The 55,470-nt window shown below is 74.7% G+C and carries 52 protein-coding genes and 1 pseudogene (2 of these 53 running past the window's edge); 32 read left to right on the forward strand and 21 right to left on the reverse strand.

Features of this window, described 5'->3' with window-relative positions:
* From ACIRGB_RS11555 to cdtC, 5 genes are all read left to right on the forward strand, one after another.
* A protein-coding gene (locus ACIRGB_RS11555) for a spore photoproduct lyase family protein (RefSeq protein WP_403861897.1) crosses the window boundary here: on the forward strand, window positions 1-840 show its 3' portion. 333 nt of this gene lie to the left of the window's left edge; only the last 840 of its 1,173 coding nucleotides appear in the window; its start codon lies beyond the left edge, outside the window; it ends in the stop codon at window positions 838-840.
* Window positions 841-966: 126 nt separating this feature from the next.
* Window positions 967-1,536, forward strand: coding sequence for an MSMEG_1061 family FMN-dependent PPOX-type flavoprotein (locus tag ACIRGB_RS11560; protein WP_403861900.1), 570 nt, complete (start codon window positions 967-969; stop codon window positions 1,534-1,536).
* Between the two features lie 102 nt (window positions 1,537-1,638).
* Entirely contained in the window at window positions 1,639-2,502 is an 864-nt protein-coding gene (gene cdtA, locus ACIRGB_RS11565) for a siderophore ABC transporter ATP-binding protein CdtA (RefSeq protein WP_403861903.1), read from the forward strand.
* Window positions 2,499-3,482, forward strand: a complete 984-nt coding sequence (locus tag ACIRGB_RS11570) for an iron-siderophore ABC transporter substrate-binding protein (RefSeq protein ID WP_403861906.1) — start codon at window positions 2,499-2,501, stop codon at window positions 3,480-3,482. Before cdtA ends, ACIRGB_RS11570 begins: the two co-directional genes overlap by 4 nt.
* A 7-nt stretch (window positions 3,483-3,489) precedes the next feature.
* Entirely contained in the window at window positions 3,490-5,562 is a 2,073-nt protein-coding gene (gene cdtC / locus ACIRGB_RS11575) for a siderophore ABC transporter permease CdtC (RefSeq protein WP_403861911.1), read from the forward strand.
* 65 nt (window positions 5,563-5,627) lie between these two features.
* On the opposite strand, the gene ACIRGB_RS11580 is transcribed toward cdtC, so the two are convergent.
* Window positions 5,628-6,191, reverse strand: a complete 564-nt coding sequence (locus ACIRGB_RS11580) for a cysteine hydrolase family protein (protein ID WP_403861913.1) — start codon at window positions 6,189-6,191, stop codon at window positions 5,628-5,630.
* Window positions 6,192-6,491: 300 nt separating this feature from the next.
* Here ACIRGB_RS11580 and ACIRGB_RS11585 point away from each other — a divergent pair.
* Window positions 6,492-7,828 (forward strand): annotated as a pseudogene (locus ACIRGB_RS11585) (lipase family protein).
* A gap of 149 nt (window positions 7,829-7,977) precedes the next feature.
* On the forward strand, window positions 7,978-9,465 hold the full coding sequence (proP, locus tag ACIRGB_RS11590) for a glycine betaine/L-proline transporter ProP (protein ID WP_403862125.1): 1,488 nt from the start codon (window positions 7,978-7,980) through the stop codon (window positions 9,463-9,465).
* Here the strand turns inward: proP and ACIRGB_RS11595 are convergent.
* Window positions 9,429-10,364: an EamA family transporter gene (locus ACIRGB_RS11595; RefSeq protein WP_403861917.1), complete on the reverse strand. Its 936-nt coding sequence runs from the start codon at window positions 10,362-10,364 to the stop codon at window positions 9,429-9,431. The genes proP and ACIRGB_RS11595 overlap by 37 nt on opposite strands.
* A gap of 215 nt (window positions 10,365-10,579) precedes the next feature.
* Here ACIRGB_RS11595 and ACIRGB_RS11600 point away from each other — a divergent pair, with 215 nt between their 5' ends.
* Complete coding sequence (locus tag ACIRGB_RS11600; protein WP_403861920.1) at window positions 10,580-11,329, forward strand: hypothetical protein; 750 nt, start codon at window positions 10,580-10,582, stop codon at window positions 11,327-11,329.
* Between the two features lie 5 nt (window positions 11,330-11,334).
* Here ACIRGB_RS11600 and ACIRGB_RS11605 read toward each other — a convergent pair whose 3' ends face one another.
* From ACIRGB_RS11605 to crtI, 4 genes are read right to left on the reverse strand one after another with little or no spacing between them, the layout of a single operon-like run.
* A complete protein-coding gene (locus ACIRGB_RS11605) occupies window positions 11,335-11,826 on the reverse strand; it encodes an MSMEG_6728 family protein (RefSeq protein WP_403861923.1) in 492 nt (163 codons plus the stop codon).
* A gap of 16 nt (window positions 11,827-11,842) precedes the next feature.
* The gene (locus ACIRGB_RS11610; RefSeq protein ID WP_403861925.1) at window positions 11,843-12,904 is read right to left on the reverse strand and encodes a DUF5914 domain-containing protein; all 1,062 of its coding nucleotides are present in this window, start codon (window positions 12,902-12,904) and stop codon (window positions 11,843-11,845) included.
* Window positions 12,901-13,899, reverse strand: coding sequence for a phytoene/squalene synthase family protein (locus tag ACIRGB_RS11615; protein WP_403861928.1), 999 nt, complete (start codon window positions 13,897-13,899; stop codon window positions 12,901-12,903). The genes ACIRGB_RS11610 and ACIRGB_RS11615 overlap by 4 nt, the downstream gene beginning before the upstream one ends.
* Window positions 13,896-15,413 carry a phytoene desaturase family protein gene (gene crtI / locus ACIRGB_RS11620; RefSeq protein ID WP_403861931.1) on the reverse strand — a complete coding sequence of 506 codons (1,518 nt, stop codon included), beginning with the start codon at window positions 15,411-15,413 and terminating at the stop codon, window positions 13,896-13,898. Before crtI ends, ACIRGB_RS11615 begins: the two co-directional genes overlap by 4 nt.
* A gap of 291 nt (window positions 15,414-15,704) precedes the next feature.
* Between crtI and ACIRGB_RS11625 the strand changes: the two genes are divergently transcribed.
* Window positions 15,705-16,907 carry a lycopene cyclase family protein gene (locus tag ACIRGB_RS11625; RefSeq protein WP_403861933.1) on the forward strand — a complete coding sequence of 401 codons (1,203 nt, stop codon included), beginning with the start codon at window positions 15,705-15,707 and terminating at the stop codon, window positions 16,905-16,907.
* A 616-nt stretch (window positions 16,908-17,523) separates the two neighbouring features.
* A complete protein-coding gene (locus ACIRGB_RS11630; RefSeq protein WP_403861936.1) occupies window positions 17,524-19,092 on the forward strand; it encodes an FAD-dependent oxidoreductase in 1,569 nt (522 codons plus the stop codon).
* A 105-nt stretch (window positions 19,093-19,197) separates the two neighbouring features.
* Here the strand turns inward: ACIRGB_RS11630 and ACIRGB_RS11635 are convergent, their stop codons facing one another.
* From ACIRGB_RS11635 to ACIRGB_RS11645, 3 genes are all read right to left on the reverse strand, one after another.
* Window positions 19,198-20,076, reverse strand: coding sequence for an SDR family oxidoreductase (locus ACIRGB_RS11635; RefSeq protein ID WP_403861939.1), 879 nt, complete (start codon window positions 20,074-20,076; stop codon window positions 19,198-19,200).
* A 61-nt stretch (window positions 20,077-20,137) separates the two neighbouring features.
* Window positions 20,138-21,757 carry a phytoene desaturase family protein gene (locus ACIRGB_RS11640; RefSeq protein ID WP_403861942.1) on the reverse strand — a complete coding sequence of 540 codons (1,620 nt, stop codon included), beginning with the start codon at window positions 21,755-21,757 and terminating at the stop codon, window positions 20,138-20,140.
* Window positions 21,750-22,256, reverse strand: a complete 507-nt coding sequence (locus ACIRGB_RS11645; protein ID WP_403861945.1) for an SRPBCC family protein — start codon at window positions 22,254-22,256, stop codon at window positions 21,750-21,752. The genes ACIRGB_RS11640 and ACIRGB_RS11645 overlap by 8 nt, the downstream gene beginning before the upstream one ends.
* Before the next feature lie 285 nt (window positions 22,257-22,541).
* On the opposite strand from ACIRGB_RS11645, the gene ACIRGB_RS11650 reads away from it, so the two are divergent.
* On the forward strand, window positions 22,542-23,729 hold the full coding sequence (locus tag ACIRGB_RS11650; protein ID WP_403861948.1) for a S1 family peptidase: 1,188 nt from the start codon (window positions 22,542-22,544) through the stop codon (window positions 23,727-23,729).
* A 94-nt stretch (window positions 23,730-23,823) separates the two neighbouring features.
* On the opposite strand, the gene ACIRGB_RS11655 is transcribed toward ACIRGB_RS11650, so the two are convergent.
* The gene (locus tag ACIRGB_RS11655; RefSeq protein WP_403861951.1) at window positions 23,824-24,267 is read right to left on the reverse strand and encodes a hypothetical protein; all 444 of its coding nucleotides are present in this window, start codon (window positions 24,265-24,267) and stop codon (window positions 23,824-23,826) included.
* 167 nt (window positions 24,268-24,434) lie between these two features.
* Window positions 24,435-25,775 (reverse strand): cation:proton antiporter, encoded by a 1,341-nt coding sequence (locus ACIRGB_RS11660; protein ID WP_403861954.1) that lies wholly within the window; start codon window positions 25,773-25,775, stop codon window positions 24,435-24,437.
* 1,342 nt (window positions 25,776-27,117) lie between these two features.
* On the opposite strand from ACIRGB_RS11660, the gene ACIRGB_RS11665 reads away from it, so the two are divergent.
* Both ACIRGB_RS11665 and ACIRGB_RS11670 read left to right on the forward strand, forming a co-directional pair.
* Window positions 27,118-27,492 carry an SH3 domain-containing protein gene (locus ACIRGB_RS11665; RefSeq protein ID WP_403861957.1) on the forward strand — a complete coding sequence of 125 codons (375 nt, stop codon included), beginning with the start codon at window positions 27,118-27,120 and terminating at the stop codon, window positions 27,490-27,492.
* 33 nt (window positions 27,493-27,525) lie between these two features.
* The gene (locus ACIRGB_RS11670; RefSeq protein ID WP_403861960.1) at window positions 27,526-27,900 is read left to right on the forward strand and encodes a peptidase M23; all 375 of its coding nucleotides are present in this window, start codon (window positions 27,526-27,528) and stop codon (window positions 27,898-27,900) included.
* 169 nt (window positions 27,901-28,069) lie between these two features.
* Here ACIRGB_RS11670 and ACIRGB_RS11675 read toward each other — a convergent pair whose 3' ends face one another.
* Entirely contained in the window at window positions 28,070-28,483 is a 414-nt protein-coding gene (locus ACIRGB_RS11675) for an SRPBCC family protein (protein WP_403861963.1), read from the reverse strand.
* A gap of 166 nt (window positions 28,484-28,649) precedes the next feature.
* Between ACIRGB_RS11675 and ACIRGB_RS11680 the strand changes: the two genes are divergently transcribed.
* Window positions 28,650-29,831, forward strand: a complete 1,182-nt coding sequence (locus tag ACIRGB_RS11680; RefSeq protein ID WP_403861966.1) for a PP2C family protein-serine/threonine phosphatase — start codon at window positions 28,650-28,652, stop codon at window positions 29,829-29,831.
* 19 nt (window positions 29,832-29,850) lie between these two features.
* Here ACIRGB_RS11680 and ACIRGB_RS11685 read toward each other — a convergent pair whose 3' ends face one another.
* Entirely contained in the window at window positions 29,851-30,162 is a 312-nt protein-coding gene (locus ACIRGB_RS11685) for a hypothetical protein (protein WP_403861969.1), read from the reverse strand.
* 153 nt (window positions 30,163-30,315) lie between these two features.
* Between ACIRGB_RS11685 and ACIRGB_RS11690 the strand changes: the two genes are divergently transcribed.
* From ACIRGB_RS11690 to ACIRGB_RS11700, 3 genes are read left to right on the forward strand one after another with little or no spacing between them, the layout of a single operon-like run.
* Entirely contained in the window at window positions 30,316-31,026 is a 711-nt protein-coding gene (locus tag ACIRGB_RS11690; protein WP_403861972.1) for a nucleotidyltransferase family protein, read from the forward strand.
* Window positions 31,023-31,328 carry a BON domain-containing protein gene (locus tag ACIRGB_RS11695; protein WP_403861975.1) on the forward strand — a complete coding sequence of 102 codons (306 nt, stop codon included), beginning with the start codon at window positions 31,023-31,025 and terminating at the stop codon, window positions 31,326-31,328. The genes ACIRGB_RS11690 and ACIRGB_RS11695 overlap by 4 nt, the downstream gene beginning before the upstream one ends.
* Window positions 31,328-32,053: a metallophosphoesterase gene (locus ACIRGB_RS11700; RefSeq protein ID WP_403861977.1), complete on the forward strand. Its 726-nt coding sequence runs from the start codon at window positions 31,328-31,330 to the stop codon at window positions 32,051-32,053. The genes ACIRGB_RS11695 and ACIRGB_RS11700 overlap by 1 nt, the downstream gene beginning before the upstream one ends.
* A 24-nt stretch (window positions 32,054-32,077) precedes the next feature.
* Here ACIRGB_RS11700 and ACIRGB_RS11705 read toward each other — a convergent pair whose 3' ends face one another.
* On the reverse strand, window positions 32,078-32,722 hold the full coding sequence (locus ACIRGB_RS11705) for a GNAT family N-acetyltransferase (protein WP_403861980.1): 645 nt from the start codon (window positions 32,720-32,722) through the stop codon (window positions 32,078-32,080).
* A gap of 109 nt (window positions 32,723-32,831) precedes the next feature.
* On the opposite strand from ACIRGB_RS11705, the gene ACIRGB_RS11710 reads away from it, so the two are divergent.
* The 4 genes from ACIRGB_RS11710 (at window position 32,832) to ACIRGB_RS11725 (ending at window position 37,170) form a co-directional block, all read left to right on the forward strand.
* Window positions 32,832-35,324, forward strand: a complete 2,493-nt coding sequence (locus tag ACIRGB_RS11710) for a molybdopterin-dependent oxidoreductase (protein WP_403861983.1) — start codon at window positions 32,832-32,834, stop codon at window positions 35,322-35,324.
* Window positions 35,321-35,812: a hypothetical protein gene (locus tag ACIRGB_RS11715; protein ID WP_403861986.1), complete on the forward strand. Its 492-nt coding sequence runs from the start codon at window positions 35,321-35,323 to the stop codon at window positions 35,810-35,812. Before ACIRGB_RS11710 ends, ACIRGB_RS11715 begins: the two co-directional genes overlap by 4 nt.
* 158 nt (window positions 35,813-35,970) lie before the next feature.
* Complete coding sequence (locus ACIRGB_RS11720; protein ID WP_403861989.1) at window positions 35,971-36,504, forward strand: DoxX family protein; 534 nt, start codon at window positions 35,971-35,973, stop codon at window positions 36,502-36,504.
* A gap of 102 nt (window positions 36,505-36,606) precedes the next feature.
* Window positions 36,607-37,170 carry a hemerythrin domain-containing protein gene (locus tag ACIRGB_RS11725; RefSeq protein WP_403861992.1) on the forward strand — a complete coding sequence of 188 codons (564 nt, stop codon included), beginning with the start codon at window positions 36,607-36,609 and terminating at the stop codon, window positions 37,168-37,170.
* An 87-nt stretch (window positions 37,171-37,257) separates the two neighbouring features.
* On the opposite strand, the gene ACIRGB_RS11730 is transcribed toward ACIRGB_RS11725, so the two are convergent.
* Window positions 37,258-38,295 (reverse strand): NAD-dependent epimerase/dehydratase family protein, encoded by a 1,038-nt coding sequence (locus ACIRGB_RS11730; protein ID WP_403861995.1) that lies wholly within the window; start codon window positions 38,293-38,295, stop codon window positions 37,258-37,260.
* 535 nt (window positions 38,296-38,830) lie between these two features.
* Between ACIRGB_RS11730 and ACIRGB_RS11735 the strand changes: the two genes are divergently transcribed.
* On the forward strand, window positions 38,831-40,069 hold the full coding sequence (locus ACIRGB_RS11735) for an MFS transporter (protein ID WP_403862128.1): 1,239 nt from the start codon (window positions 38,831-38,833) through the stop codon (window positions 40,067-40,069).
* Window positions 40,070-40,095: 26 nt separating this feature from the next.
* Here ACIRGB_RS11735 and ACIRGB_RS11740 read toward each other — a convergent pair whose 3' ends face one another.
* The gene (locus ACIRGB_RS11740; RefSeq protein WP_403861998.1) at window positions 40,096-40,623 is read right to left on the reverse strand and encodes a hypothetical protein; all 528 of its coding nucleotides are present in this window, start codon (window positions 40,621-40,623) and stop codon (window positions 40,096-40,098) included.
* A gap of 243 nt (window positions 40,624-40,866) precedes the next feature.
* On the opposite strand from ACIRGB_RS11740, the gene ACIRGB_RS11745 reads away from it, so the two are divergent.
* Window positions 40,867-42,231 carry an SLC13 family permease gene (locus ACIRGB_RS11745; RefSeq protein WP_403862001.1) on the forward strand — a complete coding sequence of 455 codons (1,365 nt, stop codon included), beginning with the start codon at window positions 40,867-40,869 and terminating at the stop codon, window positions 42,229-42,231.
* Window positions 42,232-42,264: 33 nt separating this feature from the next.
* Here the strand turns inward: ACIRGB_RS11745 and ACIRGB_RS11750 are convergent, their stop codons facing one another.
* Both ACIRGB_RS11750 and ACIRGB_RS11755 read right to left on the reverse strand, forming a co-directional pair.
* Window positions 42,265-43,032, reverse strand: a complete 768-nt coding sequence (locus ACIRGB_RS11750) for a maleylpyruvate isomerase family mycothiol-dependent enzyme (protein WP_403862003.1) — start codon at window positions 43,030-43,032, stop codon at window positions 42,265-42,267.
* A gap of 86 nt (window positions 43,033-43,118) precedes the next feature.
* Window positions 43,119-43,442: a hypothetical protein gene (locus tag ACIRGB_RS11755; protein WP_030183399.1), complete on the reverse strand. Its 324-nt coding sequence runs from the start codon at window positions 43,440-43,442 to the stop codon at window positions 43,119-43,121.
* Window positions 43,443-43,939: 497 nt separating this feature from the next.
* Between ACIRGB_RS11755 and ACIRGB_RS11760 the strand changes: the two genes are divergently transcribed.
* From ACIRGB_RS11760 to ACIRGB_RS11775, 4 genes are all read left to right on the forward strand, one after another.
* On the forward strand, window positions 43,940-44,809 hold the full coding sequence (locus ACIRGB_RS11760) for a fructosamine kinase family protein (RefSeq protein ID WP_403862006.1): 870 nt from the start codon (window positions 43,940-43,942) through the stop codon (window positions 44,807-44,809).
* 109 nt (window positions 44,810-44,918) lie between these two features.
* Window positions 44,919-45,587: a TetR/AcrR family transcriptional regulator gene (locus tag ACIRGB_RS11765; RefSeq protein WP_403862009.1), complete on the forward strand. Its 669-nt coding sequence runs from the start codon at window positions 44,919-44,921 to the stop codon at window positions 45,585-45,587.
* 10 nt (window positions 45,588-45,597) lie between these two features.
* On the forward strand, window positions 45,598-46,389 hold the full coding sequence (locus tag ACIRGB_RS11770) for an SDR family NAD(P)-dependent oxidoreductase (RefSeq protein WP_403862012.1): 792 nt from the start codon (window positions 45,598-45,600) through the stop codon (window positions 46,387-46,389).
* 45 nt (window positions 46,390-46,434) lie between these two features.
* Window positions 46,435-47,475 (forward strand): NAD(P)-dependent alcohol dehydrogenase, encoded by a 1,041-nt coding sequence (locus tag ACIRGB_RS11775; protein WP_403862015.1) that lies wholly within the window; start codon window positions 46,435-46,437, stop codon window positions 47,473-47,475.
* Between the two features lie 119 nt (window positions 47,476-47,594).
* On the opposite strand, the gene ACIRGB_RS11780 is transcribed toward ACIRGB_RS11775, so the two are convergent.
* Window positions 47,595-49,124: a helix-turn-helix domain-containing protein gene (locus tag ACIRGB_RS11780; RefSeq protein ID WP_403862018.1), complete on the reverse strand. Its 1,530-nt coding sequence runs from the start codon at window positions 49,122-49,124 to the stop codon at window positions 47,595-47,597.
* Between the two features lie 147 nt (window positions 49,125-49,271).
* On the opposite strand from ACIRGB_RS11780, the gene ACIRGB_RS11785 reads away from it, so the two are divergent.
* The 3 genes from ACIRGB_RS11785 (at window position 49,272) to ACIRGB_RS11795 (ending at window position 52,292) form a co-directional block, all read left to right on the forward strand.
* Window positions 49,272-49,892 (forward strand): L-threonylcarbamoyladenylate synthase, encoded by a 621-nt coding sequence (locus tag ACIRGB_RS11785; RefSeq protein ID WP_403862021.1) that lies wholly within the window; start codon window positions 49,272-49,274, stop codon window positions 49,890-49,892.
* A gap of 51 nt (window positions 49,893-49,943) precedes the next feature.
* On the forward strand, window positions 49,944-50,699 hold the full coding sequence (locus tag ACIRGB_RS11790; RefSeq protein ID WP_403862024.1) for a dienelactone hydrolase family protein: 756 nt from the start codon (window positions 49,944-49,946) through the stop codon (window positions 50,697-50,699).
* Window positions 50,700-50,789: 90 nt separating this feature from the next.
* Window positions 50,790-52,292: a metallophosphoesterase family protein gene (locus ACIRGB_RS11795; protein WP_403862027.1), complete on the forward strand. Its 1,503-nt coding sequence runs from the start codon at window positions 50,790-50,792 to the stop codon at window positions 52,290-52,292.
* A 33-nt stretch (window positions 52,293-52,325) separates the two neighbouring features.
* On the opposite strand, the gene ACIRGB_RS11800 is transcribed toward ACIRGB_RS11795, so the two are convergent.
* Window positions 52,326-53,300: a TauD/TfdA dioxygenase family protein gene (locus ACIRGB_RS11800; protein WP_403862030.1), complete on the reverse strand. Its 975-nt coding sequence runs from the start codon at window positions 53,298-53,300 to the stop codon at window positions 52,326-52,328.
* A 112-nt stretch (window positions 53,301-53,412) separates the two neighbouring features.
* On the opposite strand from ACIRGB_RS11800, the gene ACIRGB_RS11805 reads away from it, so the two are divergent.
* Window positions 53,413-54,243: an aldo/keto reductase gene (locus ACIRGB_RS11805; protein WP_403862033.1), complete on the forward strand. Its 831-nt coding sequence runs from the start codon at window positions 53,413-53,415 to the stop codon at window positions 54,241-54,243.
* Between the two features lie 57 nt (window positions 54,244-54,300).
* Window positions 54,301-54,939, forward strand: coding sequence for a DNA polymerase ligase N-terminal domain-containing protein (locus tag ACIRGB_RS11810; protein WP_403862035.1), 639 nt, complete (start codon window positions 54,301-54,303; stop codon window positions 54,937-54,939).
* 9 nt (window positions 54,940-54,948) lie between these two features.
* Here the strand turns inward: ACIRGB_RS11810 and ACIRGB_RS11815 are convergent, their stop codons facing one another.
* Window positions 54,949-55,470, reverse strand: the 3' end of a protein-coding gene (locus ACIRGB_RS11815; protein WP_403862038.1) for a SpoIIE family protein phosphatase. The gene runs 1,851 nt beyond the window's last position; 522 of the gene's 2,373 nt are visible here — the last part of the coding sequence; the start codon falls outside the window, past its right edge; it ends in the stop codon at window positions 54,949-54,951.

Here is a 55,470-nt window from a genome sequence, read left to right on the forward strand (position 1 = left end):
ACCCGCCCCAACGGCCGCTCCGCGGACTGGATCGCCCCGGGCGCCTCCAACGGCTGCGCCATGGCCTGCGCCTACTGCTACGTGCCGCGCCGCAAGGGGTACGCCAACCCCGTCACCGTCTTCACCAACGTCGACCGGATCATCGCCCACCTCGGCCGGCACATCGCCCGGCAGGGGCCCAAGCGCGAGCCGAACCAGTGCGACGCCGAAGCCTGGGTCTACGACGTCGGTGAGAACGGCGACTGCTCGGTGGACGCCCTGATCTGCGACAACACCGCGGACCTGGTGCACGCCTTCCGGCAGTGGCCGACGGCCAAGGCGTCCTTCGCGACGAAGTTCGTCAATCCCGACCTGCTCGACCTGGACCCGCGCGGCCGGACCCGGGTCCGCTTCTCCCTGATGCCGCCGGACGACTCCCGGCTGCTGGACGTGCGCACCTCGCCCGTCGCCGAGCGCATCGCCGCAGCCGGCGACTTCCTGGACGCCGGCTACGAGGTGCACTTCAACCTCTCCCCCGTGGTGGTCCGGCCGGGGTGGCAGGAGGACTGGGCGGAACTGCTGCGCCACCTCGACGACGTCCTGCCCGACCGGGTCAGGCGGCAGGCCGCCGCGGAGGTGATCATGCTGACGCACAACCGGGAGCTGCACGAGGTCAACCTGGGCTGGCATCCCCGCGCCGAGGAGGTGCTGTGGCGGCCGGAGATCCAGCAGGCCAAGCGCTCGGAGAACGGTGCCCTCAACGTGCGCTACCGGGCGGACGCCAAGGCCGCGGCGGTCGCCCGGCTCCGTGCGCTGGTCGCCGAGCACGCGCCGTGGCTGCGGGTCCGGTACGCCTTCTGAGGCCGGCCGCGAAGCCGCCCGTCGACCCTTAGGTAAGGCGAACCTAAGATCAGATAATGTTTTGTGTGCAACAACTGCCGGAAGCCTCCCTTCCGGCAGTTCCGCGAGCACACTGGGGAGCCGGCCTTGCCGCACACGATCGACACGACCGGAGACCGGCCGGGCGCCGCCGGGGTCACCGAGCGGGGCTGGGTCGAACTCGGCTCACACGCACACCTGCGCGAGGTGCTGGGCGACCCGTGGCCCGTCGTCATCGACAAGGTGCACGACCGGCTCACGGACGACGACCGGGACATTCTGGCCCGCTCCCCCTTCTGCCTCCTGGCGACCTCCGACGCGGGCGGCGCCTGTGACGTCTCGCCCCGCGGCGACGCCCCCGGCTTCACCCACGTCGTCGACTCCCGCACCCTCGCCCTGCCGGACCGGCCGGGCAACCGGCGCGGGGACAGCTTCCACAACATCCTCGACAATCCGCACGCCGGCCTGCTCTACCTGATCCCCGGCGGCAAGGAGGTGCTCCGGGTCAACGGCCGGGCCCGGATCCTCACCGACGCCCCCTTCTTCGACGCGATGGCGCGCGACGGACGGCGTCCGGACCTCGCGCTGGTCCTGGAGATCGACGAGATCTACCTCCACTGCCCGATGTCCCTGAACCGGGCAGGGTTGTGGAAATCCCGCCCGCCGAAGGCGAGTTGAGCCCTTCTCCCGACCGGGAACGCGGGGGCGGGACGGTGGCCGCGGAACCGGTGCGACCCCCGCCTCTACGAGCACTTCTTAGGTTAGGCTAACCTTCACCGCGTGAGATCAGGTGAAGACGCAGCCGGTACCCCGCGCCTGCGCGGCCACGAACTGTCGGCGACGGGCGTGACCGTCGCGTACGACGGTGTCGATGTCGTGCACGACGCCGCGGTCCGGCTCAGGCCCGGCGAAGTGACCGTTCTGGTGGGTCCCAACGGCAGCGGGAAGTCGACGCTGCTGCGGACCGTCGCGCGGCTCCAGCGGGCCCGCGGTGCCACGCTCCGTCTGGACGGCAGCACCGACGGACTGGCGCTGACGTCCCGTGAGTTCTCGCGGTACGTCGCGCTGCTGACGCAGGGCCGGCCGACGCCCGGCGGGCTGACCGTGCGGGACGTCGTCGAGTTCGGCCGCTATCCGTACCGGGGCCGCTGGGGACGGCCCGATCCGGACGGCCCGGCCGCCGTCGACCGGGCGCTCGCGCTGACAGGCGTCGACGGCCTCGCCGACCGCGGGGCCGACCACCTCTCCGGCGGGCAGTTGCAGCGGGTGTGGCTCGCGAGCTGCCTCGCCCAGGAGACCGGCGTACTGCTCCTGGACGAACCCACGACCTACCTCGACCTGCGCTACCAGGTCGAACTCCTCGACCTCATCCGCGACCTGGCGGACGACCACGGCATCGCCGTCGGTGTCGTCCTGCACGACCTCGACCAGGCGGCCGCCGTCGCCGACCGGATCACGCTCCTCGAAGCGGGCCGGATCGTCGCCGACGGCCCGCCCGAGGACGTGCTGACGCCGGAGCGGCTGACCGCCGTCTACGGCATCCGGATCGACGTCGACACCGACCCCCTGACCGGCCGGCTGCGCACCCGCCCGATCGGCCGCCACCACATACGAACCCCCGAAAGGCTCGGCACCACCTCATGAGACGCCTCCTGCTCACCGCGGCCGCCACCACCGCCGCGGCGCTCGCCCTCACCGCCTGCGGCACCACCGAACCCGCCGCCGACACGACGGAGAAGAAAGCCTCCGAGGCGATCACGCTCAAGGACGGCAAGGGCACCGAGGTGAAGCTCGACGGTCCGGCCACCAAGGTCGTCGCCACCGAGTGGAACGTCGTCGAGAGCCTCGTCTCGCTGGGGGTCGACCCGGTCGGCGTCGCGGACGTCAAGGGGTACAAGACCTGGGACAGCGCCGTCCCCCTCAAGAACGAGCCCAAGGACATCGGCACCCGCGGTGAGCCGAGCATGGACACCGTCGCCTCCCTCGCCCCGGACCTCATCGTCGCCACCACGGACCTCACCCCCGCGGCCGTGAAGCAGCTGCGCGAGGTCGCCCCGGTGATCGAGGTGAGGTCCGCCGACGGCACCGGTCAGATCGACCAGATGCTGGCGAACGTCGACCTCATCGCCAAGGCCACCGGCACCTCGGACAAGGCGAAGACCGTCCGTGCGGACTTCGAGGCCAAGGTCGCCGAGGGCAAGAAGGCCCTGGCAGACGCGGGGCTGGCGGGCAAGGACTTCGCCTTCGCCGACGGCTACGTGGCCTCCAACCAGGTCTCGATCCGCCCCTACACCGCCACCTCGCTGATCGGTGAGGTCAACGCCGCCATCGGTCTGAAGAACGCCTGGACCGTGAAGGGCGACGCCGCCTACGGCCTCGGCACCACCGACGTCGAGGGCCTGACCAAGCTGCCGAAGGACACCCGGTTCGCCTACATCGGCAACGACGACGACCCGAGCGCCACCCCGTTCAGCGGTGAGCTGGCCAAGAACTCGGTGTGGAAGTCCCTGCCGTTCGTGAAGGCCGGTGACGTGCACCGCCTCGACGACGGCATCTGGATGTTCGGCGGTCCCGGGTCGATGGAGGCGTACATCGACTCCGTCGTCGCCGCCCTGACGAAGTAGCGGAGCCATGGCCGTCACCGCAACCGAACCCACCGCGGCCCGTCCGACGACGGTCCCCACGTCCCGGTCGGGCGCGGCCGCGGTGACGGCCGGAATCGTCCTGCTGGTCGCCGTGCTCGCCGTCGTCGACATCACGCAGGGCACCGCCGCCGTCGGTCCTTCCGAGGTCCTCAAGGCCCTGACCGGGCAGGCCGATCCGGACGACGCGTCCGTCGTCGTCGCCTCCCGGCTGCCCCGGATGACCGCGGGGCTCCTGGTCGGCGCCGTCCTGGGCACGGCGGGTGCCGTGCTCCAGGCGGTCAGCCGCAATGTGCTGGCCTCCCCCGACACCCTCGCGGTGAACGCCGGTTCCTACCTGGCGCTGGGGCTGGCCGGTGCCACCGGGGTCTCGCTGCCGATGCTCGCCTCCTCCGGCGTCGCCTTCGTGGGCGGCCTGGCGGCGGCCGCCGTCGTGCTCGGGCTCTCCGGCCTCGGCACGGGCACCGTCCGCCTCGTGCTGGCGGGCACCGCGCTGATGCTGGGCCTGAACTCCATGACGGAGGGACTGCTGCTGCTCTTCCCGGAGCAGACCGAGGGCCTCTACGCGTGGAACCAGGGCAGCATCGCCCAGAACGGCTTCGACGGCGTCCTGCAGATGCTGCCGATCGCCCTGATCGGGCTGGCCGGACTGCTGTTGGCGGCCCGCCGGGTGGACGCGCTGGCCCTCGGCGACGACGCGGCGCGCGGTCTCGGCGTCCCGGTCCGGGCCACCCGCGTGACGGTGGTCGTGCTCGCGGCACTGCTGTCCGCCGCGGCGGTCACCCTCGCCGGGCCGATCGGCTTCGTCGGCCTGTGCGCGCCCGCCCTGGTGCGCCCGCTCGCCCGCCGGTTCCGCAGTTTCGCCCGCTCCCGTACGGCGATGCCCGCGGCGGCGCTCACCGGCGCGGCCCTGGTGCTGGGTTCGGACGTGCTGCTGCGGGCCCTGATCGCGGACGACCGCGCGGTGACCGTGCCCACCGGTGTGGTCACCAGCCTGGTCGGCGCCGTGTTCCTGGTCGTCATGGCGCTGCGGGTGCGGGACACCGCCGGGGCCGGGGCGCCCGACCGGCTGCGGATCCCGAGCCGGGCGGTGTTCCTGGCGACAGTCGCCGTCCTGGTGGTGGTCCTGGTGGGGCTCGTGATCGCCGGGGTGCTGGTCGGCGACACCAAGCTGCTGCTCGGCGATGTCGTCAACTGGGCCCAGGGGCGGGCCGGTCGGGCCGTCTCCTTCGTGCTGGACACACGGGTGCCGCGGGTGCTCGCGGCGCTGGGCGCGGGCGCGGCGCTCGCCCTGGCCGGCACGCTCGTGCAGGCCGTCACCCGCAACCCGCTCGCCGAGCCGAACGTCCTCGGTGTGACCGGCGGTGGCGCGCTGGGCGCGGTGATCCTGGTGACCACCGTGCCGGCCGCCGGGACATGGGGCGTGGCGGGAGCCGCGTTCGCCGGGTCCGCCGTCACCGCCGTCCTCGTCTTCGGGCTCGCCGCCCGGGGCGGTTTCCGGCAGAACCGGCTGGTCCTCGTCGGCATCGGCGTGGCCTCCGGGACGGCGGCGCTGATCAGCCTGCTGATCGTGCTCACCGACCCGTTCAACGCCACCAAGGCGCTGACCTGGCTGTCGGGTTCGACCTACGGGCGGACCATGCCGGACGTCGTGCCGGTCGCGCTGGCGCTGGCCGTCGGCATCGGTGTGGCGGTCGCCCGGCGCACCGAGCTGGACCTGATCTCGCTGGACGAGGACACCCCGCGGCTGCTCGGCCTGCGGCTGGCCCCGGGGCGCCTCGGGTTCCTGGTACTGAGCGTCGTCCTCAGCGCGACCGCCGTGGCCTGCGCGGGCACCATCGGGTTCGTCGGGCTGGTGGCCCCGCACGCGGCCCGCGCCCTGGTGGGCCGGCGGCACGTGCGGGTCGTACCCGTCGCGGTCCTCCTCGGCGCCGCGCTCGTCTGCGCCGCCGACCTGCTCGGCCGCACGGTCATCGCCCCGGCCCAGCTCGGCGCGGGGCTCATGACGGCGGTGATCGGAACGCCGTACTTCCTGTATCTGCTGGTACGGAGCCGCCGCTAGGCAGCGCGGGGGCACAACCGGGTGCCGTCCCGCCCCGCACGCGAGGGTCCGGACGGCACCCCCCGCTATTGCGGGGCGATGGCTTTGAGCCAGTCCTCGACGGTGACGACGTCAGCCCATTGCGGGAACAGCTTCTCGATGAGCATCCGGTGCACCTCGGGGTCGGTGTCGAGGCAGGCGTCCGCCAGGACGGTGAGGCCGAAGTCCAGGTCGATGGCGCGCCACAGGGTGGACAGCACCACCGCGCTGGTGGCGATGCCGGTGAGGACGAGGCTGTCGATATCCCGTGCCCTGAGCACCAGGTCGAGGTCGCTGCCCGAGAACGCGCTCCCTCTCCTCTTGGTGACCACGACATCGCCCGGCTCCGGCGCGATGTCGTCATGGATCTCGGTGCCAGGGGCGCCCTCGGTGAACAGCCCGGCCCGCACGACGTTGGTGATCACCTTGTTGCGAGGGCTGACCACCGGATCGCCCGGCCGGAACCCCATCACCACGTAGATCACGGGGATGCCGGCCGCCCGGGCACCGTCGATCGCCCCGCGCAGGCGCGGCAGATATCCGGAACCGTCGTCGGCGATGGCCACGACGTCCCGTTGGACGTCCATCACCAAAAGCGCGCTGTTCGCCATGCTCGGCGTCCCTTCTCCGTCGGAAAACAAGAGCAAGTCTGGTGGATGAACCGCGTGGCGGGGGACGTTTCGAAGATCCTCATCGGCGTCGCGGTGCCGGTGCTCCGGTTGACAGACCCGGGCGCCTGGCCCGCTCTTGTTAGACGCGACGTCAAGTTACTGAACCGTAATGAGTCAGGTGCTACCCCTGGTAACCCCTGTCCGGTTACGGTCCGGTAGCCCCCCAGGAGCAGCGCGACCACGGCCCTGACCCACGGGACCGCGGACGACCGGATCCGGCCCTTCCCCAGGAGGTTCGCCATGCCCCCACGTCCCCGCATGCTCGCCGCGGCCGTCGCCGCCGCCCTCGCCCTCGGCGCCCAGGCTGTCCCGGCCGCCGCGGCCGACGGCCCGGCCGCCGACTCGACGACCACGACGTCCCGCGGCATCGAGATACCGGCCTTCTACACACCGCCGTCCGAACTCCCCGGCGCCGACGGCGCGCTGATCCGCAGCGAGCCGCTCCCCCTGGCGCTGAGCCTGCCCGGCATCGACGGCCCGCTCCCGGGCCGCGCGACCCGGCTCATGTACAAGTCCACCGACGCGAACGGCGAGGCGGTCGCGGTGACCGGCGCCTACATCGAACCGGCCGCGAAGTGGCGCGGCGACGGGCCCCGTCCCCTGGTCGCGGTGGCGCCGGGCACCATGGGGCAGGGCGACCAGTGCGCCGCCTCGATGGCCCTGGAGCACCCGTTGCGGCTCAACGGGCAGACGGTCTCGGTCGGTTACGAGGACCTGTCGGTCTACCGGCTGCTGCTGCGCGGCGTCGCCGTCGTCGTCACCGACTACGTGGGCCTGGGCACCACCGACCGGCTGCACACCTACGTCAACCGGGTCGACGGGGCGCACGCCGTGCTGGACGCCGTACGCGCCGCGCGCTCCCTCGACTCGGCGTCCGTCACCTCCGACTCGCGGGTGGGTCTGTTCGGGTACAGCCAGGGCGGCGGCGCCACGGCGGCCGCGGCCGAGCTCCAGCCCTCCTACGCCCCCGACGTCCGACTGGCGGGCACCTACGCCGGGGCTCCGCCCGCCGACCTCACGGAGGTGACGAAGGCCATCGACGGCGGCGACCTCGCGGGCGCGCTGGGCTGGTCGCTCAACGGCTTCCTGCAGACCGAACCGGCCCTGCGGCCCATCGCCGACCGGTACATCAACGAGGCAGGCCAGGAGGCGTGAAGGACCTGTCGACCATGTGCGTGGGCGACGCGCTCTTCGGCTACCGCGGCGACAGCAGCACCGGCTGGACCAAGACCGGGCAGTCCATCAGCGACGTCATCCGCGCCGAACCCGCGCTCCAGAGCTTCCTCGCCGAGCAGCGCATCGGCTCGCTCAGGCCCGGCAGCCCGGTCCGGGTGGCCACGGGCGTCAGCGACGACCTGGTTCCGCACGGCCAGGCCCGGCGACTGGCCGCCGACTGGTGCGCCAAGGGCGGGAAGGTGACCTACGTGCCCGTGCTGCTGCCGGGTGTGGGCAGCGGCCTGCTCAACCACTTCGCGCCGCTGCTCACCGATCAGGGCAACGCCATCTCCTGGCTCACCGACCGGCTCTCCGGCGAGCCCGCCGGCTCCAACTGCTGGAGCATGCCCGCACAGCCCTGAGCCGTTCCCCCCTCTCCGTCCCCGGCATGCGCCGAGCCCGAGGTGCGGCACAGAATGCGCTCAGGCGCATGGTGGCGGAGCGACAGAGAGGCGGCGGCGTGGTGGACGCGAAGCCCGACGGCGGGTCCGGCCCCCCGCGCGGGGCGAAGATGCCGAGCACGGTCGCGCATCTGCCGCGGCAGGTGCGCGAGGAGCTGGCCCGCCGGCTCCGCCGCACCAGGCGGGCCTTTCGCGAGGAGGACGTCCAGGTCGTCGAGGCACCGCTGCTCAAGCGCGCGGTCGGGGCCTCGGCGCTCGGGAACTGCATGGAGTGGTTCGACTTCGGCGTCTACAGCTATCTGGCCGCCACTCTCGGGAAGGTCTTCTTCCCCGGCGCCTCCCCGGCCGCCCAGGTCATCTCCTCCTTCGCCACCTTCGCCGCGGCCTTCGTCGTACGCCCGCTCGGCGGCCTGGTCTTCGGCCCGCTCGGGGACCGCATCGGCCGGCAGAAGGTCCTCGCCACCACCATGATCATGATGGCGCTCGGCACCTTCTCCATCGGCCTGATCCCCAGCTTCGCCACCATCGGCATCGCCGCCCCGATCCTGCTGCTGCTCGCCCGGATGGTCCAGGGCTTCTCCACGGGCGGCGAGTACGGCGGCGCCACCACCTTCGTCGCCGAGTACTCACCCGACCGGCGGCGCGGCTTCCTCTCCAGCTGGCTCGACTTCGGCACCTTCGTGGGCTACGCCCTGGGTTCGGCGCTGGTCACCGTCCTGAACCTGTCGCTGACCGACGACCAGATGCTCGCGTGGGGCTGGCGGCTGCCGTTCCTGATCGCCGGTCCGCTCGGCGTCATCGGCCTGTACATGCGGCTCAGGCTGGAGGAGTCGCCCGCCTTCCAGCAGCAGCTGGACGAGCACGAGAAGGGGCTGGCCCAGGAGTCGGCGGGCAGCGAGTTCAGGACCATCGTGCGCGAGCACTGGCGCCCGCTGCTGATCTGCATGGGCCTGGTGCTGCTCTACAACGTCACCAACTACATGGTGACCGGCTATCTGCCCACGTACCAGACGGAGACCCTGGACCGCTCCAGCGGTTTCGCGGACGTGCTGGTGCTGATCGGCATGGTGTGGATCGTGCTGCTGATCACTTTCCTCGGCCGGCTCAGCGACCACGTCGGCCGCCGTCCGCTCTACGCCACCGGGGCGGCGGCGATGATCGTCCTCGCCGTCCCGGCGTTCCTGCTGCTGAAGGCGGACGGCGTCTGGGCGCCGGTCGCCGGGGTCCTGCTGCTGGCCACCCTGCTGGCCTGCTTCGCCGCGCCCAGCGCCGCGACCCTGCCGGCGCTGTTCCCGACCGCCGTGCGGTACGCCGCCATGGCCATCGGCTTCAACTTCGCCGTCGCGGCCTTCGGCGGCACCACTCCGCTGGTCGCGGAGGCGCTGGTGAGCATCAGCGGCGACGAGCTGATGCCCGCCTACTACCTGATGGTCGCGGGCGCCATCGGCCTGGTGACCGTGCGGTTCCTGCCGGAGAGCGCCCAGGTGCCGCTGCGCGGTTCGCAGCCCATGGTCGGCTCCCGGCAGGAACAGCGCGAGCTCATCACGACCTCGAAGGAGCTCTACAGCTTCGCCAAGGACCGCTCGGGCGCCCGCTGACTCCCGGCCGCGGACCGCCGTCCGCGCGCGAACGGGACGGCGCCCGATCCCGCGGCGACCCCGGCGAAGACCAGGGCGCTGCCCACGGCCTGGGCGGCGCCGAAGGAGCCGGTGCCGGCGAGCGGTGCCGTGCAGGCGGCGGCGACCGGGATCAGGCCGGAGAACAGGGTGGTGCGCTCGGCCCCGATCCGCTGCATGCCCATGTACCAGCACACGAACCCGACGACGGTGACCACCACCGCCTGCCACAGCAGCGCGCCCGCCTCCACCGCGTCCGGTACGCGCAGCCACCCGGCCCCGTCGGCCAGGACACCCGCCACCGCCGACTCGGCCGCCGCGATGCCGCACACCACGGTGGACAGCAGCCGCGGGCCCAGCGGCCGCAGTACCGGCACGGCCAGGACCGCGAAACCGACCTCTCCGGCCAGCGCGCACACGGAGAAGGCGATGCCCGCGCCGTCGGTGCGTCCCCAGCCCTGGACCGTGAAGGCCCCCACGGCCACGGACAACGCCCCGTACAGGACGGCCCGTTGCGGACCGCGCCCCTCCAGGAGGGGGAGGAGTACGGCGACCACCACGGGCGCGCAGCCGACGAAGACGCCGGGTACCGCGGGCTCCGCCGTGCGTTCCGCGGCGAGGACGGCCAGGTTGAAGCCGACCATGCCCACGGCCGCGAGCAGTGCGAGACGCAGCCACCGGCCGGGGCCGAGCGCCCGCAGCCGGGCCGTCGCACCGGGGCCGGCCAGCGGGACGAGCAGCAGGAAGGCCAGCCCGTAGCGCAGGAACTGGCCGCCCGCGTAGGGGTAGTCGCCCAGCAGGCTGTTGGCGGTGAAGGACCCTCCGACGAGGACACAGGCGAATGCGGCGAGGAGGGCGCCGCGCGTGGTGGTGGCGTTCATGGTGACGACGCTAGAGAGCCCGGCGGTCCGCCACGGGGTCCACTTCGCGTGCGCTGTCGGGGACCAATCGGCGCCGGGGCCGCTCACCCGCCCGTCACCGGTTCTCCCTCGCGTGCATGTCTCGCGGATCGGGGGTAGTCGGAGGGTCCCGGTGCCAACACATCGGTGAATCAACGGATTTGACGGCAATGACCGGACATGGGGAGAGACTGCCAGTGCGTATCGGCAACGTGGCGACCGCTGTGGCGGCCGCGAGCATCTGTGCCGCCTTACTGAGCGGCTGCGGCGGCGATTCGGGTGACGAGGACAAGCCGTTCGAGGGGCAGAGCACGGACGACATCGCCGCGAAGGCCGTCGAGGCCACCCGGCAGGCGAAGTCCGTGCACATGAAGGGCGACACCCGGCTGGAGGACGGCAGCACCGTCACCATCGACGTCTCGGTCGACCAGGAGAAGAACTGCCAGGGCACCATCGGCGCCGGCGGGACCCGGGCGGACGTGCGGCACACCGACGCCACCCTCTACCTGCGCGGTGACGAGCAGTACTGGCAGACCGCCCTGAAGCAGCAGCCCGACGCGGCTCGGAAGCTGACGCCGAAGCTCCGGGACAAGTGGGTGAAGATGCCGGCGAACGACGCCTCGACCGCCGGGGTCTGCGACAAGCAGGGCTTCATCGCCGCCCTGGACGAGGACGAGTCGGAGCGCCGGGGCATGCAGCGCGGCTCCACGACGGAGGTCAACGGCGCGCAGGCACTGGAGCTGACCAAGGACGCCTCCGGCGGCGAGAAGCTCACCCTCTACGTCGCCACCGAGGGCGAGCCGTACATCCTCAAGACCACCACCGAGGGCGGCAAGAACCCCGGCAGCATCACGTTCGGCGAGTACGGCGAGACGGTGGCCCCCGAGCAGCCGCCGGCCGGTGAGACGGTCGACATGAAGGAACTCGCGGGCGAGCAGCGGACCTGATCGTCCTAGCCGCCGGCGCTCCCCGCTTCCCCGCGCTCCCGGTCGGAAGCCGGCCACACGTAGGGCAGGTCGTCCGGGACCCCGGGGAACAGCTCGGCGTACACCGCGGGGTCCTTGCGCACCAGGGCCGAGCGGTGGCTGCGGTGGAAGGCCTCGTCGCCCAGCCAGGGCGGCAGTTCCCCGGCGGCCGCCAGGTCCCGCTGGTCGCGCACCGGCTCGCCCGGGCGGACCTCGGCGAGCCCGGCGACGAGTGAGGCCGCGCAGCTGTCCTGGTGCCCGTGCTCGCGCCAGACCCGGCAGACGTCGAGGCCGTAGCGGACGAGTGCCTCCTCGTAGCCCGTCCACATCCGCACCGCCGGGTGGTGGCGCCAGCCGTAGCCGGGGACGGTGAGTCCGCGCAGCACCTGGAGCGCCTCCACGCGCTGTTTGCCCAGGCGGCGCCGGTCCAGCGCCAGTGCCGAGTCCCGGAAACCGGGGTGGGGCAGGAAGGTCTGCATGGCGGTGCCGCTCCGTTCAGCCGGGGAACCGGCCGCGGGCGCGCAGGTGTCCGCGGCGTTCGGCGTAGGCGAGGTCGTCGCGCCACAGGCGGCCGGCGGCGGCCCGCATCAGCGGGCGCAGGGCCGGTGCCAGGCGGCGGGCCAGGGGGAAGCCGGGCCGGTCCGAGGTGGCGAGCACCGCCTCGACGACCGCGGTGCGCGGCCGGCCGGTCCCGTCCGGTCCGAGCGGCGTGGCGTGGCTCTCCACCACGGACCCGGCGCCCTCGCCGCCGGTGATGCGCATGACGACGGTGCGGGGTCCGGGCGCGGTGAACTCGGCCCGTACGGGGACCACCAGGCGACCGGTCAGCCGGAAGGACACGTCGACGACGAAGCGGTCGCCGGTCCCGTCGCCGTCACCACCCCCCGCGCCGTCCGCGTCGTCCTCGCCGTCGCGCGGTGTCGCTCCGGGCGCCCGGACGACGGTGAGGTCCACGAAGGAGTACGGGTGGAACCAGGCTCCGTGCCAGGGGTCGAGCCGGTTGGCGACGACGTCCTCGGGCTCGCAGGTCCCCGTGCCGCGCCACACGGCCGTCAGGGCCGTCGCCCGGGGCGGCCGGGCGGGCACGAAGGGCGCCGGGGTCGGGGGCTCCTCCCCCACGGTGTCCAGCCGCACCCACACCAGTACGCCGTCGTCGTGCACCGGCAGCGGCTCCCAGCCCGCGAACGGGGCGCCGTCCAGGGCGAGTCCGTGCCAGTGGCACACGAGCGTCCCGCACCGCACGGGGCTGTCGGCCAGCGGGGCGCCGAGGTGGGGGCAGGCGCCGGGACCGCCCACCAGGCGCCCCCGCGCGTCCCGCCAGACGACGACCTCCTCGCCGGCGACGGTGCCGGACAGGGGGCGCGTGGGGCGCACGTCGGTGCTCGCGCCGAGGACGTACCAGTTGCCGGAGGGGCGGGCCAGGGCGCGTTCGAGGGCGCCCGCGATGACGGCGGGGCGTGCCTCGCGCCAGGTCGGCCGCTGGTGCTGCCAGGGGACCGCGTGGCGCCGCAGCCGCAGGGGGAGGCGTCCCCGGCGCGGGCGGGGGTCCGTGCTCATCGGGGCTCCTTCCCGTCGAGGGCGCCGCCGCGGGACATCGGCGCGGGTGTGGGGGCGCGACGGGCGCCGAGCCGGGCGGACAGGACCCGTGCCAGCCCGTCGGCCGCGACGGCCGCGCGGCGCCGGCGGGACACCACCGCCCGCCGGTGCAGGACCGCGTACCCGCTCTCCGCGACGGCGTCGAGGATGTGCCGGTAGAGCAGGTACGCGGTGCGGATGCAGGGCCGTGCGACGGGGTCGAGCATGGCGAGGCCGGGCTCGGCCTCGCGGTAGACGGCCCGGGTGAGGTCCTCGGCGGCCCGCAGCGCGGCGGTGACGCGCGGGTCGTGGCGGCCGGTGCGCCTGCTCCAGAGCAGCAGGTCGCGGTGGACGCCGTGCGCGGCCAGCAGGTCGGCGGGGAGGTAGACCCTGCCCCGGTCCAGGTCCTCGCCGACGTCCCGCAGGAAGTTGGTCAGCTGGAAGGCGACGCCCAGCGCGGCGGCGTGCGGGGCGGCCAGGGCGCGGTCGGTCACGGTGCCGAGGACGGGCAGCATCTGGAGGCCGATGACGGCGGCCGAGCCGTGCATGTAGGCGCGCAGGTCGGCGTAGGTGGCGTAGTCGGTGACGGTGAGGTCGGCGCGCATCGAGGCCATGAAGTCGGTGAAGTGCGCCGGTTCGATGGCGTATCGGCCGGCGGTGTCGGCCAGGGCGAGCACCACGGGTTCGGCGGTCGGCCGGCGGCCGGTGAGCGCCCGCCGCAGCAGTCCGTCGAGGCGGCTGAGGGCGGCGGCGCGCTCGTCCGGCGTGGCGCCGGTCCCGGTGTCGTCGACGATGTCGTCCGCCCACCGCGCGAACCCGTACAGGGCGTGCACGGCCGGTCTGCGGTCGGCGGGCAGGAGGCGGGTGGCCAGGAAGTAGGTGCGTCCGTGGCGGGCGTTGAGGAGCCGGCAGCGGGTGTAGGCGGCGCGCAGCTCCGGATCGGTGATGCCGGCGGCGTCCAGTTCGCGCCGCGTCATCGGTGCCCGCCCCCGGCCGCCGCGGGGCGGGTCCGCGGCCCGGTGATGCGGGCGGCGGCCAGCTTCCCGGAGACCAGCACCGTCGGTACGCCGACGCCCGGGGTGGTCCCGCAGCCCGCGAGGACGGCGTTGTCGGTGCCGCGCACCAGGTTGCGGGGGCGGAACGGCCCGGTCTGCGCGAAGGTGTGGGCCACCGAGAACGGGGTGCCCGCGGCGTGCCCCCGTGCGGTCCAGTCGGCGGGTGTCACCAGGCACTCCTCCTCGACCGCGGCGGCGATGCCGGTCAGCCCCCGGCGTTCCAGGGTGGCGAGCAGCCGGTCGCGGTAGCGGGGCGCGAGGTCGCTCCAGGCGCGGGCGCCGGGGCCGATGTCGGTGTTGGGGCAGGGGGCGAGGACGTAGTGGAGGTGGCGGCCCTCGGGCGCGAGGGCGGGGTCGTGGGCGGTGGGCCGGGTGATCAGCAGGGACGGGTCGGTCATGAGGGTGCCGGTCCTGGTGAGTTCGTCGAAGGTCCGTCGCCACTCGGCGCCGAAGGACAGCGTGTGGTGGGCGAGGTGCGGCCAGGTACGGGTGGTGCCGGCGTGCAGGACGACGGCGGAGGGCGCGTGCCGCAGGGCCAGGGGGCGGCGCGGGCGGCGGCCGAGGAGCCGGTGGGCGACGGGCAGGTCGGGGGTGAGGACGACGGCGTCGCAGGGGACGCGCTCGTGGTCCGTGACGACCGCGGTGACGCGGGTGCCGGACCGCTCCAGGCGGGTGACGTCCCGGCCGAGGCGCAGGTCGGCCCCGGCGGCGACGGCCGCGTCGGCCATGGCGCGGGGCAGGGCGTGCATGCCGCCGCGCGGGAAGTAGACGCCGGCCACGGTGTCCATGTACGCGATGACGGCGTAGGCGGCCAGCGCGCGGGACGGCGCGACACCGGCGTACAGGGCCTGGAAGGAGAAGACCCGTTGGAGCCGTTCGTCCGTCAGAAAGCGGCCGATGCGGGCGTCCAGGCGGCCGAAGCCGCCGAGGGCGGCGAGCCGGGCCAGGTCGGGGGTGAGCAGGCCGAGCGGCGAGTCGAAGTTGGCGTCGATGAACCGGCGCAGCTGCACGGCGTACAGCCGGCCGAGCCAGTGGCGCAGCCGCCGGTAGCCGGCCGCCTCCCGGGCCCCGGCGAACCGTTCGACCTCCGCCTCCATCGCGTCGGCGTCCGTGTGCACGTCCAGGGCGGTGCCGTCGGCGAAGCAGGCGCGGTAGGCGGGGTGCAGGGGCAGGAGTTCGACGCGGTCGCGCAGCCGCTCGCCGACGGCCGCGAAGGCCTCGTCGGCCAGGTCCGGCATGGTCAGCACGGTCGGTCCGGTGTCGAGGTGGTAGCCGCCGAGTTCGCGTCGTCCGGCCCGGCCGCCGGGCAGTGGTTCGCGTTCCACGACGGTCACCCGGCGTCCCGCGCCCAGCAGGTGCAGGGCGGCGGACAGCCCGGCGAGTCCGGCCCCGACGACCACGACGCGGTCGGTGCGACCGGGCACCGTCCGCGTCACCGCGTGCCCCGGCCCGGGGTCGGCTGGTGCGGCCGGTGGCTGCCGTGGTCGGCGGTGCTGGGGCGCATCGCGGGTCCTTTCGTGGGGTCGGCGTCATGCTTTCCCCCTCCGCTCCCGGCGCGACGCCACCGGAGCCGGTTCCCGGCCGGTCGTCACCCGTCCGGTGGTATCGCGTCCCCCGGCGGGCACCCGTGTCGCGCGGTACCGCGCGCCGTGCGGTCGCGGACGGCGCGGGGCCGGAATACTCCGCCGGACCGGACCGGCGGGCGGTCCGGCGGGAAGGAGGCGGGGGTGCTCGACGCGGACATCGTGGTCGTCGGCGCGGGGGCCGCCGGGCTGTCCCTGGCGCACCGGCTTCCGGCGGGGGCGTCGCCCGGTGCGGCGTCCTCCGTCGTCCTGGTCGATCCGCCGCCCGGGCCGCTGCGGCCCCCGCGCCGCACCTGGTGCTTCTGGGAGGCCGGGGCGGGCCGCTTCGACCCGGCCGCGACGGCGTCGTGGGAGCGGCTCCGGGTGCACGGCCGGGACGGGAGGGCCGTCCGGCGGCACATCGCGCCGGTCCGCTACAAGATGATCCGCTCGGACGACTTCGAGGCCCTGGTGGAACGGGATCTGAAGGGCCGCCAGGGGCTGCGGCGCGTCGAGGCCACCGTCGGCGCGGTCACCGGCCTGCCGGACGCCACCGTACGGGTGACGGCGACGGACGCCGCGGGCGCGCCGGTCGTCCTGCGCGCCCGCTGGGTCTTCGACTCCCGTCCGCCCGAGCGGCTGCCGGCCGCCCGTACCCGCCTGCTCCAGCACTTCCGCGGCTGGTTCGTCCGCACCGAGCGGCCGGTCTTCGAGCCGGAGGTGGTCGACCTGATGGACTTCCGCACCGCGCAGCCGGCGCGGGGTCTGTCCTTCGGCTACGTGCTGCCGACCGGGCGGCACACCGCGCTGGTCGAGTACACCGGGTTCGGGCCGGCACCCCTGACGTCCGACGCGTACGACGACGCGCTGGAGGACTACACGCGCCGCGTCCTGCGCACCGGCGCCGTCGAGGTCCTGTCGACTGAGCAGGGGATCATCCCGATGACCGACGCCGACTTCGGGCGGCGGGCCGAGGGCGGCGGGCGTGTGTTCCGGATCGGCGTCGCGGGCGGGGCGACCCGGGCGTCCACCGGCTACACGTTCGCCGCCGTGCAGCGGCAGTCCGAGGCCGTGGCCCGTGCGGTGCGCGCGGGGCGCCGGCCGGTGCCGCCGCCCCCGCATCCGGCGCGGGCCCGGCTGATGGACGCGGTGCTGCTGCGCGCGCTGGACACCGGCCGGGTCGACGGCCCCGACCTCTTCTTCCGGCTGTTCGAGCGCGTGCCCGCCGGGCGGCTGCTGCGCTTCCTGGACGGCCGGTCGCGGCTGTACGAGGACCTCGCGGTCGGCGTGCGCGTCCCCGTGTTGCCGATGCTGCGCACGGCGGCCGAACTGCCGCGCCTACGACGCCGCCACCTCCCCCTCCGCTGAGCACCGAACCCCGGGAGTCCCCGATGCCGTTGCTCCACCCCGCGTCACCACCCGCCCCCTCCGACCACGACCCGGCACCACCCGCCCCCTCCAACCACGACGCGGCCCACCGCGACCGCCCCGCTGCTCCCGCTCCGGGCCACGACGCCCGGGCACGCCGCCCCGCCCGCGGCACGGACCCCGCGTACGGCGGTACCGGAGGCCCACCGCCGGACTCACCCCCCGGCACGGCGGCCACACCTCGGAACCGGAACGCTCCCCGCCACCGCCACCGCAACCGCCCCGCTGCTCCCGCTCCGGGCCACGGCGCCCGGGTACGCCGCCCCGCCCGCGGCACGGACCTCGCGTACGGCGGTACCGGAGGCCCACCGCCGGACGCACGCCCCGGCACGAGCACCTCAACCACACCCCGGCACCGGAACACGCCCCGCCACCGCGACCGCCCCGCGGCCCCCGGTCCGCACCACTACTCCCCCGCGCGCCGCCCCGGCACGGCGGCCACACCTCGGGGCCGGAACGCGCGGACCGGCGGTACGCGGGACACCGCGTCCCGGACCGGCGGCCTCCGCTGCGGCGGCACGCGAGGCGGCCGTGGCCGCGGCGGTGAGGCGCGGTGATGCGGCGCGGTGGGGTCGAGCAGCGGGGCGAGGGGCGGCTGCCGGGGCGGGATCGGCGGGCGCGGGTGCTGCGGCCGGTGGCGGGCCGGGAGCGGGTCGCGGGCGATCCGCCGTCGGTGGCGGTGGTCGGCGGCGGCATCGCGGGCCTGGCGGCGGCGACCGCCCTGGCGGAACGCGGGGTGCGGGTCGTCCTGCACGAGCGCGAGCCCGTGCTCGGCGGCCGGGTCGCGGGCCGGACCGTCGCCCTGCCCGACGGCACGCCGGCCACGATGAGCCGGGGCTTCCACGCCTTCTTCCGCCAGTACTACAACCTGCGGAGCCTGTTGCGCCGTTGCGATCCCCACCTCGGCATGCTGACCGGCCTGCCGGACTACCCGCTGCGGCACAGCAGCGGGCTCTGCGACAGCTTCCGCCGCCTTCCGCGCACTCCCCCGTTCAGCGCCCTGGCCTTCGTCGCCCTGAGCCCCAGCTTCGGATTGCGCGACCTGACGGCCCTGCGGCCCTCGGCGGCGCTGCCGCTCCTGGACGTCCGTACCCGCCGCGTCCACGAGCGCCTGGACGACGTCAGCGCCCACGAGTTCCTGGACTCCCTGCGCTTCCCGGCGGCCGCGCGGCACCTGGCCTTCGAGGTGTTCTCCCGCAGCTTCTTCGCGGACCCGCGCGAGCTGTCGGCCGCGGAGATGGCGCTGATGTTCCACATCTACTTCCTCGGCTCCAGCGAGGGGCTGCTCTTCGACGTGCCGCGCGAGCCGTTCCCGCGGGCGCTGTGGAACCCCCTGGCGGAACACCTGGACCGGCACGGGGTCGAGGTGCGGACGGGCACGTCCGTCGAGGCGGTCCGGCCCGGCCCGTCCGGCGGTCACCTGGTGGTGGACGCCGCGGGAGCCCGGCCGTACGACGCCGTGGTGCTCGCCCTGGACGTCGGCGGGCTGCGGGGCGTGGTGCGCAGGTCACCGCACCTGGGCGACCCCGCCTGGCGGGCCCGGGTGGCACGGTTGCGCAACGCTCCGCCGTTCCTGGTCTCCCGGCTGTGGCTGGACCGCCCGGTCGCCCCGGACCGGCCGGGTTTCCTCGGCACGAGCGGGTACGGGGCGCTGGACAACGTCAGCGTGCTGTCCCACTGGGAGGGCGAGGCGGCCCGCTGGGCGGCGCGCACCGGCGGCTGCGTCGTCGAACTCCACGCGTACGCCGTACCGTCGGGGGCCGTGCGGGAGGTCGAGGAGAAGCAACTCGTCGACCAGTTGCACCGGGTGTATCCGGAGACCCGTCGGGCCGGGGTGGTGGCGGCGCGGCACGAGTGGCGGTCGGACTGCCCGCTGTTCACCGTCGGGGGGTACGGCGACCGCCCCACGGTCCGCACCTCCGACCCGGCCGTCGTCGTCGCCGGGGACCTGGTCCGTACGGAGCTGCCGGTGGCACTGATGGAACGCGCCGCGACCTCCGGGTTCCTCGCCGCCAACGCCCTGCTGGAGCGGTGGGGCGTGCGGGGCGAGACGCTGTGGACGGTGCCCGACCGGGGCCGCTCCGCGCCGCTGCGCGCACTGGCCCGACGGTTCGGGGCCCGCTGACCGGCACCCGGCCCCGGCCCCGGCCCCGTGACCGTACGGCGTTACGGCGTTACGGCGACACCGCGTTACGGCGGCACCGGCCCACGGCGTTACGGCGTCGGCCCGTCACGCTCCGGTGTCCGCCCCGTGGTCGGCCCGGCCCCCCGCGCCCAGCGGGCCGGTCTGCCCCAGGGAGTCCTCGGCCTCCATCCGGGGCAGCTCGCGGCGGGACAGCCGCAGGACCGCGGGCGGCAGGGACGCGCGCCCCAGCTGGACCAGGCGCAGCCAGCCCGGCACGTACACGGCGGTACGGCGGCGCTCCACGGCGCGGACCACCCGGGCGGCGACGTCGTCCGCCGGGAGGGTGCGGCGGGCCGGGGACGGCATGTGCGCGCGCAGTTCGCGCAGGACCGGGTAGCGGTCGGCGTCGCGGATCATGTCGGTGTCGATCCAGTTGAGGTAAGCGATGCCCACGGCGACGCCGTGGTGGGCCACCTCGGCGCGCAGCGAGTGGGCGAAGGCCTCCGCGCCCGCCTTGGAGGCGCAGTAGGCGCTCATCATGGGGGCGGCGCCGAGCGAGGCCAGCGAGGCGATCTGGAGGTGGTACCCGGCGGTGTCGAGCAGGTCCGGCAGGAAGGCGCGGGCCGTGTGGGCGCTGCCGGTCAGGTTCACCTCGACGACACGGTGCCACTCGGCCGGGTCCGAGGTGGCGAACGGTCCGCCGTGCGCGACACCGGCGTTCGCCACCACGACCGACGGCTGCCCCAGGCGCCGGCGCGTCTCAGCGGCCGCGTCGGCCAGCGCGGCGGGGTCGGTGACATCGGTCTCGACGGCGAGCGCCGGGGTGGGCAGCTCCGCCGCCAGGGCGTCCAGTCGTGGTTTCTCGAGGCCGAGCAGCGCGAGCCGGGCTCCACGCCGTGCGCACGCGCGGGCCAGGGCGGCGCCGAGTCCGCGTGCGGCGCCGGTTACCACGACGGTGCGGTTCCGCAGTGGGCTGTCGGTCACGGGCCGGCCCCTTCCTCGGTTTCCTCGGTCTCCTCGGTCTCCCGGAAGACCGCGCGGGCGTTCACCGCCGGTCGCCAGCCCGGTCCCGCCGGGTCAGGACCCGCTGTACCCGGGCGAGGCCCGCGAACCGGTGTTGGCGCAGTGCGGCGCGCGCGGCGTTGGCGCCGGGCGCGCCGTGCACCCCGCCTCCCGGGTGGGCGCCCGCGGAGGCGAGGAAGAGACCGGCCACCGGGGTCTCCGGCCGTCCGGTGCCGGGCACGGGCCGGAAGACCAGTTGCTGGTGCATGGCGGTGGTGCCGCCGTTGATGGCGCCGCCCTCCAGGTTGGCGTCCATGGCCTGGAGCGTCGGCGGGGCGAGCACGCGGCGGGCTCGGACCAGTGAGCGGAAGCCGGGCGCGAAGCGTTCCACCTGGCGCTCGACCCGATCGGCCATCAGTTCCTGGTCCCTGGTGTCCCAGCGGCCGGTGATGCCCTCGTCGCCCGCGTCGGCGCGGACGTCGTGGGGGACGTGGGTGTACGCCCAGGCGGATTCGGTGCCGCGCGGCGAGCGGGTCGGGTCCGTGGTCGTCATCTGGCCGAACAGCGAGAAGGGGCGGTCGGGGACCTGGTGCATGGCGATCTGCGCGGCGAACCGGGTGAGTTCGTCGAGGCCGTCGGACAGGTGCACGGTGCCCGCCCGCGCCGCCTGCTCGCACCGCCAGGGCACGGGCCCGTCCAGCGCCCAGTCCACCTTGAAGGTGGCGAAGTCCCACTGGAAGCGCCGCAGGTCGGCGCGGACCTGGTCCGGCAGGTCCGCCGGGGCGACGAGTCCGCCGTAGAGGGCGGGGACGGAGACGTTCGCGAGGACGGCGCGGCGGGCGGTGACGGTCTCCCCGTCGGCGGTGCGCACCCCGACGGCGCGCCGGTCGCGGACCAGGACCCGTTCGACGCGCCGCCCGCAGTGCAGGGTGCCGCCCCGGGCGCGCAGCCGGTGGACCAGGGCCTCGGTGAGGGCGCCGGCGCCGCCGACCGGCACGGGGAAGCCGTAGGTCTGCCCGAGCATCGACATCAGCCAGCCGAAGCCGCCGCTGCCGGCCGCCTCGGGGGCGAGGTCGGCGTGCAGGGCGTTGCCGGCCAGGAGCAGTCGGCCGCCCTCGCCCCGGAACTCCTCCTCGCCCATCCGGCGCACCGGCAGGACCAGGGTGCGGGCGAGCCTGAGCCCGCCCGCGGCGCGCAGCCGCAGGGCCAGCCGGGCGGCGGCGCGCACCGGCGGGAAGGGTGTGAAGAGGGCGTCCAGGATGTCGGCCCGGTAGCGGTCCCACACCTCGTGCAGCCGCTCCCAGGCGGCGCCGTCCCCCGGGGCGAAGGCGTCCAGGGAGGCGGCGGTGGTGGCGAGGTCGCGGTCGAGGACGGCGCAGCTTCCGTCGGTCAGGGGGTGGGCCAGGACGTGGGGCGCGTGGGCCCAGCGCAGCCCGTGTTCCTCCAGCCGCAGTCCGCCGAGGACCGGGGAGGCGGCGGCGAGCGGGTAGAAGGAGCTGAACAGGTCGTTGACGAAGCCGGGGGCGACCTCGCCGTCGTGCCGCACCGCGCCGCCCGGCTCGGGCTGCTCCTCCAGGACCGTCACGCTCCAGCCGGCGTCGGCCAGCAGGTTCGCCGCCACCAGGCCGTTGGGTCCCGACCCGATCACGACGGCGTCAGGCACGGCCGGTTCCCGGACGGTACTCCACGGACCCCGCCGCTTCGGGCGGGTCGGGGCGGCACCGGTCGCCGGCCTGGGCCTCGCACAGGTTCGCGAGCCGGGCGAGCATGGCCCGGTGCCGCACCTGGATCAGCGCCTCGACGCCGACGTTGTGCAGCAGACCGCCCGGGCCGCGCAGGGGGTGCTCGTCCACGATCACCAGGCACTGCTCGCCCCAGGGCCGCAGTTCGACGGCGATCCGGGCCGTGCCGAGCCGGCCCGCCTTGGCCTCCAGCTCCAGCTCGGAGCCCGGTACGCAGCGTCTGACCACCGTCTCGTTGTTCAGCCGCAGCGGCCCGAGCCGCACCTCGTAGGCGATGGTCGCGCCCACCTGCGGCCACTGTCCGTCCCTGGGGGTGACCTCCGAGGGCCCCACGACCCATTCCACGTACAGGTCGCCGTCCGCCAGGACGTCCCAGACCGCTTCCGGGGTCGCCTGGATGAGCCTGTGCCGTACCGCCACGCGTGCCTCCCACGTCCGGTGGCCGTCGTGCGGCCGTCATTGCGAGGACGCAGCCTGAGTGCCCCGGAGACGACCGGCCAACCTAACCGGCCGGGCCGAGGGGTGGACCACCGGGCGCGCAGACCGGTGGGGAGACCGGTGGCAGGAAAGGCCGTGCATTGGCATGGACCTGATAAGGGAGGGCTGGCTAAGCTCGAAGCGACCCGCTGAGAGCGCTCTCAAACCGCGGTTGTTCCATGCCATCTGTTCCACCCCCACCTTGCTGGAACGACGAAGGGCACTTCCGTGAGACGCAGCAGACTCAGGCACCTCGGCCTGGCCGGACTCCTCGTGCTCGGCAGCCTCACCGCGGTCGGCACCCTGCCGGCCTCGGCGGCCGACGCCCCCTCCTCCCCGTCTTCCTCCTCCCCCTCCTCCTCGTCCGAGCAGCCGGCCTCCGCCGGTCTGCTGGACGCCATGCAGCGGGACTTCGGCCTCACCCGGGCCGAGGCCGAGGACCGGCTGGCGGCCGAACGCGACGCCACCGGCATCGAGCCCGCGGCCCGCCGGGCGGCCGGAAAGGCGTTCGGCGGCTCGTGGTTCGACGCCGGCGCCGGAAGACTGACCGTGGCGGTCACCTCGGACGCGGCACCCTCCACCCTGCGGGCGGTCCGCGCCACCGGCGCGCAGGTCCGCACCGTGGAGCACAGCGCGCAGCGGCTGGACGCGGCCAAGGCACGTGTCGACCGCCTCGACGCACCGGCCGGAGTGAGCGGCTGGCACGTCGACCAGGCCGCCAACCGGGTCGTCGTGGACGTGGTCGACGGCGAGCGGGCCGACAACGATGTCCGGCGCTTCGTGCGGCAGGCCCGCGAGGCCGGGCCGGTCACGGTGCGGACGGTGGCGTCCGCACCGCGGACCTTCGCGGCGGGTACCGTCGGCGGCGACCCGTACTACACCGGCAACGTCCGCTGCTCCATCGGCTTCTCGGTGCACGGCGGGTTCGTCACCGCCGGTCACTGCGGCCGGGCCGGCGCGTCGGTCAGCGGCTGGGACCGCTCGTACATCGGTACCTTCCAGGGCTCGTCCTTCCCGGACAACGACTACGCGTGGGTCAGCGTGGGCAGCGGCTGGTGGACGGTGCCGGTGGTGCTCGGCTGGGGCACGGTCTCCGACCAGCTCGTGCGCGGCTCGAACGTGGCGCCCGTCGGTGCCTCGATCTGCCGTTCCGGGTCCACCACGCACTGGCACTGCGGCACGGTGCTCGCCCACAACGAGACGGTCAACTACAGCGACGGCTCGGTGGTGCGCCAGTTGACCAAGACCAGTGTGTGCGCCGAAGGCGGCGACTCCGGTGGCTCCTTCATCAGCGGTGACCAGGCGCAGGGCGTCACCTCGGGCGGCTGGGGCAACTGCTCCGGCGGCGGGGAGACCTGGTTCCAGCCGGTCAACGAGATCCTGAACCGCTACGGCCTGACCCTGCACACGGCCTGACCCGGCAGCGGTGGGGAGGGCCGGTCCGGTCCGCGGTCCGGCCCTCCCCGGCCACCGGTGCCCGGGGCCGGGTCACCTCCCCGTGCCGGGCGGATCAGACGTCGCCGGGTCCGGTCCCCGGCTCCGGCGCGTCGAGGCCCGTCGCCGTGGTCAGCCGGCGGTAGGCGGCCCGCGCGTGGACCAGACGGGCCAGCGCCGTGCCGACGAGGGCCGCGCCGAGCAGACAGGCCAGCCAGACCGCGTCCCGCCGGCCGGCCCAGGTGAGCGTGCCGGCCGGCGGTATGGCGAAGCCGTTGAGGGACAGCCAGCACAGCACGGCCGTCCCCGGTGCCGCCGTGAACCGGGCGCAGAGGCCGAGCGCCGCCGCCAGCACGGAGAGCGCGACCAGGGCGAGCCCCGGACGCCCCGCGCCCACGGTGCCGTTGAGGAGCGCGACCAGGAGGAGGGCGCCGCCGAACGCTCCCGACCACACCAGGGGAGCCGCGACCGGCCGGGGAACGGGTCTGGCACCGCTGCCCAGGGGCACCCACTCGATCATGCTGACGGCTCCTTCCGGTCCCGGACGCGTCCGACCACGGCGTCGGACCACGACCCTGTGGGCAGATTGTCCCACCGGGCACCTCGGTGCCGTGCCGCCCGGGGCGATGACCGGCCACCCGCGGGCATCGTCCCGCAGTCCTCCCGCCCCGGCCGTGCAGTCCCGGACTAGCGCTCTGTTTCCGCGTGCTCCGAGGAGGAGGACGACGCTCCGCACGAGCGGGCGGCCTGGGCCGTCACCGGCACCGAAGCGGGCTCCGGCCGCCGGTCCGCCTCCGCCCCCGTCTCCCCGCCGGTCCCGCCGTCCGCCACCGCGACCGGGGCCTTCCCGCCGGGCAGCAGCCGCCCCGCGGCGCGCAGCGCGACGGCGAGCACGTGGGCGCGGCCCGCGACGACGGGGCCGAGGACGGCGAGGACGAGGACGTATCCGGCGATGAAGGGCGCGAGCCGGGCGTCGAGTCCGGCACCGGCGGCCATGGCGGCCAGGATCAGCGCGAACTCCCCCCGGGCGACGAGGGTGGTGGCGATCTCCGCGGCCTGTTCGGAACCGTAGTGGTAGACCCGGGCGACGCACAGTCCGGCGGCGACGTTCATGACGACGGTCAGTGCGGCCGCCGCGGCGACCGGACCGGCGACGGAGGCGAGGTCGCCGGGGTCGATGGCGAGTCCGAAGGCGAAGAAGAAGATGGCCGCGAAGGCGTCGCGCAGCGGGTGCACCAGTTCGCGGATCCGGGGCCCCGAAGGGGTGCCGGCGAGGATCAGACCGACCATGAAGGCGCCGATGGCGTCGGCGACGCCCAGGACTTCGGAGACTCCGGCGACGAGCACCGCGGCGCCGAGGAAGCTGATGACGAGCAGTTCGTTGTCCCGCGTGTCGATCAGGCGGCCCACGAGCCGGGTGCCGTAGCGGGCCGCGGCGGCCAGTACCAGCAGGAAGCCGAAGGCCTTGCCGGCCTGGAGTGCCGTCTCGGCGACGCCGTGCGCGCCCGAGAGGACCGGTTGCAGGGCGGCCAGGTACAGCGCGAGGAAGATGTCCTCCACGACGATGACACCTAGGATCAGCCGGGTCTCCGGGCGTCCGATCCGGCCCAGGTCGATGAGGATCTTGGTGACGATCGCGGAGGAGGAGATGCCGAGCACGCCCGCCAGCACCAGTGCCTCGCGCACGCCCCAGCCGAGGACGAAGCCGAAGCCGAGTCCGGCACCGACGTTCAGGAGCAGGTAGATGCCCCCGGCGGTGAGCAGCCGTTTGCCGCCGCTCTTGAGGTCGTCGAGGTGGAACTCCAGGCCCAGGTAGAAGAGCAGCAGCACCAGTCCGAGCGCGGAGAGCATCTCGAAGTCGTGCGCGTCCTCGACCAGGACGAAGCCCGGTGTGTGCGGGCCGAGCAGGATGCCGGCGAGCATGAACAGGGGGATCGTCGGAAGTCCGATCCTCCCGCCGAGGCGGGCGAGGAACGCGGCGGCGACGAAGGCGCCGCCCATGGCGAGCAGGGTGTCAGCGTGTCCCACGGGTCACCGCCTTCGACCGCGCGGAGGTTCGGGAGGGCTTCACTTGACGGGGATGGATGCGGGTTCTCCTTCTTCGGGGATGCGTCATCGGACGGACGGACGGTCAGGCGGGCGGGCGGACGCAGGCTCGGACGGTCCGGCGGACCAGCGGGCAGGCAGGCGGCCGGCCGAATGCGCCGCTCCCGGGGCGCCGGTGCCCCTGACACCGCCCCCGGCACGCGGGTGCGCACGGCACACCCGGAACGAACGGACAGCGCGGCGTCGGTCCACGGTCACACGCCGGGCCCCCGCGCGGCCATCGGGGACGACACCCAAATGGTCCGGCGGCCGACACCCATCGTCCCGGCGCGGGGAGCCGCTCGGCGGCCCGCGGAGGAGGCGCCACGGCCGATGCGGGGATCCCGGCCGCGGCGCGTCCCGCCGCCCCGGGCGCGGGAGGACGACGCTCCGGGGCACGACCGGCGACTTCCCCCGCTCCCCACCACGACACTGCACCAACCGAGTGATCGTCCGGGTCCGCCCTCCCGCTCCCGGCCCCCAGGCCCGGGCCCCGGGGTCAACCGCGGCGCCGGAGCCCCCCTTTCGACTGACACCCGTCACGGGCTGGCCCGGTCTGCCGGCATTCGATCGGGCCGTTACCCCCACGCCGACCCGGTACGCCGTCCGCCCCGCCGCGGGATGCGACGGGGCGGACGGCTTGCGGACGGTCCGTCAGCACGGTGTGCTTGCCATCAACTTCTCGAAGGAAGCCATGCAGTCCGGGCAATGACGCGCCCGTTCACCGTCGGATGCCTCGATTCGCTCGCGGAGCCGTTGTCCGCACAGTGTGGCCGCGGCCTGTTTGGACAGGACGTGCCACACCAACGCTCCGCCCGCCTTCTCCGGGCCCACGCACATTTCGTACATGATCGGCCTCCCAGCCTGGACGCCGCTGACACTCTCCAGGAGACACCGGTTCGGCCGTGACCAGTAGCGCGCGGGGGCCATTCGGGTGACGGCCGCTTCGCCCGCCCGGCGGCGGACGCACACCCGGAGGGCTGCAAACGATCAGCCAACCGGCCCTGTCCGGGTGGTCGGGTGACGTGGCGTCGACGGGTGCGCTGACGCCCTCTCAGGGCGGTCCCCCCGGAGTTACTCCTCGTGGGCGTCCATGGCGGGTGGGTGCCCCGGGACGGCGGGCGGACACCGGGCCGCTCACACCTGGCCCTGGGGGCGCGGTCCTCGCCGGTCCTCGGGCGCCCCTGAGACTTGTCAGGGACACCGGCGGCCCGCCCGTCCCTAGAGTGCTGAGTGCGAGCCGGGCACCGCCCGGCGGCATCATCGGCACAGGGGGAATCACCACATGACCGTTCGCCCGATCACCAGGGTCGCGCTCATCGGGGCCGGCGCGCTCGCGCTGCTCGGCCCGCTCACCGCGACCACCGCCACCGCGGTCTCCGACGGCGGCCAGAGCGCCGACCGCGTGCTCGCCGCGCCCTACGGGGTCGAGCCGTACGAGACCGTCAACGTCCGTTCCGGACCGGCCCGTTCCTACGCCAAGGTCGGCTCTGTCGCGGCCGGCCAGCCGCGCGGCGCCTACTGCTGGACGCGGGGCGAGACCATCAGCGACCACGGCTACACCAACAACGTCTGGGTGAAGCTCCTCGAGGGATACGTCAGCGCCGTCTACCTCAAGGGCGACGCGTACGGCGATCTGCCCGCCTCGGCCACCTGCTGACCCGGACCGTCCACGACCATGGGGGAACCACACATGAAGCGACTGATGCGTCACTCCGGTACCGCGCTGGCCGCGGCCGCGCTCACCGTCGGCGCGCTCGCCGCCACCGCGCAGGCCGCCCCGGCCGCGCCGAGCGGCGGGGACCCGACGTTGACCGACGTCTACATCTGGGCGACGAACGTCCGGCTGCGCCAGCAGCCCACCACCGCCTCCAACGTGCTCGCGGTCCGCTCCACCTACTGGCTGGACGCCGTCTGCCAGAAGCGCGGACAGTACGTGAACGACCCGGCCGTCGGCGGCAACGACTGGTGGACGGCCGTGCAGGAGTTCTCGGGCAGTGACATCGCCTGGGTCAGCAACCTCTATCTGCGGGGCGGTGAGAAGATCGCCGGCGTTCCGGACTGCTGAGCGACGCGTTCAGCAGGGCTGGTCGGCGGCCGTGACGGTTGCCGGGCCGGACGGGACGGCGGCGGCCCGGTCCCGTCGCCGGTGAGGACCGCGGCCGGCTCGGCGGGGCAGAGGGCGCCCGCGTCCACGGGGTCCCCGCGGTCACCGGGTGCCGTCCCCGGTGACCTCCTCAGCCGGCCGCGTCGTCGGTGCGCGTCCTCACCTGTTCCTCCAGCCTGCGCAGGCTGGAGTCGAGGGCCTCGTCCACCGCTCCCCGGCCCGGGTCGTGGCTGCCGTCGAAGAACGACAGGTGCACGGTGACCTCGCTGGCCCCGCTGTCGAGTCCGGCGACCTGAAGCCAGCCGGCGTAGCTGCCCTGCTCGCGGGTGCCCCACTCGAGCCGCAGCTGCTCGGGCCGGGCGCTCAGCAGCGCCGAGGTGTCCTGGTCGGTGCGGTCCTCGTGCACCGTGACGGCGGGCGGCTCCTCCGGCTCGACGTGCAGGTCCCGGGGCAGCCAGGTCTCCAGCTGTCCGACGTTCGCGGCCTGGTCGAAGACCTGCTCGGGCCGGGCGGGCATGGTGCGGGAACGCTCGTACTCGGTCATGCGGCACCACTCCTCGGCACTCGGGGTCGTACGAGGTGACGCGTGCCCCTTCTGCCGGGACCGAAGCGCACGCGGGTGGGCGGCCCGACGGGCGGGGCGGGACGGGCGGTGCCAGACTGCTGGGCATCGTCCCCGCCGCGGCGGGCCCTCGACGGGAGGAGACGAGGTGTCCACGACGGACCCGGACGACGCGGAGCTGCGGAGGTTCCTCGCCGATCCGGCCCATCTCACCCTGGACCTGCGGACCGCCACGGCTCGCTGTGCCAAGGCGCTGGGACTGCGGCACGCCGTCGTCTACCTCGTCGACCTCCAGCAGCGCCGCCTGGTCCCGCAGACGGCCGTGGCCCCGACGGTCCCGGTCGACGGCTCGCTGGCGGGGTGGGCGTACCGCACCCAGTCGCTGCGGGTGGAGGAGTCCGGGGCGAGCGGCGGCATCACCGCCTGGTTCCCGCTCCTGGACGGTGCGGAGCGGCTCGGTGTGCTGGCCGTGCACGAGAGGGCCCTCACCGCTTCCTCGCTGACCCGCGGCCGGGCGCTCGCCTCGCTGCTGGCCATGGTGATCACGTCCAAGCGTGCCTACGAGGACTCCTTCGTCCGGCGCACCCGCACCGAGCCGATGCGGCTGCCCGCCGAGATGCTGCGCGCCCTGCTGCCGCCGCGCACCATCGGCGACGGCAACGTCGTGTCGACGGCCGTGCTGGAACCGGCCTACGAGATCGGCGGCGACGCCTTCGACCACGCGCTGACCGAGACGACCCTGCACGTGGCGGTCCTGGACGCGATGGGGCACGACCTGGCCTCCGGGCTGACCACCACGGTCTCGCTGGCGGCCTGCCGCAACGCCCGGCGCACCGGCGCCGACCTGCCCGAGCTGGTGCGCGGCGTGGACGAGGCACTGTCCGACTGGCTCCCGGACAAGTTCTGCACGTCGGTCATCGCCCAGCTGGACCTGGCCACCGGGGTGCTGCGCTGGGCCAACTGCGGTCATCCCGCGCCCATTCTGATCCGCGACCAGCGGTTGATCATCGACGCCATGGAGCGCGAGGCCGACCCGCCCATGGGGATGCCGTCCCTGCTCAGCCCGCACCCGCGCCGGACCCACGAGATCGCGCTGGAGCCGGGGGACCGGGTGCTGATGTACACCGACGGCGTCGTGGAGGCCCGGACCAGGGAGGCCAAGCTGCTGGGCCTCGAACGCTTCGCCGACTACGTCATCCGGGCCACGGCCGGCGGGGAGCTGGCGCCGGAGTCGCTGCGCCGGCTGATCCACTCGATCCTGGCCATGCAGGAGGGCCGGCTGCGGGACGACGCGACGCTGCTGATGTTCGAGTGGCGGCCGCCTGCCTGAGGCGCCGCCGGTGTCCGCCTCACACGGCGTGCCCCCGGGCGCGCAGCCAGGCGTGCACGGTGTCCTTGTCTCCCGGTGTGATCCGCACGGGGCCTGTCACGTAGGGGCCCTCGTCCTCGGTGAAGCCGGTGTCCGTGACCCTGGCGGTGACCCAGGTGGCCAGGTCCTGGGCGGCCCGTTCGGACAGCGCGCCCCGTTCCCAGCCGTCCCGGGCCTCGCCTGCGGCCGCGGGGTCGTGCTGTTCGGTCTCGGCCAGCCAGGCCGCCACCAGCCGTTCCACGGTCCGGCGGCCGGCCGGGTCGGTCCCCTGTCGCATCCGCTTGTCGCTCATGCCGGACGAGTGCCCGCGATCCCCGCGCCCCCCACACCGGCGCGGCCCGCGGTGGGGGCGGTGTCGCCGGTACGGCGCCGGGTACCCGTCCTTCCAAGGGGAGGGCCGGTCCGGTCCGTCCGCCGACGGCGACAGCCCGGGAAGGGGACATCGATGAGGCAGCCCGCCGACGACCACGCCACCGGCCGACGCGCCGGCGTCTCCGAGCTGCACCCGGCCGCAGGGGACCGCGGTCCCCTGCCCCGGCACGAGGCACCGCACGAGGACCTCCCGCTCGACCGCAACCAGGCGATCCTCCAGGCCGCCAAGCAGGTGGGCTCGATCCTGAAGAAGGCGGAGCACCCGTTCGCGCTGGCCGGCAGCGTCGCCGTGTACGCGCACGGCGGCACCCAGAACCTCCAGCACGACGTCGACTTCTGCATCCGGCCCGAGGACGCGGACGCCGTCGCCGCGACGCTGCGGCAGGCCGGGTTGACGGTGTACACGCCGCCCGAGGACTGGCTGCTCAAGGCGGACTGCCTGGGCCAGCAGGTCGACCTCATCTTCGAGCTGGCGCACGAGCCCGTGACGACGGCGCTGCTGGCCCGGGCCCGGGATCTGTCGGTCGACTCGGTGCTGATGCCGGTCCTGTCGCCGACCGATCTGCTGCACGGCCTGCTGGCGGCGTTCTCGGAGCACCACTGCGACTTCGGTGCGGTGCTGCCGATCGCCCGCACCCTGCGCGAGAAGATCGACTGGGCGGCGCTGCGCCGCGACTGCGGCGACGATCCGATGCCCGCCGCGTTCTTCTTCATCCTCGAACGGCTGGAGATCATCCCTCCGGCCGGTCCACCGGCCACCGCCACGAAGGAGGGTCGGCGATGAGCGACCCCGTCGGACACCAGGGCCCCGCCGCCGGCGGCCCCGCTCCCGCGGCCGGGGAGCCGGAGAACGTCGAGTACCGGGTGGCCCATCTCCAGGACCGGCTCGCCGCGGAGGAACTCGGTGAACTCGGCGTACGCGCCGAGGTCCGGGCCGGGGCGATCGCGCTCACCGGCACGGTGCCCTCGGCGCGGTGTCGCGAGACCGTGCTGCGCATCGCCCGTGAGGAACTGGCCGGGCTGACCGTGCACGCCGACGTCGTGGTGGCGGACGCCACCCGCCCCGACCATGCGGAGGAGCTGTGATGATCCGCGTCGCCGCCGTCGGAGACATCCACATGGGACCCGACAGCGAAGGGCTGCTGCGGCCCGCGTTCGAGACCCTGCCCGACTGCGCCGACCTGCTGTTGCTCGCCGGGGACCTCACCCGGCACGGCACCGAGGAGGAGGCGCGGGTGGTCGCCCGGGAGGTGGGCGGCCTGCCGGTGCCGGTGGTGGCGGTCCTCGGGAACCACGACCACCACGACGAACAGCCAGAGAAGGTCACCGCGATCCTCCGGGACGCCGGGGTGACCGTGCTGGAGGGCGAGGGAACCGTCGTGGAGTGCGCCGGGGGCCGGGTGGGAGTCGCCGGGACCAAGGGGTTCGGCGGCGGGTTCGTGGGGCGCAGCGCAGGTGAGTTCGGTGAGCCGGTGATGAAGGAGTTCGTGCGGACCACCCGCCGTTCTGCGGACAGTCTGCACGCCGCGCTCAAGGGGCTGGACGAGGGGGACTGCGCGGCGCGGGTGGCGCTGACGCACTTCTCCCCCGTCGCGGACACGCTCGCCGGGGAGCCGCCGGAGATCCATCCGTTCCTCGGCAGCTACCTCCTGGCGGAGGCCATCGACACGGCCGGCGCCGACCTGGCCGTGCACGGCCACGCCCACCTGGGCACGGAGCACGGGATGACGGCGGGTGGCGTCCGGGTGCGCAACGTGGCGCAGCCGGTCATCCGCCGGGCCTTCAACGTCTACCGGCTGGGCGCAGGCTGACGCCTGTGACCGCCTGCCCGTCCGTCAGGCCCCTTCCGTGTCCTCGGTCGTCCGTCCCAGGCAGGTGACGTCCGCCGGGTCGAGTCCCGCCGCCGGGATCTCGTGGAAGCCCAGCCGGTCGTAGAAGGCCCTGGCCGGGGTGTTGGCCGTCGCCATGACCAGGTGGACGGCCGGGACGCCGCGTGCGCGCAGGGCCCGCCAGAACGTCCGCATCAGGGTCCGGCCGTGGCCCTGTCCCTGCCAGTCGGGCAGCAGGTCGATGTGCAGATGGGCGGGGTAGGCGGCCAGTTCCGGGACGATCATGCGCTCCGGGTCGTGCAGCAGCCCGGCCATGACCTCGTCCGGGGTGCGGGTGCCGGGCGGGCCCTGCGGCGCCGGGTGGCGCTCCGCGACCCGCGGCAGCCACGTGGACCGGAACTCCTCGGCGAAGCGCACGGTGTCCGCCGTGCCGAGGATGTACCCGACCGCCCGGCCCTGTCCGTCGTCCAGCACGAAGGCCAGGTCCGGGTCGAGGTGGACGTATGGGGCGGCGAAGATGGCCGGGAGGATCGCGGGGTCGGCGTACACGGGGCGGCTGTCCCTGCCGTTGTGCGCGGTCCGGATGCAGATGTCGTCGAGGGCCGGGGCGTCGGCGGGGCGGTAGGGGCGTACCGAGGCAGTCGCTGTCACCGCAGCATCCTGCCTGCCTGGGAGCGCTCCCACAAGTGGCTCGCTTCGACCGGTGACGCCCGGGTACCCGGCGGCCGGCAGTGCGAGGGACGGTGGCGGGAGGCCGGCGATGGACGACGCGACGGACCGGATCGCCCGGCCGTGGGGCGCGCGGACCCCGTACGGCCGGCACGGGACCTGGCCGGCCCGGGTGGACACGTTCCTCGCGGACGGGGTGGAGCCGGACGCGGTGCAGCGCTGGGTGCAGTCCGCGTCGATCCTGCACTCGGACGGCGACGCCATGGACATCGCGGTGGCCGACGGCCGCATGGTGGGCGTGCGGGGCCGGGACGTGGACCGGGTCAACCGGGGGCGGCTCGGTCCGAAGGACCTGTTCGGCTGGCAGGCCAACGCCTCCGGTGACCGGCTGACCCGGCCGCTGGTGCGGCGCGGCGGGCAGCTGGTGGAGACGGACTGGGACACGGCGATGGACCTGGTGGCCGCCCGCTCGCGGGAACTGCTGGACTCGCGCGGGCCGGGCTCGATCGGCTTCTACACCTCCGGGCAGCTGTTCCTGGAGGAGTACTACACGCTCACGGTGCTGGCCCGGGCCGGCATCGGCACCCACCACCTGGACGGCAACACCCGGCTGTGCACCGCCACGGCCGCGGAGGCGCTGAAGGAGACGTTCGGCTGCGACGGGCAGCCCGGCAGCTACGACGACTTCGACCACGCCGACGTGGTCGCGCTGTTCGGCCACAACATCGCCGAGACGCAGCCCGTGCAGTGGATGCGGCTCCTGGACCGCCTGGAGGGCGCCGACCCGCCGCGGCTGCTGTGCGTGGACCCGCGCCCCACCCGCGTCGCCGAACACGCCGCCGTACACCTCGCGCCCCGCATCGGCACCAACGTCGCCCTGCTCAACGCGCTGCTGCACGAGACGATCCGGCACGAGTGGATCGACCGCGACTTCATCGCCGCGCACACCGTGGGCTTCGACGAACTGGCCGCCCGGGTCGCCGACTGCACGCCCACCTGGGCCGCGGAGATCTGCGACGTCCCGGCCGCCCGGATCGAGGAGGCGGCCGAACTGGTCGGCACCGCCGACGCGCTGGTCTCCACCGTCCTCCAGGGCGTCTACCAGTCCCACCAGGCCACCGCGGCCGCCGTCCAGGTCAACAACCTGCACCTGATCCGCGGCATGCTGGGCCGGCCCGGCGCCGGGCTGCTCCAGATGAACGGCCAGCCCACCGCCCAGAACACCCGCGAGTGCGGGGCCGACGGCGACCTGCCGGGCTTCCGCAACTGGCAGAACGACGCCCACGTCGCCGACCTCGCGAAGGTGTGGAACGTCGAACCGGAGACCGTCCCGCACTTCGCGCCGCCGACCCACGCGATGCAGATCTTCCGGTACGCCGAGCAGGGCTCGCTGCGGATGCTGTGGATCAGCGGCACCAACCCGGCCGTCTCGATGCCCGAACTGCCCCGCATCCGCTCGATCCTGACGCAGGAGCGGCTGTTCACGGTCGTACAGGACCTGTACCTGACGGAGACGGCGCGGCTGGCCGACGTGGTGCTGCCCGCCGCGACCTGGGGCGAGAAGACCGGCACGCTCACCAACGCGGACCGCACCGTGCACCTGTCCCGCACGGCGGTGGAACCGCCCGGCGAGGCCAGGCCCGACCTGGACATCTTCCTGGACTACGCGCGGCGCATGGACTTCCGGGACAAGGACGGCGGCCCGCTGATCACCTGGGACGACCCCGAGTCGGCGTTCGAGGCGTGGAAGCGGTGCAGCGCGGGCCGCCCCTGCGACTACACCGGCCTGTCCTACGCCAAGCTGCGCGACACCGGCGGCATCCAGTGGCCCTGCGACGACCGGGCCCCCGAGGGGACGGCACGCCTCTACACGGACGGCATCGACTGGGCCCACCCCGACCTGTGCGAGAGCTACGGCAAGGATCTGGAGACGGGGGCCTCGCAGGAGGTCGTGGAGTACCGCTCCCTCAACCCGGACGGCAGGGCGATGCTGAAGGCGGCCGCCTATCTGCCGCCGCACGAGGAGCCGGACGAGCGGTACCCGTTCCAGCTCACGACCGGCCGGACGCTCTACCACTTCCACACCCGTACGAAGACCGGGCGGGCGCCCCAGCTGAACGACGCCGCCCCCGACGTGTGGGTGGAGGTCTCCGCCCCGGACGCGGAGCGGCTCGGCCTCGGCGAGGGCGACCTGGTCGAGGTCACCAGCAGGCGCGGTTCGCTGCGCGGGCGGCTGCGGGTGAGCGGCATCCGCACGGGGCTGCTGTTCGTGCCGTTCCACTACGGCTACTGGGACACCGACGGCGGGTCGGGCCCGGGCCCGGACACTCCCGGGCGGGCCGCGAACGAGACCACGATCACCGACTGGGACCCGGCCTCCAAGCAGCCGCTGTTCAAGACGGCCACGGCCGCGCTCACCCTCGTGGCACGCGGGGACGGCCGGCCCTCCCCGGCCCCGACCACCACCGCGTCGGCACCGGTCGCCGCGGGGGCTGCCCCGCCCACCTCGGGCGGACCGGCGGCGCGCACGACAGAACAAGAACTCACCCCGTTCTCGCACGGCCACAAGGGAGGTGCCCGGTGAACGGCATCACGCTGACCCTGCGCACGCTGCACCGCGGCGAACGGCGGCTGGCACACGACCTGGTGACCGTCGCCGGGCGGCACCGCACCGAGCACGAGGTCCACCACGTCGCCACCGACCTCGCCCTCTGGTCCCGCGAGCACGTGCGGCGGCTCGCCGAGACCGCCGCGGAGCACGGCGTGAAGCTGGGCGAGGCGCCGGACCACCCCTCGGACGGCGTCTTCGCGACCCTGCGCGAGAAGGCGTCCGAGGCGCTCGCGCACCGGCCGGAGCCGGGCCTGCTCCTCCTGCGCGACCTGCGGGAGCTGCACCTCGCCGCGACGGAGAACTCACTCCACTGGGAGATGCTGGCCCAGGCCGCCCAGGCGTCGAGGGACAGCGGGCTGCTGGCGCTCGCCTCCTCCTGTCACCCGCGGACACTGCGCCAGATGCGCTGGACCAACACGATGATCAAAAATTTGTCGCCCCAGCTCCTCACCACCTTCTGACCTGCGTGTTCCCCGCGCGGCGCGGCGCCCGGGGGCACGGGTGCCGCGCCGGGCGCCGAATGGCGCCGACCGCCGGGGGCACCTGATGATCCGAGTGGGGCCCCTCCCCCGCTGATGACCCCCGTTGGCATCCCCTTTGGAGAGAGCGAGACAGCGTCATGAGTCTTCTGCGTCTGGCCGGGCGGCCGATGCTCGCCTCGATGTTCGTCGCGGGCGGCCTGCAGTCTCTGCGCAGGCCGCAGGACGTGGCCCCGGCGGCCGAGCCGGTCGTGCGGCCGGTGACCGACCGCGTGCCGGTCCTGCCGGACAGCACCGAACAACTCGTCCGGCTCAACGGCGCCGTCCACGTGGTCGGCGGGATCATGCTCGGGATCGGCCGCTGTCCGCGGCTGGCCGCGCTGGCCCTCGCGGTGTCGCTGGTCCCCACCACGCTGGCGGCGCACCGGTACTGGGAGGCGGCGGACCCCTCCGACCGCGCCCAGCAGCGCATCCACTTCCTGAAGAACCTGTCCATGATGGGCGGGCTGCTGATCGCCGCCGACGACACGGGCAGCGCACCTTCGATGCTGTGGCGCGGCCGGCACGCCGCCCATGATCTCCGGCACGACGCCCGCCTGGTGCGCCGCTCGGTACGGGCCGCCGCCGGTCCCGCGGCGCGGGCGGGCGGCATCCGGGCCAAGCTCGGGGCCTGAGGGGGGCGTTAGCCCACCGCGCTCGGGGGGACCCGAGCGGCCGAACGTCCGTGGCGGACCGGCTGCGTCAGCCGCCACGGCCCAGTGGAGGTGGAGTGGAGCATGGGACACGGAGGAAACGTCATCGACGAGCTGACGACCGATCACCGTGAGGTCGCGGAGCTCTTCGGCAAGATCGAGGCGCTGCCGCCCGGTCACAAGGACCGCAAGCTCTACGCCGATCAGGCCACGATCGAGCTGATCCGGCACTCGGTGGCGGAGGAGGCGTATCTCTACCCGGCGGTCCGGGAGCACGTGGCGAACGGCGACGCCCTCGCGGACAAGGAGCTGGAGGACCACGCCGAGGCCGAACAGCTCATGAAGGACCTGGAGGGCTGCGCGGCGGACGACGCCGAGTTCGACCGGTTGATCGGCAGGCTGATGAGCGAGATCCGTGAGCACATCGCCGACGAGGAGGGCAACCTGTTCCCGCGGCTGCGTGAGGCGTGTCCCGCGTCGGCCCTGGACGAGTTGGGCGACAAGGTGCGTCAGGCGAAGAAGACGGCGCCGACCCGTCCGCACCCGTCGGCCCCGGACAAGCCCCCGATGAACAAGCTCCTCGCCCCCGGCGCGGGCATGGTCGACCGGGTGCGGGACGCCCTGTCGGGGCGGGGCAAGTCCAGCTGAGCGATCAGGCCCGGCACACCTGCGGGGGCCCGCCGCTGAGGCGGCGGGCCCCCGCAGGTGTGCCGGGCGCGTGGGCGGCGCGCGTGCTCACGCGCACCACTCCTCCCCCGCCCGGCCGTCCGTCGTCTCCCCGCCCGGCGCCGGGAACGGCTCGCGCCGTCCGCGGAAGGCGGCGACGGTGCGTTCCAGTCCGTCCTGCCAGGTCACGCTCGGCAGCCAGCCGAAGATCTCGCGGGCGAAGCCGGTGACCGGCCGGGGCGGGACCCGCCCGTCGCCCGGGTCCTCGACGAACGCCAGCGGCGAGTCGGAGCCGGTCAGCTCGATCACCCGGCGGGCGATCTCCGCGACCGTGGGTTCCTCATCGCCCCCGATGTCCACGGGCCGCACCGAACGCCCGGCCGCGACCAGCAGCACGCCGTCGACCATGTCGTCGACGTAGCACAAGGGGTGCGTCCCGCTGCCGTCCCCGGGGACGGTGACCGGCCGGCCGGCCAGCGCCTGCTCGATGAACGCGGCCGGTGTCGCCCCGCCGTCCGCCCGCATGCCGGGGCCGTAGCCCGCGAACAGCCGGACGATCCCGGCGTTCCAGCCGTGGGCGCCGGCGTGCGCCGCGACCAGGGCCTCGGCGAACCGGACGGCCTCGGCGCAGGCGCGGTGCGGGGCGACCGGGTCGGCCTCGTCCAGGACGTCGCCGTGGGCGCCGGGGCTCGGCGGGGGCGAGGAGGCGAGCAGGAACCGGGCGCCGTCCCGGCCGGCGACGGCCAGTGCGGTACGGGTGCCCAGGCTGCCCGCGTCCAGGGCCTGAACGGGCCGGTCCGGCTGGGTGGCCGGGGAGGCGGGGCCCGCCAGGTGCAGGACGAGGTCGTAGGGGCCGGTGAGCGCGTCCGCGCAGCCGGGTTCGGCGATGTCCCGTTCCAGGAAGCGGAAGCCGGGGCGGCCCGCCAGATGGGCCACCTTCTCGGCCCGCCCCGTGGAGAGGTTGTCCAGGCAGTCGACGTCGGCCCCCGCGTCGAGCAGCCGGGTGCACAGGTGGGAGCCGAGGAATCCGGCGCCACCGGTCACCAGGACGCGGTCCCAGGGCGTGCGGGACTCCCCCCGTGGGCTGAACGCCGCCATCGGCATCATGAGGACGACCTTTCTCCCTCGGACTTCTCCCTCAGGACTTTCTCCCTCGGAGCGCTGAACGGCGTGCCCCGAGTGCCCCACCCGGGGCACTCACATGCTCCGACGCCCACCGCCGGGGCCACGCGCCGTGACGGCGGTCACGGCCGACGAGCCGTCCGCCCGCGGACCGCTGTGATCAAGCACACTCGCGCCGTCAAGTGCGGCACCGGCCGCGGCGGTTGCTCCGTCCGGGCCGGGGGCGGGGGCGGGGACCGGCGACGACTCACCGGTCCGTTCTGCCACGATGGTCGGCGCCGTATCCGGCCCAGTGGAACGGCCGCGCAGCGCAGCCGGCCTTCTCGTTCCCGTCCGTTTCCCCCTTCGGGTCCCGCGACCCGCCTTCGAGTGGCGCCCTGTGTCTTCTTCCCCCGTCTCCGCCCCGCTGCCCCCTGCCGCCTCGCTGTCCGGTCCGACCGGGTCGCGCGAGCCGTCGCAGTCGTCCGAGTCGTCCGAGTCGACGAGCCGCTCGCCGTGGCGGTCCCTGAGGCACCGCAGCATGCGCTGGTGGTCGGTCGCGAACTTCGTGTCGAACGCCGGTACCTGGATGCAGCTCACCGTGCAGAACCTGCTGGTCCTGCAGATCACCGGCTCCGCCGCGGCGACGGGTCTGTCGATGTCCGTCCAGGCCGCGCCCGCGCTGCTGATCAGCGTGTTCGGCGGCGCGGCCGTCGACCGCTGGCCGCGCAAAGCGACCGCCGCGGTCAGCCAGGCACTGCTCGGGACGGTCGCCTTCGTGACCGCCCTCATGGTGGCGCTCGACCGGCTCGACGTGACCTCCCTGATGGTGCTGGCCGCCGTCACCGGCGTCGTCGCCACGGTCGACGGCCCGGCGTGCTCCCTGCTCGGCAACGACCTCGTCCCGCGCGAGGACGTGCCCTCGGCGATCGGGGTGGGCGCCCTGGTGCACCAGGCGGGCCGGCTCGCGGGCGCCGCGCTCGCCGGTGTGACGGTCGGCTTCCTCGGCACGGCCGCCGCGTACGCCGCCAACGGGCTGTCGTTCCTGTTCGTGGCCTCGGTCATCCCCTTCCTGCGTCCGGCCCGGGGTGCGGTCCGGCCCACGGGGGCGGCGCAGGACCGCGGCACGAAGGACACCAGCGGTACGCAGGGCACCATGAGCGTGCGCGAGGGACTGGTCTTCTTCGCCCGCCGCCCCCGGCTGCTGGCGCTGGCCGGTGTCACGGGCGTCAGCGCGGTCTTCGGGCGCAACTACCAGCTGACCCTGGCCGTGCTGGTCACCGGGCCGCTCGCGGGCGGCGCGGGGTCCTTCGGCACCGTCTCCACGGTGCTGGCGGTCGGCGGCATCGTCGGCGCCGTCCTCGGTGCCCGGCTGCGCCGCCCCTCCGTACGGGTGGTGGGCGCGCTGGCGGCGGCGGGTGGGCTGTTGCAGGTGGTGGCGGGGCTGTCGCCGTCACTGGCCGTCCTGCTGGTGATGGTGCTGCCGATGGCCGTCGTGGAGTCCGTCTCCGACACCGCCGGTACCGCGGTGCTCCAGACCGACCCGCCCGCGCACCTGCGGGGCCGGGTGCTCGGGGTGTGGGGCAGCATCGGCACGGTGTGGGGTCTGGGCGGGCCGCCCGCGCTGGGCCTGCTGATGGAGCTGGCCGGGGCCCGCGGCGCCCTGATCGCGGGCGGGCTGATCATCGCCGGCACGATCGGCGCGGGCCACCTCCTGCGCGAGCGCCGGGCGGCGGTGCCGAGGGTGTCGCCGGTGGCGAACCTGGAGACGGCCGCCTGAGGGTCCGCGCGGGCGGGCCGCGCCGCTCAGGCGACGAGGGCCTGGCCCGGGTCCAGCCGGGTCGTCAGCCCGGCGTGGTGCAGGGCGGCGACGGGGGCGACGAGGTCCGGGTGGCGCAGCAGCGCCGCCGCCCGGCGGTCGGCGTCGTCGGGTGCGAGCAGGCGGCGGAACTCCGCCGGTGTCCCGGCCGAGGGTCCGCCCTCGGCCAGCGCGGCCACGGCCGGCCGGGCGAGCGCCGGGTCGGTCAGCAGGCAGGCCGCCCAGCTGGCGACGACCTCGTCCACCCAGGTCCGCCAGGCGTCCGCGTCCGGGTCGGCGGCCGTGGCGCCGTCGGCGCCGGTGATCCAGTCGAGCCGGGCGGAGCCACCGGGGCCCGTCACGCCCAGCAGGGCCACGTCCACCGGGGTCGGGTAGCGCAGCCGGGCCGCGACCGTCACGGCCTGCCGGGCCTGCACCTCGCACAGGGCGTCGGCCAGGGCGCCGCCGGACGCCGGGTAGGCGCGGGTGAGCCACTGCGCGGTCGCCGCGATGACGGGGGAGAGATCTGTGTGCACTGCCGGGCCGTCCGAACTGCTCGGGGTGGGGAACTCGGGGTCCGTGGAAACGGTAGCCCGCGGCGCACCGCGCGGAACATGGCCCGGCTCTCGCCCGCGGCGTGGCTTCGGCCACACCACGTCGTCCTGCGGATCTCGTCCCCGCCCCGGGGTGCGACCCTGTATCCCGTTCGCCGATCACCGGGTTCCCGCCCGGCTCACCGGTGTGGAGGAGTCCTGAGTACCACCGTCCTCTCCGAGGCCGTGCCCGTCGTCCTGCTGCTGGGCGTCCTGGCCTTCGCGGTGCTGCGCCCGCGCGGGCTGCCGGAGGCGGTGGCCGCCGTGCCGGCCGCCGTCCTGGTGATGGCGTTCGGCATGGTGTCACCGCACCAGGCGTGGGAGCAGACCCGTACGCTGCTGCCGGTCGTCGTCTTCCTCGCGCTGGTGCTGATGCTGGCGTACCTGTGCGCCAAGGAGGGCCTGTTCGAGGCCGTCGGCGCGGCCGTGGCCCGCCGGTGCGGGGGCAGCCCGCGGCGGCTGCTGACCGGGGTGTTCGCCGTGGCCTGCGCGGTGACCGCCGTGCTCAGTCTGGACGCCACCGCGGTCCTGCTCACCCCCGTGGTCCTGGCCACCGCGTCCCGGGCCGGAGCGCGGGCCCGCCCGCACGTGTACGCGACGGCGCACCTGTCGAACTCCGCCTCGCTGCTCCTGCCGGTCTCCAACCTGACCAACCTGCTGGCGTTCGCGGCCAGCGGGCTGAGCTTCACCCGGTTCGCCGCGCTGATGGCGCTGCCCTGGCTGGCCGCGATCGCCGTCGAGTACGCCGTGTTCCGCCGCTTCTTCCGCGCGGACCTGGCCGAGCCGGTGTCCGCGGCACCCGCGCGCGTCGGCCCGGTATCCGTCGCTCCCGGACCCGCCCGGGCCGGCGGGACCGCCGGGGCCAGTGGGTCGGCAGTCGCGAAGACGCCGGGCGGGGGTGCCGGTGAGGGGCCGGGGACGGGTACGGCGGCCGTGCCGCCCACGCCTTCCGTGCCGCGTTTCACCGTGGTCGTCGTGGCCCTGACCCTGGCCGGGTTCGCCGTGGCCTCGCCGGCCGGGGTGGACCCCGCCTGGGCGGCGCTCGGCGGCGTGCTGGTGCTCGGGGCGCGGGCGCTGGCCCGGCGCCATGTCACGCCCCGGGAGATGGTGGGCGCCGCCGCGCCGCTGTTCTGCCTGTTCGTCCTGGCCCTCGGCATCGTGGTGCAGGGGGTGGTGGCGGGCGCACCGGCGGCCGGGCTCGGGCGGCTGCTGCCGGACGGGGACTCGCTGCCGGCGCTGCTCGGGGTGGCTGCGGTCGCCGCGGTGCTGGCCAACGTGGTCAACAACCTGCCGGCCGTACTCGCCCTGCTCCCGCTGGCCGCGCCGGGCGGGCCGGCCCAGGTCCTCGCCGTACTGATCGGCGTGAACCTGGGCCCCAACCTGACCTACGTCGGTTCGCTGGCGACCCTGCTGTGGCGGCGCATCCTGCACCGGCACGGCGTCGAGGTGGAGCTCGGCCGGTTCACCGCGCTGGGGCTGCTCACCGTGCCGGCCACGGTCGCCGCGTCGACGGTGGCCCTGTGGGGGTCGGTGCGCCTCATCGGCGCCTGACGCCCGGGGCGCCGCCGGATGCCGTACGTCCGCTCACTGGGTCGCCACGACGAGGCAGCGCCGCAGCTCCGCCAGGGCCCGGGCGTCGCCTTCGACGGTGACGCCATGGTCCCCGTCGGCGCCCGCCCGGTTCCACAGCGACCGCAGCACGCCCTCCGGGGAGCCGCTCAGCGTCGCGTCGGCCGTGCCGTCGCCCGCGCCGTCCGTGACGGTGAACTCCCCCGGGCCGGTCCGCACCCGCCATGCCGCGTCGTCGCCCGCCCGCACCAGGAACGTACGGCCCGGGGAGTCGTCCAGGATCTCGGTGAAGTAGTCGCCCCACTCGGCGACGGCGTACGCGGCGAAGACCTTGAGCAGTTCGTCGACGCCGTCCACGGCGAGGTCGTCCGGTACGGGGGTGACGGGCCGCCCGGTGGCGAGTTCGGCGTCGATGCGGTGGACGACGGTCTCCTGAGCCATCCGCCGGATCCAGAAGCCGACGCTCTGGTCCGGGCCGTACCAGGTGCCGGCCGGGTCCTCGGGGGCGCGGGTGGCGAACTCGGCGCGCAGCGCGGTGTAGCCCCGGTCGAGCAGCGCCGTCGGCTCCTGATCGGCGAACTCCTTCGGCGGCCAGGGCTCGGGCTCGGCCCCGTCGCGCATGGCGGCGGCCTTGTGCAGGTAGACCTCGCCGACGTGCCGGGTCAGGTCGGCGACGGTCCAGCCGGGGCAGGTGGGCACCGGGGCGTGGGGGTCGGTCTCGACGACACCCCGCAGCCGGTCGTGGTCGGACGCGAGGCAGTCGAGGAAGCGGGTGAACTCCATGGTGGCGAGCCAAACACAGGTTCAGATCGGGGGCACGGTGTTTTCCCCGCCCGCCGCGTCCCCGCGCCCTCGCGCGCGGTCCGCGCTCACCACGCCGGACTGGGGACCGCGGGGCGGCGGACCGCCTCGGCGGCGTCCCGCAGGTGCAGGGCGACGGTGATCAGGGCGCGCAGCGCGGAGGGCCGCAGACTCTGGGCGCTCTCGGCGGCCAGCACCAGCAGGCAGCCCGCGGCCTGCTCGACGACCGGCACGGAGAACGCGAAGTCGTCGCCGTCGGCCCCACGGAAGGCGCGCCACGGCGTGGCGGCACCGTCGATGGCCTTGTGCACCGCCTGCTCGAGGTGGTGCGCGGCCTGCTGGCACACGGAGGCAGGCAGGACGATGGTGCGATGAAACGCTGAACTGGTCATAATCCCATTGCTCCCCCGCACCCGGGCTGCCCGATCGGCGCACCACACGGATTTCACCGGGTCGGCGGCAGCCCCACCACACCGCGCCCCACAATCCGACCAGCCGAGGCGGGCGCCTCTCGCTCGGCCGCGACGCGGCCCCGACCCGGCTGCGGCGGCTCCGGTCACCACGGGATCACCCTGACCGCAACCGGCACGCCCCGGCCGACCGGCGGCACCCGCCCGGTCCGGCGGTCACAACGCCCGGCCCCCCAGGCCCCCTTCCACTGCCGCGCGGTCCCCGTCGTGCGCGACGTGAGCCCGGCTCGGGTGCGGCAGGCCCCGGTCGGCCACGGCATCGGCCTGACCGGGGACCGGCACCACCCCGGCCGGCCGGCGGCACCCGCCCGCCCCGGCGGTGACAACGCCCCGCGCGTCAACCCGAGCCCGGCCGCCACCACCACGCCTGCCGTTCCGCGGGCCCGCTTCCGGTGCCGTGGGGGCCTAGGCTCGTGGGTATGGGTGCCGTCAGTTCGTCCTCGGTCGTTGCTGCGCGGTTCACCGGGCGGGCGGTGGTCGGTGAGCGGCCGTTGTCCGGGGGGCTCACCGAGGTCCGTCTCGACGACGGGCGCACGGTGGTGGTCAAGTTCGCGGACGCCCCCGGTGCGGCGCGGGCCGAGGCCGCGGGGCTGCGCTGGCTGGCCGGGGCGGGGACGGTGCGGATTCCCGCGGTGCACGGCGTGGACGAGCGCGGGCTGGTCACCGACCGGGTGGTGCGGGGGCCGGCGAGTGCCGGGGCCGCGGTGCGGTTCGGGCGGGACCTGGCCGGGCTGCACGCCGCCGGGGCACCGGCGTTCGGGGCGGCGCCGCCCGGCGGGCCCGAGGAGGCGTACATCGGGCGGGCCCCGATGCGCAACGTCACCGGGGACGACTGGCCCCGCTGGTACGCCGCGCACCGCGTGCTGCCGTATCTGCGCCTCGCGGTCGACGCCGGCACCGTCCGGGCGGCGGAGGCGGCCGACGTCGAGCGGGTCTGCGAGCGGCTGCCGGAGCTGGCGGGGCCCGCGGAGCCGCCGGCCCGGCTGCACGGTGACCTGTGGGACGGCAACGTGCTGTGGGGCGCCGACGGGCACGTCCACCTGATCGACCCGGCCGCGCACGGCGGGCACCGGGAGACCGACCTGGCGATGCTGCGCCTCTTCGGCTGTCCGCACCTGGAGCGGGTCCTGGCCGGTTACGAGGAGACCGCGCCGCTCGCCGACGGCTGGACCGACCGCGTCGGCGTGCACCAGCTCTTCCCGCTGCTCGTGCACGCCGTGCTGTTCGGCCGCGGTTACGCCGAGCAGGCCCTCGCGGCGGCCCGGACGGCGCTGCGGCACCTGGGATGAACCGGGCCCGGCGGTCCGGCCGGCCACCTCGGTCTGATGTCCCGTCGCGTCACGTGTCTCACCGCGTCATGTGTCCCACTGGGACATTTACAGGTGTACGCTCGAAGGCATGACGGCAACGAAGCCCTCCCCCGCCACCGGGGACCGGCGGCAGCGCAAGGCGCGCCGGACCCGCGACGCGCTGGCCACCGCCGCCTGCGACCTCATCCTGGAGCGCGGGCCGGCGGCGACCACGGTGGAGGCGATCGCCGAGCGCGCGGACGTCACGCGCCGCACCTTCAGCCGGCACTTCGCCGGGAAGGAGGACGCGGCGCTCGACTTCGTCCGCCGGGACGGCGACCGGATCAACGCGCTGCTGCGCTCCCGCCCCGCCGAGGAGCCGCCCCTGCTGGCCTATCGCAGGGCCGTGCGGGCCTGGCTGGCCGACCGGGAGGACCCGGCGTGGCACGTGCGTCCGCGGATGCGCCGCCTGCTGGCCCTGGCCGACACCGAGCCCGAGCTGTTCGCCGCCTACCAGCGCATCCGGGTCGACGCCCAGGAGGAGTCGATCCGCATCGTCGCCGCCCGGCTCGGCAGCGACGACGCCCGGGACGTGCGCCCGGCCGCCGTCGTCGACGCCGCCGCCGGAGTCCTGATCGCCGCCCTGCGCCTGTGGGCGCGCGGCGGCGAGGGGGACTCGGGAGCCGCAGACCTCGCCGCCCTCGTGGAGCGGGCCTACGACGCCCTGACCTCGGAGGCCGCGGCCGCGACCCCCGACAGCACCACCACCGAAGAGTGAGAACAGCACCATGAGCACCTCCCCCACCACTCCCGCCACCACCGAGTACGCCGCCGAGTTCGCCGGACGGACCGCCCTCGTCACCGGCGCCGCCTCCGGCATCGGCCTGGCCACCGCCCGCCGGCTCGGCGCAGGCGGCGCCCGGGTCGTCATCGCCGACTACAACGCCGAGGGCGCCGAGCAGGCCGCCGCCGAGCTGCGGGCCGAGGGCGTCGAGGCCGCCGCCGTCGAGCTGGACGTCACCCGTCCGGAGTCCGTCGAGGCGGCCGTCGCCTTCACCGTCGACACGTACGGCTCGCTGGACCTCGCCGTCAACAACGCCGGCATCGGCGGCCCCAGCGCCCCGACCGGCGAGTACGACGTGGCGGCCTACCAGCGCGTCGTACACACCAACCTCGACGGCGTCTTCTACTCGCTGCGCTACGAACTGCCCGCCATCGAGGCGGCCGGCAAGGGCGGCGCCATCGTCAACGTCGCCTCCATCCTCGGCTCGGTCGGCTTCGCCGGCTCCCCCGCCTACGTCGCCGCGAAGCACGGTGTGGTCGGGCTGACCAAGGCGGCCGCCGCCGAGTACGCCGCCCGGGGCATCCGGATCAACGCGGTCGGCCCGGGCTTCATCGACACCCCGCTGCTGAAGTCCATGGACGAGGCCGCCTACAACGGCCTGGTGGCCCTGCACCCGGCCGGTCGCCTCGGACACGCCGAGGAGGTCGCCGAGCTGATCGCCTTCCTGCTGTCGGACCGCGCGTCCTTCGTCGCCGGCAGCTACCACCTGGTCGACGGCGCCTACACCGCCGTCTGACCGGCGCTCACACCCGTCCCGGGGGGAGAACAAAGGAGTTCGATCATGAAGGCACTGCAGTACCGCACCATCGGGGCCGCCCCCGAGGTCGTCACCGTCCCGGACCCGGAACCGGGCCCCGGCCAGGTGCTGTTGAAGGTGACCGCGGCCGGGGTCTGCCACTCCGACATCGCGGTGATGAGCTGGCCCGCCGAGGGCTTCCCGTACGAGCTGCCGCTCACCCTCGGCCACGAGGGCGTCGGCACCGTGGCCGCGCTCGGCGCCGGGGTGACCGGGCTCGCCGAGGGCGACGCGGTCGCCGTGTACGGGCCCTGGGGCTGCGGCACCTGCGCCAAGTGCGCGGAGGGCAAGGAGAACTACTGCCTGCGCGCCGACGAGCTGGGCATCCGCCCGCCGGGACTCGGGCGCCCCGGCTCCATGGCCGAGTACCTGCTCGTCGACGACCCCCGGCACCTGGTCCCGCTGGACGGGCTCGACCCGGTCGCGGCGGTGCCGCTCACCGACGCCGGACTGACGCCGTACCACGCGATCAAGCGGTCGCTGCCCAAGCTGGTCCCCGGCTCGACCGCGGTGGTCATCGGCACCGGTGGTCTCGGCCACGTCGCCATCCAGCTGCTGCGCGCCCTGACCTCCGCCCGGGTCGTCGCCCTGGACGTCAGCGAGGAGAAGCTGCGCCTCGCCCGCGCGGTGGGCGCGCACGAGGCGGTGCTGTCGGACGCGAAGGCCGCCGACGCGGTGCGCGAGATCACCGGCGGCCTCGGTGCCGAGGCCGTCTTCGACTTCGTCGGCGTGGCGCCCACGGTCAAGACCGCCGGAGCCGTCGCCGCCGTCGAGGGCGATGTCACCCTGGTCGGCATCGGCGGCGGCTCGCTGCCCGTCGGGTTCGGCATGCTGCCGTTCGAGGTGTCGGTCAACGCCCCGTACTGGGGCAGCCGCAGCGAGCTGATCGAGGTGCTGAACCTGGCCCGCTCGGGTGCCGTGTCGGTGCACACCGAGACGTACTCCCTGGACGACGCCCCGCTCGCCTACGAGCGCCTCCACGAGGGGAAGGTCAACGGCCGCGCGGTGATCCTGCCCCACGGCTGACCGGACCGAGGGGGCGCGACCGGTCCCCCGTTCCGGTCGTGCCCCCCGTCGCGTCGAACCTACGTGGACGGGGCCGCCGTTGTGAATCGTGCCGGTGCCCGCTGCCGGGCCCTCGGGACTCACTCGTGCACAGGTGAGTCCGGATGGCCCGGTTTCGTCCCGGGCAGGACCGGCGGGCCGAGGTCACCGGCGGCCAGGTGGGCCAGCACGACCTCGTACAGGTCGCAGCCGGCCGCGAGCAGCTGCCGTTCGAGGACCGGCTCGGCACTGCGGACGTGCTCGCGCACGGTCTGCGCGTGCACGCCGAGCTGCTGGGCGGCGCGCTCGGCGTTGCCGCCCGCGGCGATCCAGGTGCGCAGGCTGCCCCGCAGGTCCCGGCCGTCCGGGTCGAGGCGGCCGAGCAGGTCGACGGCCCAGGTGCGCAGCGCGGGCCCGGACAGCAGGTCGGTGAGCCGGGCGGCACCGGCCCGTGCGCCGGCGCCGGGCGGGGGTTCGGCGAGGCCCTCCTGTGCGTTCAGGGCCAGGTGGACGGCGGCCCGGACGGTCAGGTCGGCGAAGTCCGTGCGCAGCAGCGACTCGACCCGGTCCATGCGGGCGCGGACCGTGTTGCGGCTGACGCCGAGGACCTTCGCCGTGTTGACGGCGGTGAACTCCAGGCCGAGCCGGGTGGTGGCGAGCAGCTCGGCGCGCGTGTGGTGCGGCAGGCCGTCCAGCGGCCTCAGCACCTCGGCCGTCCAGTCGTGCAGCCGCGCCGGGTCCATCAGCCGCTCGGGGCGGGTCCGCTCGGCGTACAGGGCCGCCTTCTGCGGGCGGAACCGGGCCACGGCCAGGGCGCTGACGGCCTGTCCGTAGGCGGCCGCGGTGCGGGCGAGGCCCTGCCGGGCGCTGCCGCCGACGTACACACCGGGGCGGCGGGCGACCAGCGAGCACAGCTCCTGCCCGGCGGCGTCGCGCGGGGCGAGCACGATGACGTGCCCGTCCACCGCCGGGCACCGCACGACCAGTGCCCGCTCCCCCGTCGCCGACAGGCACTCCTCGGCGAGCCGGTCCCGTTCGGCGGGGCTGCTCTCCACGACGTACACACACGCCGTGTCGGTGTCGAGGAGCCCGGGCCAGAGTCCGGCGGCCACGCGGCGGGCCGAGACGGTGTCCTCCACCATCAGCAGTTGCAGGATGGCCAGGCGCAGGTCGGAGGTGGCCCGCCGCAGCCGGTGTCCGGCCGCGGCCGACTCGTGGCCGGCCAGCAGCAGTTCCAGGACCTGGGCGGCGTGCGTGACGATGTCGGAGACGCGCCGGTCGAAGGGCCGGGAGCGGGCCACCACGAGGACGGCGGCGGGCGCCGGCCCGGACCGCTCCACCCGCACGAGCCGCAGATGGCGGCCCCGGTCCTCCAGCGCGGCGGACGCGATCCGGCCCGAGGTGACGTCGACGACCAGGGCCTCGTCCAGCGGGACGCGGGTGCCGGCCAGCAGCCGGCCGGTGCCGTCCCGCAGCGCGACGGTCGCGTGCGCGGTGCCCGCGAGCCAGGCCACGACCCGGTTCAGGTCGCGTCCGGCCGGGCGCAGGTGCTCGAGCAGTTCCCGCGCCCATCCCGCGTGCTCACCAACCCCGGACATCCGCTGCCGTCCGCCGTCCTCTCGGCCCGCCACGTCGGCCTTCTCCTCGTCTCGCCCGGTCCCCGGCCCAGGTCGGGGACGTTACCCCATGGCTCTGTGCGCGGGTCCCCCTCCGGCGTCGGCGGCGGGAGCGGGCCGGGCCTGTCGGGCGGGGCGGGCGAGCGGGCATAAGCTCGGTGAATGGCGAAGTACTTCGACGTGCACCCCGACAACCCGCAGCCGCGCAGCATCGCCCAGGTCGCCGACAGCGTCCGGTCCGGCGCGCTGATCGCGTACCCGACGGACTCCTGCTACGCGCTGGGCTGCCGGCTGGGCAGCCGCGACGGCATCGACCGCATCCGGTCGATCCGCCGGCTGGACAACCGGCACCACTTCACCCTCGTCTGCCAGGACTTCGCGCAGCTCGGGCAGTTCGTGCAGATCGACAACGACGTGTTCCGGGCGATCAAGGCGTCGACGCCCGGCAGTTACACCTTCATCCTGCCCGCGACGCGGGAGGTGCCGCGCGCGCTCCAGCACCCCAAGAAGAAGACCGTGGGCGTGCGCATCCCCGACCACGTCGTCGCCCAGGCCCTGCTCACCGAGCTCGGCGAACCGCTGCTGTCCAGCACGCTGTTGCTGCCCGACGAGGAGGAGCCGATGACCCAGGGCTGGGAGATCAAGGACCGGCTCGACCACGTACTGGACGCGGTCGTCGACTCCGGGGACTGCGGCACCGAGCCGACCACGGTCGTCGACTTCTCCGGCGGCGAGGCGGAGATCGTGCGGCGGGGTGCGGGCGACACGACCCGGTTCGAGTAGCGAGGCGTGCGCCGCCCGACCGCACCCGCCGAGAGAGAGGCAAGCCACACCATGACCGCCACCGCGGGAACCGCCGTCGACATCCCCACCGGCGACGGCACCGCCGACGCCTATCTGACCCACCCGGCCGACGGGGGACCGCGTCCCGCGGTCCTGCTGTACATGGACGCCTTCGGGCTGCGCCCGTCCCTGCGCGCCATGGCGGATCGGCTGGCCGCCGCCGGGTACACCGTCCTGGTGCCGAACGTCTTCTACCGCGGCGGACGGGCGCCCGTCGTGAAGCTGCCCGGGTTCATCGGCCCGCAGGAGCGGCCGGAGATCTTCCGGCGGCTCGACCCGTTCAGGAAGGCGTTGACCCCGGACCGGGCGATGCGGGACGCGCGCGCCTACCTGGAGTGGCTGGCCCGGGCGCCGCAGGCGGCAGACGGGCCGGTCGCGGTGACCGGCTACTGCATGGGCGCCGGGCTCGCCCTGCGCACCGCCGGCACCTACCCCGACCGGGTCGCCGCGGTCGCCGGGTTCCACGGCGGGAACCTGGCGACGGACGGTCCGCGCAGCCCGCACCTGGTGGCCGGCGACCTCACCGCCGAGGCGTACTTCGCCCACGCGGACCGGGACCCGGGCATGCCCGCCGAGCAGCAGGAGCGGCTGGAGGCGGCCCTGACCGCGGCGGGCGTGACCCACCGCTGCGAGGTCTACGCGGGCGCGCTCCACGGCTACACCCAGGCCGACACCTCCGCGTACGACGAGCAGGCGGCGGAACGGCACTGGGACGCGCTGCTCGACCTGCTGAAGCGGACGTTCTGACCCCGGTCGCGCGAAACGGTCACCGGCGGGCCGGAGTTGGCGGACCTCCCCCTCTCCGGCCCCCGGTCCGGGCGTTGTTACCGTGCCCGGGTGTCCAACTCCTCACGCGATTCCGCCGAAGGCGCCGGCTGGGGCTCCGCCGAGCCCGGCGCCTACCGGGCGCTCATGCCCGGGCGCCCCGAGAAGCTGTCCTGGCTGAACCCGAGTACGCTGTGGGCCGCCCGCAACGGCGTGCTGGCCTCCTGGTTCGGTGACCCCACGGGCCGCACCCGCTCCCGCTGGGTGGCCCGGCGCGCGGCGGCCGGAGCACCGGCCGACAAGGTGATCCGGCGCGACGACCCCGACCGGTTCTCCTTCCTCGTCATCGGCGACACGGGCGAGGGCGACGACCCCCAGTACGCGGTCGTGCCGGGGCTGTTGAAGGCGGGCCGGGACACCCGGTTCGCGGTCCTCGCGAGCGATGTGATCTACCCGGTGGGCAGCGCCGACGACTACGGCACGAAATTCTTCCGTCCCTACCGCGACTACCTGGCGCCCATCTACGCGATACCGGGCAACCACGACTGGTACGAGGACCTCGGCGCCTTCATGCGCGTCTTCTGCGACGACGCCCCGCCCCTGCCGCCGGAACCACGGCCGCGCCCGTTCACCCCGGCGTGGCTGCGGTCCCTGCTGTGGCACCGGCCGCGCCCGGACGACGGCCGGCACCTGGACGAGGCGCGCACACTGCGCCCGGACCCCGCCCAGCAGGCCGTCCAGCCCGGACCGTACTGGGCCGTCGACGCCGGTCCGGTGCGGATCGTCGGCATCGACACGGGGCTGCTGGGCACGGTCGACGCCGAGCAGGGCGCCTGGCTGCGCGAGGTGTCGGCGGGAGACCGGCCGAAGATCCTGATCACCGGCTCGCCCCTGTACGTGGACGGCGAGCACCACCCGTGCCCCATCGAGGGCGGCGGCACCGTCGACGACATCGTGCGCGACCCGGCCCACCGCTACGTCGCGGCGATCGGCGGTGACATCCACAACTACCAGCGCTATCCGGTCGACGTGGACGGCCGCACCGTGCAGTACGTCGTGGCGGGCGGCGGCGGTGCGTTCATGCACGCCACCCACACCATCCCGCGCGTCTCGGTGGCCGGTGTCACCGAGGACGACTTCCGCTCCTATCCGCTGCGCGGCGACTCGCTCGCCTTCTACAGCGCGTTGTACGGCCGCCGGCTGCGGCTGCGCCGCTTCTTCACCCTGACGGAGGCCGAGGCGACGGCCGTGATCGCCGAACGCCTCGGCATCCGCACCGGCCGCGCCGCGGGTGACGGGGCACGGGTCACCCGGCGCACCCGGCTGGTGGCCGGGCTGCTCGGCACCGCGCGCAGGCCCGAGCGCCGCAAGCGGTTCCGGCTGCCGGTGCGCAAGATCTACACGTCGGTGTTCTCGCCGGGTTCGGCGACCTACAGCCCGCCCTTCTTCAAGTGCTTCCTGCGCCTGGACGTGACGCCGGAGGCGGTCAAGCTGCGCTGTTACGCCGCCACCGGCAACCGGGCGCAAGAGGAGGACCCGCCGGTCGAGGACGAAGTGACGATCCCGCTGGTGTGAGCGGCGCCCGGCCCGCCGCTCCGGGACCCCGTCTCACCAGCGGCCCGCCTCGCTGCCGACGAGCGGCTCGGACGGGGTGCCGTCGACCCCCACCGGTACGTCGCCGGTGAGCATCACCCGGTGCATGGTCCTGGGGTGGTCGAGGTGGGCGTGGTCGCCGGGGGCGAGGTGGATGGTGGCGCGGTTGTCCCAGAAGGCGACGCTGCCGGGCTCCCAGCGGAAGCGGACGGTGTACTCGGGGCGGGTGGCCTGCTCGACGAGGAGTTCCAGGATCGCCCCGCTCTCGGGGCGGGAGAGCCCGGTGATCTGCTCGACGTAGTAGCCGTTGACGAACAGCACCCGCTCCCCCGTCTCCGGGTGGACCCGGACCAGCGGGTGCACGGTCGCGGTCTGGTGGTCCAGCAGGTGCCGGACGTAGGCGTCGTCGCCGGGCCGGGGCTGGTAGCCGACGCCGAGGCGGTGTTCGGCGCGCAGCGTGTCCACGAAGGCGCGCAGCGGGGCGGAGAGCCCGGCGTAGGCGGCGGCGAGGTTCGCCCAGGTGGTGTCGCCGCCGTAGGGGGGCACCGTCTCGGCGCGCAGGATCGTCGCCGCCGGCGGGTCGACGCGGGCGCCGTGGTCGCAGTGCCAGCCGCGCAGCAGCGTGTGGCGCCGACGGCGCAGCCACTCCTCGTGCTCCATCCCGAACCGTCCGCCCAGCTCCAGCCGGTCGGCGGTGGTCTCCACCTCCGGGAAGCCGGCCGGTGACGCCTTGCCGCGCCGGGGCAGGACGACCGGTTCGCCGAAGAGGCGGGCGAACGCGACGTGTCCGGCGTGGTCGAGGCGCTGGTCGCGGAAGAACACCACCTTCCAGCGCAGTACGGCCGCCCGCACCGCGGCGACCTGTGCGGCGTCGAGGCCCGCCGCGAGGTCGACGCCGCGGATCTCGGCGCCGATGTACCCGGCGGCGGGCGCCACCTCGATTCCCGTCGTGCTGTCCGTTGCCGTGTCCTTCGCGCTGTCCGTCGTCATGCCGAGATCGTGGCAGACCCTCCGCCGCGCCGTCCGGTTGATCACCGGTCCTCGCGTGGGCGAGGCTGGACGGGCGGCACACCGCCGCGCACAGTCGAGGGAAGGTCCCACCGTGATCAGCATCCCGGCGTACACGCTCAACGACGGCAGCACGCTCCCCGCCCTGGGCCTGGGCACCTGGCCGATGACGGACGACGAGGCCGAGCGGGCGGTCCGCGAGGCCCTCCGGGCGGGGTACCGCCTGATCGACACGGCGACGAACTACCGCAACGAGACCGGCGTCGGCCGCGGTGTCGCCTCTGCCGGTCTCCCCCGCGAGGAGATCGTGGTGACGACCAAGCTGCCCGGCCGGCACCACGGCTACGAGGAGACGCTCGCCTCGTTCGAGGAGTCCCGCGCCCGCCTCGGGCTGGAGTACGTCGACCTGTACCTGATCCACTGGCCGCTGCCGCGCGTGGACAAGTACGTCGACTCCTGGAAGGCCATGGTCAAGCTGCGCGAGGAGGGTCTCGTGCGTTCGGTGGGCGTCTCCAACTTCACGGCGGAGCACATCGAGCGGCTGGAGAAGGAGACGGGTGTCCTGCCGTCCGTCAACCAGATCGAGCTGCACCCGCTCTTCCCGCAGGACGAGCTGCGCGCCTTCCACGAGCGCAAGGGCATCCGGACGGAGAGCTGGAGCCCGCTGGGCCGGGGCAGCGACCTGCTGGACGATCCCGCCGTCGCCGCGATCGCCGAGGCGCACGGGGTGACGCCCGCCCAGGCGGTCCTGCGCTGGCACACCCAGCTGGGCGCGGTGCCCATCCCGAAGTCCGCCGACCCGGCGCGGCAGCGGGCGAACCTGGACGTCTTCGGCTTCGAGCTGGACGCCGGCCAGCTGCGCGCGGTGGCGGACCGCGCGCACCGGCGGATCGGCGGCGACCCGGAGGTGCACGAGGAGTTCTGAGCGGGGTACCCGGCCCGGGTCGGCGAGGTGCGGGGATCTCCCTGAAAGGAGCGGCAGGTGGACGGCGAGGGCGACGGGCTGCGGGACTACCACGGCAAACGGGACTTCGGCCGGACCCGGGAGCCCGCGGGACCGGGCGCGTCCGGCGAGGGCGCGGCCCGCGGGAGCGGCGGGGCGCCGCGCTTCGTCGTGCAGATCCATGACGCGAGCACCCTGCACTTCGACTTCCGGCTCCAGGTGGCCGACGTGCTGAAGTCCTGGTCGGTGCCGAAGGGGCCGTCGGCCGACCCGCGCGACAAGCGGCTCGCGGTGCCGACGGAGGACCACCCGCTGGAGTACGAGGAGTTCGAGGGCGTGATCCCGGCGGGTGAGTACGGGGGCGGCACGGTCATCGTGTGGGATCACGGCACCTACGAGCCGCTGAGCCACGACCGCCGGGGACGGCCGGTCGACTTCGCCGAGTCGCTGGCGCACGGACACGCCAGGTTCCGGCTGCACGGCGCGAAGCTGCGCGGCGAGTACGCGCTGACCCGGTTCCGCGGCGGTGAGGGCGGCGGCGGTGAGGACGCGGCGTGGCTGCTGGTGAAGACGGCCGGCGGCGGACGCGGGCACGGCACCCCGGACCCCCGGCGGGCCCGGTCCGCGCGCACCGGCCGCACGCTGGCGCGGGTGGCGGCGGAGGACGGCCGAGGGTAGAGGGGCGGTTCAGTCCACGGGCAGTGGCTGTTCGGCCCAGATGGTCTTTCCGGTGTCCGTCTGGCGGCTGCCCCAGCGCTGGGTGAGCTGGGCGACCAGGAGCAGTCCCCGCCCGCCCTCGTCGAAGGCGTGGGCGCGGCGCAGGTGGGGCGAGGTGGAGCTGGCGTCGGAGACCTCGCAGATCAGGGCGGTGTGGCGGATGAGGCGCAACCGGATGGGCGGCTCGCCGTACCGGATCGCGTTGGTGACCAGTTCACTGACGACGAGTTCGGTGACGAAGGCCGTGTCGTCCAGCCCCCACGCCGTCAGCTGCTCGCCGACGGACCGCCGGGCGGCCGCGACGCCGGACGGGTCGGGGCGGACGTCCCAGGTACGCACCCGGTCCTCGCCCAGCGCCCGGGTGCGGGCCAGCAGCAGCGCCACGTCGTCACCGGGCTCCTCGGGCAGCACGGCCTTGAGCACGCCGTCGCACAGCGCGTCGAGCGAGGTGGCGGGCGCGGCCAGCGCCCGGCGCAGCTCCTCGGTGGCGTG

The sequence above is a fragment of the Streptomyces sp. NPDC102490 genome (assembly GCF_044765285.1).
In the GTDB taxonomy this organism is placed as follows: Bacteria; Actinomycetota; Actinomycetes; order Streptomycetales; family Streptomycetaceae; genus Streptomyces.

What these genes read in the sequence shown, in the direction of transcription:
- ACIRGB_RS11570 (WP_403861906.1), top strand. Translation starts at nt 2,499, where the DNA reads ATGAGACGCCTCCTGCTCACCGCGGCCGCCACCACCGCCGCGGCGCTC.
- cdtC (WP_403861911.1), top strand. Translation starts at nt 3,490, where the DNA reads ATGGCCGTCACCGCAACCGAACCCACCGCGGCCCGTCCGACGACGGTC.
- ACIRGB_RS11580 (WP_403861913.1), bottom strand. Translation starts at nt 6,191, where the DNA reads ATGGCGAACAGCGCGCTTTTGGTGATGGACGTCCAACGGGACGTCGTG.
- proP (WP_403862125.1), top strand. Translation starts at nt 7,978, where the DNA reads ATGCCGAGCACGGTCGCGCATCTGCCGCGGCAGGTGCGCGAGGAGCTG.
- ACIRGB_RS11595 (WP_403861917.1), bottom strand. Translation starts at nt 10,364, where the DNA reads ATGAACGCCACCACCACGCGCGGCGCCCTCCTCGCCGCATTCGCCTGT.
- ACIRGB_RS11605 (WP_403861923.1), bottom strand. Translation starts at nt 11,826, where the DNA reads ATGCAGACCTTCCTGCCCCACCCCGGTTTCCGGGACTCGGCACTGGCG.
- ACIRGB_RS11610 (WP_403861925.1), bottom strand. Translation starts at nt 12,904, where the DNA reads ATGAGCACGGACCCCCGCCCGCGCCGGGGACGCCTCCCCCTGCGGCTG.
- ACIRGB_RS11615 (WP_403861928.1), bottom strand. Translation starts at nt 13,899, where the DNA reads ATGACGCGGCGCGAACTGGACGCCGCCGGCATCACCGATCCGGAGCTG.
- ACIRGB_RS11630 (WP_403861936.1), top strand. Translation starts at nt 17,524, where the DNA reads ATGCGGCGCGGTGGGGTCGAGCAGCGGGGCGAGGGGCGGCTGCCGGGG.
- ACIRGB_RS11655 (WP_403861951.1), bottom strand. Translation starts at nt 24,267, where the DNA reads ATGATCGAGTGGGTGCCCCTGGGCAGCGGTGCCAGACCCGTTCCCCGG.
- ACIRGB_RS11665 (WP_403861957.1), top strand. Translation starts at nt 27,118, where the DNA reads ATGACCGTTCGCCCGATCACCAGGGTCGCGCTCATCGGGGCCGGCGCG.
- ACIRGB_RS11670 (WP_403861960.1), top strand. Translation starts at nt 27,526, where the DNA reads ATGAAGCGACTGATGCGTCACTCCGGTACCGCGCTGGCCGCGGCCGCG.
- ACIRGB_RS11675 (WP_403861963.1), bottom strand. Translation starts at nt 28,483, where the DNA reads ATGACCGAGTACGAGCGTTCCCGCACCATGCCCGCCCGGCCCGAGCAG.
- ACIRGB_RS11685 (WP_403861969.1), bottom strand. Translation starts at nt 30,162, where the DNA reads ATGAGCGACAAGCGGATGCGACAGGGGACCGACCCGGCCGGCCGCCGG.
- ACIRGB_RS11690 (WP_403861972.1), top strand. Translation starts at nt 30,316, where the DNA reads ATGAGGCAGCCCGCCGACGACCACGCCACCGGCCGACGCGCCGGCGTC.
- ACIRGB_RS11695 (WP_403861975.1), top strand. Translation starts at nt 31,023, where the DNA reads ATGAGCGACCCCGTCGGACACCAGGGCCCCGCCGCCGGCGGCCCCGCT.
- ACIRGB_RS11700 (WP_403861977.1), top strand. Translation starts at nt 31,328, where the DNA reads ATGATCCGCGTCGCCGCCGTCGGAGACATCCACATGGGACCCGACAGC.
- ACIRGB_RS11710 (WP_403861983.1), top strand. Translation starts at nt 32,832, where the DNA reads ATGGACGACGCGACGGACCGGATCGCCCGGCCGTGGGGCGCGCGGACC.
- ACIRGB_RS11720 (WP_403861989.1), top strand. Translation starts at nt 35,971, where the DNA reads ATGAGTCTTCTGCGTCTGGCCGGGCGGCCGATGCTCGCCTCGATGTTC.
- ACIRGB_RS11725 (WP_403861992.1), top strand. Translation starts at nt 36,607, where the DNA reads ATGGGACACGGAGGAAACGTCATCGACGAGCTGACGACCGATCACCGT.
- ACIRGB_RS11730 (WP_403861995.1), bottom strand. Translation starts at nt 38,295, where the DNA reads ATGATGCCGATGGCGGCGTTCAGCCCACGGGGGGAGTCCCGCACGCCC.
- ACIRGB_RS11735 (WP_403862128.1), top strand. Translation starts at nt 38,831, where the DNA reads ATGCGCTGGTGGTCGGTCGCGAACTTCGTGTCGAACGCCGGTACCTGG.
- ACIRGB_RS11750 (WP_403862003.1), bottom strand. Translation starts at nt 43,032, where the DNA reads ATGGAGTTCACCCGCTTCCTCGACTGCCTCGCGTCCGACCACGACCGG.
- ACIRGB_RS11755 (WP_030183399.1), bottom strand. Translation starts at nt 43,442, where the DNA reads ATGACCAGTTCAGCGTTTCATCGCACCATCGTCCTGCCTGCCTCCGTG.
- ACIRGB_RS11760 (WP_403862006.1), top strand. Translation starts at nt 43,940, where the DNA reads ATGGGTGCCGTCAGTTCGTCCTCGGTCGTTGCTGCGCGGTTCACCGGG.
- ACIRGB_RS11765 (WP_403862009.1), top strand. Translation starts at nt 44,919, where the DNA reads ATGACGGCAACGAAGCCCTCCCCCGCCACCGGGGACCGGCGGCAGCGC.
- ACIRGB_RS11770 (WP_403862012.1), top strand. Translation starts at nt 45,598, where the DNA reads ATGAGCACCTCCCCCACCACTCCCGCCACCACCGAGTACGCCGCCGAG.
- ACIRGB_RS11775 (WP_403862015.1), top strand. Translation starts at nt 46,435, where the DNA reads ATGAAGGCACTGCAGTACCGCACCATCGGGGCCGCCCCCGAGGTCGTC.
- ACIRGB_RS11785 (WP_403862021.1), top strand. Translation starts at nt 49,272, where the DNA reads ATGGCGAAGTACTTCGACGTGCACCCCGACAACCCGCAGCCGCGCAGC.
- ACIRGB_RS11790 (WP_403862024.1), top strand. Translation starts at nt 49,944, where the DNA reads ATGACCGCCACCGCGGGAACCGCCGTCGACATCCCCACCGGCGACGGC.
- ACIRGB_RS11800 (WP_403862030.1), bottom strand. Translation starts at nt 53,300, where the DNA reads ATGACGACGGACAGCGCGAAGGACACGGCAACGGACAGCACGACGGGA.